The organism is Bradyrhizobium sp. 138 (assembly GCF_023074075.1).
Taxonomy (GTDB): domain Bacteria; phylum Pseudomonadota; class Alphaproteobacteria; order Rhizobiales; family Xanthobacteraceae; genus Bradyrhizobium.
On sequence record NZ_JADPKT010000002.1, the window covers coordinates 1 to 55565 of the forward strand.

57 protein-coding genes and 1 pseudogene are annotated in these 55565 nt (G+C 63.6%); 27 read left to right on the forward strand and 31 right to left on the reverse strand.

From position 1 onward, the window contains the following. Positions 1 to 483 precede the first annotated feature (483 nt). Both IVA79_RS00275 and IVA79_RS00280 read left to right on the forward strand, forming a co-directional pair. The gene (locus IVA79_RS00275; RefSeq protein ID WP_247549396.1) at positions 484 to 2649 is read left to right on the forward strand and encodes a malate synthase G; all 2166 of its coding nucleotides are present in this window, start codon (positions 484 to 486) and stop codon (positions 2647 to 2649) included. A 137-nt stretch (positions 2650 to 2786) separates the two neighbouring features. Next, entirely contained in the window at positions 2787 to 2987 is a 201-nt protein-coding gene (locus IVA79_RS00280; RefSeq protein ID WP_247549398.1) for a CsbD family protein, read from the forward strand. Positions 2988 to 3045: 58 nt separating this feature from the next. Here IVA79_RS00280 and IVA79_RS00285 read toward each other — a convergent pair whose 3' ends face one another. Further along, complete coding sequence (locus IVA79_RS00285) at positions 3046 to 3201, reverse strand: Thivi_2564 family membrane protein (protein WP_042335954.1); 156 nt, start codon at positions 3199 to 3201, stop codon at positions 3046 to 3048. Positions 3202 to 3312: 111 nt separating this feature from the next. On the opposite strand from IVA79_RS00285, the pseudogene IVA79_RS00290 reads away from it, so the two are divergent. Beyond that, a pseudogene (locus IVA79_RS00290) lies at positions 3313 to 3588 on the forward strand (methyl-accepting chemotaxis protein); the annotation flags it as partial. 56 nt (positions 3589 to 3644) lie between these two features. Here IVA79_RS00290 and IVA79_RS00295 read toward each other — a convergent pair. Both IVA79_RS00295 and IVA79_RS00300 read right to left on the reverse strand, forming a co-directional pair. Further along, positions 3645 to 4295 carry a DUF2865 domain-containing protein gene (locus tag IVA79_RS00295; RefSeq protein WP_247549399.1) on the reverse strand — a complete coding sequence of 217 codons (651 nt, stop codon included), beginning with the start codon at positions 4293 to 4295 and terminating at the stop codon, positions 3645 to 3647. Positions 4296 to 4312: 17 nt separating this feature from the next. Continuing rightward, entirely contained in the window at positions 4313 to 5086 is a 774-nt protein-coding gene (locus IVA79_RS00300; RefSeq protein ID WP_247549400.1) for a L,D-transpeptidase, read from the reverse strand. Positions 5087 to 5293: 207 nt separating this feature from the next. Between IVA79_RS00300 and IVA79_RS00305 the strand changes: the two genes are divergently transcribed. The 5 genes from IVA79_RS00305 to IVA79_RS00325 all read left to right on the forward strand — a co-directional run bounded on the left by IVA79_RS00305 (position 5294) and on the right by IVA79_RS00325 (position 9422). Continuing rightward, positions 5294 to 6406 (forward strand): AI-2E family transporter, encoded by a 1113-nt coding sequence (locus IVA79_RS00305; protein WP_247549402.1) that lies wholly within the window; start codon positions 5294 to 5296, stop codon positions 6404 to 6406. Between the two features lie 79 nt (positions 6407 to 6485). After that, positions 6486 to 6857 carry a DUF883 family protein gene (locus tag IVA79_RS00310; protein ID WP_247549404.1) on the forward strand — a complete coding sequence of 124 codons (372 nt, stop codon included), beginning with the start codon at positions 6486 to 6488 and terminating at the stop codon, positions 6855 to 6857. A 93-nt stretch (positions 6858 to 6950) separates the two neighbouring features. Next, a complete protein-coding gene (locus IVA79_RS00315) occupies positions 6951 to 7406 on the forward strand; it encodes a hypothetical protein (protein ID WP_247549406.1) in 456 nt (151 codons plus the stop codon). A 183-nt stretch (positions 7407 to 7589) separates the two neighbouring features. Further along, positions 7590 to 8732: an OpgC domain-containing protein gene (locus IVA79_RS00320; protein ID WP_247549408.1), complete on the forward strand. Its 1143-nt coding sequence runs from the start codon at positions 7590 to 7592 to the stop codon at positions 8730 to 8732. Positions 8733 to 8807: 75 nt separating this feature from the next. Next, positions 8808 to 9422 carry a TetR/AcrR family transcriptional regulator gene (locus tag IVA79_RS00325; RefSeq protein ID WP_247549411.1) on the forward strand — a complete coding sequence of 205 codons (615 nt, stop codon included), beginning with the start codon at positions 8808 to 8810 and terminating at the stop codon, positions 9420 to 9422. 11 nt (positions 9423 to 9433) lie between these two features. On the opposite strand, the gene IVA79_RS00330 is transcribed toward IVA79_RS00325, so the two are convergent. The 15 genes from IVA79_RS00330 to urtA form a co-directional block, all read right to left on the reverse strand. Next, positions 9434 to 11092, reverse strand: coding sequence for an HWE histidine kinase domain-containing protein (locus IVA79_RS00330; protein WP_247549412.1), 1659 nt, complete (start codon positions 11090 to 11092; stop codon positions 9434 to 9436). A gap of 294 nt (positions 11093 to 11386) precedes the next feature. Further along, on the reverse strand, positions 11387 to 12010 hold the full coding sequence (gene ureG, locus IVA79_RS00335) for an urease accessory protein UreG (RefSeq protein WP_247549414.1): 624 nt from the start codon (positions 12008 to 12010) through the stop codon (positions 11387 to 11389). Between the two features lie 41 nt (positions 12011 to 12051). After that, a complete protein-coding gene (locus IVA79_RS00340) occupies positions 12052 to 12780 on the reverse strand; it encodes an urease accessory protein UreF (protein ID WP_247549662.1) in 729 nt (242 codons plus the stop codon). Next, positions 12761 to 13369, reverse strand: coding sequence for an urease accessory protein UreE (locus IVA79_RS00345; protein ID WP_247549416.1), 609 nt, complete (start codon positions 13367 to 13369; stop codon positions 12761 to 12763). Before IVA79_RS00345 ends, IVA79_RS00340 begins: the two co-directional genes overlap by 20 nt. Before the next feature lie 14 nt (positions 13370 to 13383). Beyond that, positions 13384 to 13683, reverse strand: coding sequence for a putative quinol monooxygenase (locus IVA79_RS00350; protein WP_018318764.1), 300 nt, complete (start codon positions 13681 to 13683; stop codon positions 13384 to 13386). 138 nt (positions 13684 to 13821) lie between these two features. Next, positions 13822 to 15537 (reverse strand): urease subunit alpha, encoded by a 1716-nt coding sequence (ureC, locus tag IVA79_RS00355; protein WP_247549418.1) that lies wholly within the window; start codon positions 15535 to 15537, stop codon positions 13822 to 13824. A 34-nt stretch (positions 15538 to 15571) separates the two neighbouring features. Continuing rightward, positions 15572 to 16111 (reverse strand): HD domain-containing protein, encoded by a 540-nt coding sequence (locus IVA79_RS00360; protein ID WP_247549419.1) that lies wholly within the window; start codon positions 16109 to 16111, stop codon positions 15572 to 15574. 57 nt (positions 16112 to 16168) lie between these two features. After that, positions 16169 to 16474 (reverse strand): urease subunit beta, encoded by a 306-nt coding sequence (locus tag IVA79_RS00365; protein ID WP_247549422.1) that lies wholly within the window; start codon positions 16472 to 16474, stop codon positions 16169 to 16171. Positions 16475 to 16483: 9 nt separating this feature from the next. Beyond that, on the reverse strand, positions 16484 to 16786 hold the full coding sequence (locus IVA79_RS00370) for an urease subunit gamma (RefSeq protein WP_007605424.1): 303 nt from the start codon (positions 16784 to 16786) through the stop codon (positions 16484 to 16486). A 50-nt stretch (positions 16787 to 16836) separates the two neighbouring features. Beyond that, positions 16837 to 17667, reverse strand: coding sequence for an urease accessory protein UreD (locus tag IVA79_RS00375; RefSeq protein WP_247549424.1), 831 nt, complete (start codon positions 17665 to 17667; stop codon positions 16837 to 16839). Between the two features lie 32 nt (positions 17668 to 17699). Beyond that, a complete protein-coding gene (gene urtE, locus IVA79_RS00380; RefSeq protein ID WP_247549426.1) occupies positions 17700 to 18395 on the reverse strand; it encodes an urea ABC transporter ATP-binding subunit UrtE in 696 nt (231 codons plus the stop codon). 3 nt (positions 18396 to 18398) lie between these two features. Continuing rightward, a complete protein-coding gene (urtD, locus tag IVA79_RS00385) occupies positions 18399 to 19160 on the reverse strand; it encodes an urea ABC transporter ATP-binding protein UrtD (RefSeq protein ID WP_135166590.1) in 762 nt (253 codons plus the stop codon). 6 nt (positions 19161 to 19166) lie between these two features. Then, the gene (urtC, locus tag IVA79_RS00390; protein WP_247549428.1) at positions 19167 to 20336 is read right to left on the reverse strand and encodes an urea ABC transporter permease subunit UrtC; all 1170 of its coding nucleotides are present in this window, start codon (positions 20334 to 20336) and stop codon (positions 19167 to 19169) included. Beyond that, entirely contained in the window at positions 20333 to 21940 is a 1608-nt protein-coding gene (gene urtB, locus IVA79_RS00395) for an urea ABC transporter permease subunit UrtB (RefSeq protein ID WP_247549429.1), read from the reverse strand. Before urtB ends, urtC begins: the two co-directional genes overlap by 4 nt. An 84-nt stretch (positions 21941 to 22024) precedes the next feature. Continuing rightward, positions 22025 to 23344, reverse strand: coding sequence for an urea ABC transporter substrate-binding protein (gene urtA / locus IVA79_RS00400; protein WP_247549431.1), 1320 nt, complete (start codon positions 23342 to 23344; stop codon positions 22025 to 22027). Between the two features lie 480 nt (positions 23345 to 23824). Here urtA and IVA79_RS00405 point away from each other — a divergent pair, with 480 nt between their 5' ends. The 3 genes from IVA79_RS00405 (at position 23825) to IVA79_RS00415 (ending at position 26200) form a co-directional block, all read left to right on the forward strand. Then, complete coding sequence (locus IVA79_RS00405; protein WP_247549433.1) at positions 23825 to 25408, forward strand: DEAD/DEAH box helicase; 1584 nt, start codon at positions 23825 to 23827, stop codon at positions 25406 to 25408. A 24-nt stretch (positions 25409 to 25432) separates the two neighbouring features. Then, complete coding sequence (gene infA / locus IVA79_RS00410) at positions 25433 to 25720, forward strand: translation initiation factor IF-1 (protein WP_008131890.1); 288 nt, start codon at positions 25433 to 25435, stop codon at positions 25718 to 25720. A gap of 267 nt (positions 25721 to 25987) precedes the next feature. Further along, positions 25988 to 26200 (forward strand): cold-shock protein, encoded by a 213-nt coding sequence (locus tag IVA79_RS00415; protein ID WP_028138527.1) that lies wholly within the window; start codon positions 25988 to 25990, stop codon positions 26198 to 26200. 101 nt (positions 26201 to 26301) lie between these two features. On the opposite strand, the gene IVA79_RS00420 is transcribed toward IVA79_RS00415, so the two are convergent. The 4 genes from IVA79_RS00420 to IVA79_RS00435 all read right to left on the reverse strand — a co-directional run bounded on the left by IVA79_RS00420 (position 26302) and on the right by IVA79_RS00435 (position 29230). Continuing rightward, the gene (locus IVA79_RS00420; RefSeq protein WP_247549435.1) at positions 26302 to 26916 is read right to left on the reverse strand and encodes a TadE/TadG family type IV pilus assembly protein; all 615 of its coding nucleotides are present in this window, start codon (positions 26914 to 26916) and stop codon (positions 26302 to 26304) included. Between the two features lie 17 nt (positions 26917 to 26933). Beyond that, complete coding sequence (locus IVA79_RS00425; protein ID WP_247549437.1) at positions 26934 to 27515, reverse strand: TadE/TadG family type IV pilus assembly protein; 582 nt, start codon at positions 27513 to 27515, stop codon at positions 26934 to 26936. A gap of 235 nt (positions 27516 to 27750) precedes the next feature. Further along, complete coding sequence (locus tag IVA79_RS00430; RefSeq protein WP_247549438.1) at positions 27751 to 28248, reverse strand: pilus assembly protein N-terminal domain-containing protein; 498 nt, start codon at positions 28246 to 28248, stop codon at positions 27751 to 27753. A 154-nt stretch (positions 28249 to 28402) separates the two neighbouring features. Continuing rightward, positions 28403 to 29230 carry a sterol desaturase family protein gene (locus IVA79_RS00435; protein ID WP_247549448.1) on the reverse strand — a complete coding sequence of 276 codons (828 nt, stop codon included), beginning with the start codon at positions 29228 to 29230 and terminating at the stop codon, positions 28403 to 28405. Positions 29231 to 29499: 269 nt separating this feature from the next. Between IVA79_RS00435 and IVA79_RS00440 the strand changes: the two genes are divergently transcribed. The 10 genes from IVA79_RS00440 (at position 29500) to IVA79_RS00485 (ending at position 38421) form a co-directional block, all read left to right on the forward strand. Beyond that, the gene (locus IVA79_RS00440) at positions 29500 to 29664 is read left to right on the forward strand and encodes a Flp family type IVb pilin (protein WP_106941836.1); all 165 of its coding nucleotides are present in this window, start codon (positions 29500 to 29502) and stop codon (positions 29662 to 29664) included. A 74-nt stretch (positions 29665 to 29738) separates the two neighbouring features. Then, complete coding sequence (locus IVA79_RS00445) at positions 29739 to 29879, forward strand: hypothetical protein (RefSeq protein WP_247549674.1); 141 nt, start codon at positions 29739 to 29741, stop codon at positions 29877 to 29879. Between the two features lie 115 nt (positions 29880 to 29994). Next, on the forward strand, positions 29995 to 30519 hold the full coding sequence (locus IVA79_RS00450; RefSeq protein ID WP_246926132.1) for a prepilin peptidase: 525 nt from the start codon (positions 29995 to 29997) through the stop codon (positions 30517 to 30519). 128 nt (positions 30520 to 30647) lie between these two features. After that, positions 30648 to 31445: a Flp pilus assembly protein CpaB gene (cpaB, locus tag IVA79_RS00455; RefSeq protein ID WP_247549458.1), complete on the forward strand. Its 798-nt coding sequence runs from the start codon at positions 30648 to 30650 to the stop codon at positions 31443 to 31445. Between the two features lie 11 nt (positions 31446 to 31456). Next, complete coding sequence (locus tag IVA79_RS00460; RefSeq protein ID WP_247549664.1) at positions 31457 to 32932, forward strand: type II and III secretion system protein family protein; 1476 nt, start codon at positions 31457 to 31459, stop codon at positions 32930 to 32932. 20 nt (positions 32933 to 32952) lie between these two features. Further along, a complete protein-coding gene (locus tag IVA79_RS00465; RefSeq protein WP_247549460.1) occupies positions 32953 to 33687 on the forward strand; it encodes a CpaD family pilus assembly protein in 735 nt (244 codons plus the stop codon). After that, positions 33684 to 34952 (forward strand): AAA family ATPase, encoded by a 1269-nt coding sequence (locus tag IVA79_RS00470; protein WP_247549462.1) that lies wholly within the window; start codon positions 33684 to 33686, stop codon positions 34950 to 34952. Before IVA79_RS00465 ends, IVA79_RS00470 begins: the two co-directional genes overlap by 4 nt. A gap of 21 nt (positions 34953 to 34973) precedes the next feature. Beyond that, positions 34974 to 36443 (forward strand): CpaF family protein, encoded by a 1470-nt coding sequence (locus IVA79_RS00475; RefSeq protein WP_247549464.1) that lies wholly within the window; start codon positions 34974 to 34976, stop codon positions 36441 to 36443. Positions 36444 to 36459: 16 nt separating this feature from the next. Further along, positions 36460 to 37437, forward strand: coding sequence for a type II secretion system F family protein (locus IVA79_RS00480; protein ID WP_247549465.1), 978 nt, complete (start codon positions 36460 to 36462; stop codon positions 37435 to 37437). Between the two features lie 9 nt (positions 37438 to 37446). After that, positions 37447 to 38421 carry a type II secretion system F family protein gene (locus tag IVA79_RS00485; RefSeq protein ID WP_247549467.1) on the forward strand — a complete coding sequence of 325 codons (975 nt, stop codon included), beginning with the start codon at positions 37447 to 37449 and terminating at the stop codon, positions 38419 to 38421. Positions 38422 to 38482: 61 nt separating this feature from the next. On the opposite strand, the gene IVA79_RS00490 is transcribed toward IVA79_RS00485, so the two are convergent. Continuing rightward, on the reverse strand, positions 38483 to 39313 hold the full coding sequence (locus IVA79_RS00490) for a tetratricopeptide repeat protein (RefSeq protein WP_247549468.1): 831 nt from the start codon (positions 39311 to 39313) through the stop codon (positions 38483 to 38485). 188 nt (positions 39314 to 39501) lie between these two features. Continuing rightward, complete coding sequence (locus tag IVA79_RS00495; RefSeq protein ID WP_246923905.1) at positions 39502 to 39705, reverse strand: hypothetical protein; 204 nt, start codon at positions 39703 to 39705, stop codon at positions 39502 to 39504. Positions 39706 to 39906: 201 nt separating this feature from the next. On the opposite strand from IVA79_RS00495, the gene IVA79_RS00500 reads away from it, so the two are divergent. The 4 genes from IVA79_RS00500 to IVA79_RS00515 all read left to right on the forward strand — a co-directional run bounded on the left by IVA79_RS00500 (position 39907) and on the right by IVA79_RS00515 (position 43667). Then, the gene (locus tag IVA79_RS00500) at positions 39907 to 41280 is read left to right on the forward strand and encodes a leucyl aminopeptidase family protein (RefSeq protein WP_247549470.1); all 1374 of its coding nucleotides are present in this window, start codon (positions 39907 to 39909) and stop codon (positions 41278 to 41280) included. Then, positions 41273 to 42115 carry a C40 family peptidase gene (locus tag IVA79_RS00505; protein WP_247549471.1) on the forward strand — a complete coding sequence of 281 codons (843 nt, stop codon included), beginning with the start codon at positions 41273 to 41275 and terminating at the stop codon, positions 42113 to 42115. Before IVA79_RS00500 ends, IVA79_RS00505 begins: the two co-directional genes overlap by 8 nt. A 277-nt stretch (positions 42116 to 42392) precedes the next feature. Beyond that, a complete protein-coding gene (locus IVA79_RS00510; RefSeq protein ID WP_247549473.1) occupies positions 42393 to 42773 on the forward strand; it encodes a PRC-barrel domain-containing protein in 381 nt (126 codons plus the stop codon). A gap of 528 nt (positions 42774 to 43301) precedes the next feature. Continuing rightward, positions 43302 to 43667, forward strand: a complete 366-nt coding sequence (locus IVA79_RS00515; protein WP_247549475.1) for a VOC family protein — start codon at positions 43302 to 43304, stop codon at positions 43665 to 43667. A 175-nt stretch (positions 43668 to 43842) separates the two neighbouring features. Here IVA79_RS00515 and IVA79_RS00520 read toward each other — a convergent pair whose 3' ends face one another. The 6 genes from IVA79_RS00520 to IVA79_RS00545 form a co-directional block, all read right to left on the reverse strand. Beyond that, positions 43843 to 45480, reverse strand: a complete 1638-nt coding sequence (locus IVA79_RS00520) for an ABC transporter ATP-binding protein (protein WP_247549477.1) — start codon at positions 45478 to 45480, stop codon at positions 43843 to 43845. A gap of 4 nt (positions 45481 to 45484) precedes the next feature. Continuing rightward, positions 45485 to 46663: an ABC transporter permease gene (locus IVA79_RS00525; protein WP_247549479.1), complete on the reverse strand. Its 1179-nt coding sequence runs from the start codon at positions 46661 to 46663 to the stop codon at positions 45485 to 45487. Then, entirely contained in the window at positions 46663 to 47772 is a 1110-nt protein-coding gene (locus IVA79_RS00530; protein ID WP_247549481.1) for a microcin C ABC transporter permease YejB, read from the reverse strand. The genes IVA79_RS00525 and IVA79_RS00530 overlap by 1 nt, the downstream gene beginning before the upstream one ends. A 2-nt stretch (positions 47773 to 47774) precedes the next feature. Beyond that, positions 47775 to 49661 (reverse strand): extracellular solute-binding protein, encoded by a 1887-nt coding sequence (locus tag IVA79_RS00535; protein ID WP_247549483.1) that lies wholly within the window; start codon positions 49659 to 49661, stop codon positions 47775 to 47777. 14 nt (positions 49662 to 49675) lie between these two features. Next, a complete protein-coding gene (locus tag IVA79_RS00540) occupies positions 49676 to 51577 on the reverse strand; it encodes an extracellular solute-binding protein (RefSeq protein WP_247549485.1) in 1902 nt (633 codons plus the stop codon). A gap of 212 nt (positions 51578 to 51789) precedes the next feature. After that, positions 51790 to 52344, reverse strand: a complete 555-nt coding sequence (locus IVA79_RS00545) for a c-type cytochrome (RefSeq protein WP_247549487.1) — start codon at positions 52342 to 52344, stop codon at positions 51790 to 51792. A gap of 234 nt (positions 52345 to 52578) precedes the next feature. Here IVA79_RS00545 and IVA79_RS00550 point away from each other — a divergent pair, with 234 nt between their 5' ends. Both IVA79_RS00550 and IVA79_RS00555 read left to right on the forward strand, forming a co-directional pair. Continuing rightward, positions 52579 to 53319, forward strand: a complete 741-nt coding sequence (locus tag IVA79_RS00550) for a 3-deoxy-manno-octulosonate cytidylyltransferase (protein ID WP_247549488.1) — start codon at positions 52579 to 52581, stop codon at positions 53317 to 53319. A 38-nt stretch (positions 53320 to 53357) separates the two neighbouring features. Then, positions 53358 to 54215 (forward strand): prephenate dehydratase, encoded by an 858-nt coding sequence (locus IVA79_RS00555; RefSeq protein ID WP_247549490.1) that lies wholly within the window; start codon positions 53358 to 53360, stop codon positions 54213 to 54215. A gap of 26 nt (positions 54216 to 54241) precedes the next feature. On the opposite strand, the gene IVA79_RS00560 is transcribed toward IVA79_RS00555, so the two are convergent. After that, positions 54242 to 55255, reverse strand: a complete 1014-nt coding sequence (locus tag IVA79_RS00560; RefSeq protein ID WP_247549491.1) for an LLM class flavin-dependent oxidoreductase — start codon at positions 55253 to 55255, stop codon at positions 54242 to 54244. Positions 55256 to 55565: the final 310 nt, after the last annotated feature.

Consider the following 55565-nt stretch of genomic DNA (forward strand, 5'->3'; position numbering starts at 1 on the left):
AGCCAGATAGACTGTGGCATACTCTGCAGCGGCGGGTGCGTCAGTGCGATCGAGCTTGATCATCTTGGTCCTCCGAGGCTGGGTGGTTGGCAATCCAATTCTAACCTCTTGACCACCCGCCGCCCCATAGGATCTGAGGCGCGAGCCATGCGGCACGGAGCGGCGTATGGGGAGCCTCGAAGGATGCACGGCCCCACTGCTAGCCACCAGCCGGACCGTCGCCCTTCGAGGGCCGCTGAAGAAGCGGCCACCTCAGGGTGACGGTGATAGATTGGTGTTCGCAGCAGCATATGCTCCATTTTCGGGCGATAGACCTGCGCGCCTCCCCGACCTCTTCTTGACATTTTGACAAACCCTTCAGGGTCTTCTCACCGCCTCTTTTTTGGGGCTAATAGGCCCCCGAAGGTCGCCCCAAGGGGCGCATTTTGCTGCTGTCGGGTCAAAAGCAGCCAAAAACAGCCATTTCCAACGAGAAAGCCCATCATGAAACGCGTCGACGTCCACGGATTGAAGATCGCTCCCGTCCTGTTCGATTTCATCGCCAAGGAAGCGGCCCCGAAAACGGGGATCGCGCCGGATGCGTTCTGGGCCGGGCTTGCCGCCATCATCAAGGAGCTGGGCCCGAAGAACCGGTCGTTGCTCGCATTCCGCGACACGCTGCAGGCCAAGATCGACGACTGGCACCGCGCCAACAAGGGCAAGGCGTTCGACCTCAATGCCTATACCGCCTTCCTCAAGGAGATCGGCTATCTCGTCCCGGAGCCGGCGACGCAGAAGGTCGAGACCGCCAATGTCGACGACGAAATCGGTAAGATCTGCGGCCCGCAGCTCGTCGTGCCGCTCACCAATGCGCGCTATGCGCTGAACGCGGCGAATGCGCGCTGGGGCTCGCTCTATGACGCCTTCTACGGCACCGACGCGATTGCGCACGATCCGTCCGAGAGCGGCAAGGGCTACAACAAGGCGCGCGGCGACAAGGTGATCGCCAAGGCCAAGGCGTTCCTCGATACCGCCGTGCCGCTGGCAACCGGCAGCCACACCGACGTCACCGCCTACAGCGTCGTCGCGGGCCAGCTCGCGGTGAAGCTGAAGAGCGGCAACGCCACTGCACTGAAGAACGCCGCGCAGTTCGCGGGCTTCCAGGGCGATGCGGCCGCACCGAATGCGGTGCTGCTCGCCAATAACGGCCTGCATGTCGAGGTGAAGATCGACCGCAGCAGCGCGATCGGCAAGGACGATCCCGCCGGCGTCGCCGATATGATCATGGAGTCCGCGGTCTCCACCATTCTCGACATGGAGGACTCGGTCGCCGCGGTCGATGCCGAAGACAAGGTGCTGGTCTACCGCAACACGCTCGGCCTGATGAACGGCACGCTGTCGGCCGATTTCGAGAAGGGCGGCAAGACGCTGACGCGTGCGCTCAACGCCGACCGCAGCTACAAGACGCCAGACGGCAAAGGCGAGGTGACGCTGCACGGCCGCAGCCTGCTCCTGATGCGCAATTGCGGTCACCACATGTTCACCGACGCCGTGCTCGACGAGAAGGGCGAAGAGGTCCCCGAGGGCCTGCTCGACGCCGCCGTCTCCGGCCTGCTCGCCATTCACGACCTCAAGGGCAATTCCAAGGTCAAGAACAGCCGCACTGGATCGGCCTATATCGTCAAGCCGAAGATGCACGGCCCCGACGAGGTGTCGCTGACCTGCGAGATTTTTGATCGCGTCGAGAAGATGCTGGGCCTGCCCGAGAACACGCTCAAGGTCGGCATCATGGACGAGGAGCGACGCACCACCGTCAACCTCAAGGCCTGCATCCAGCGCGCTTCCAAGCGCATCATGTTCATCAACACCGGCTTCCTCGATCGCACCGGCGACGAGATCCACACCTCGATGGAAGCGGGCCCGATGATCCGCAAGAACGAGATGAAGGCGCAGGCCTGGATCAAGTCCTATGAGGACTGGAACGTCGACATGGGCCTGACCTGCGGCCTGCCCGGCCATGCCCAGGTCGGCAAGGGCATGTGGGCGGCGCCCGACAAGATGGCGGACATGCTTGCGCAGAAGCTCGGCCATCCGCAGGCCGGCGCCACCACCGCCTGGGTGCCCTCGCCGACCGCCGCAACGCTGCACGCGCTGCACTACCACCAGATCAACGTGATCGCGCGTCAAGAGGAGCTGACCAAGGGCGGCCCGCGCGCCAAGCTCTCGGACATCCTCACCATTCCGGTGTCGAAGTCGAACTGGGCGCCCGATGACGTCAAGCAGGAGATCGACAACAACTGCCAGGGCATTTTGGGCTATGTCGTGCGCTGGATCGACCAGGGCGTCGGCTGCTCCAAGGTGCCCGACATCCACGATGTCGGCCTGATGGAAGACCGCGCGACATTGCGCATCTCCAGCCAGCATCTCGCCAACTGGCTGCACCAGGGCGTGATCACCGAGGCGCAGGTGATGGAATCGCTGAAGCGCATGGCGATCGTGGTCGACAAGCAGAATGCCGGCGATGCGATCTACAAGCCGATGGCGCCCGCCTTCGACGGCGTCGCCTTCAAAGCCGCTTGCGATCTCATCTTTAGGGGGCGCGAGCAGCCGAACGGCTACACCGAATACATCCTCACCGCGCGCCGCCGCGAGGCGAAGGCGGCTGGCTGACAGGTGGCCAATTAGATGAACTTCAAAAGCCCCGGCTCACGCCCGGGGCTTTTTTGTTGGGCGAAACGTCGCGGCGTGCGGCGGAACAGGCTGCGCGGCGCTCGCGTTGTCCCGCCATCAACCAACGGGAGATGGTCATGGACTGGAATCGGATCGAAGGAAACTGGAAGCAGTTCAGGGGATCGGCCAAGGAGAAATGGGGCAAGCTCACTGACGACGACCTCAAGCTGATCGAGGGACGCCGCGAGCAGCTCGAGGGCCGGCTCCAGGAACGCTACGGCAAGGCCAAGGACCAGGTTCGCCAGGACGTCGACGACTGGCTCAAATCGCTGCACTAGCGCAGCACGAACGAAGCCCCGGCTCAGGCCGGGGCTTTTGTAGGTGGCTCGTAGCCCGCTAGAACACCGTCAGGTATTTCAGCAGCGACACCACGCCGATGATGATGACGATCACGCGCGCGATCTGCTTGGCGCGGCCATCCATCGGTAGCATGTTGATGAGATAAAGCACGAGAATGACGACGAGAAAGGTGACGAGTACGCCGACCAGCATTGCTGAGCCCCCTTCAGGCAAATTCCGATGAGATCCTAACGCCGGTCGCCCGCCCTGGTTCCATCACGGCAACCCATTGAAAAGACTTCGTTTTATGCGGAGACAGAGGCGATCGGCGGCATCATCGGCGAGGTCAACGAAGTTGCCACCGCGATTGCCGCCGCCGTGCAGGAACAGGGCGCTGCGACCCAGGAGATCACCCGCAGCACGCAATATGCAGCGCAAGGCACCAAGAACGTCTCGGACAACATCACCGGCGTGAAGGCCGACGCCGACACCGCCGCCGGTGCCGCGGAGAACGTCAAACAGGCCTCCGAGACGCTGGAGACCCAGAGCCGCCAGCTCGGCCATCAGGTCAGCGACTTCCTGGGCAAGATCCGCGCGGCGTGGGGCCGGCCAGGCGCTGCGCGCTCACTGTCGTCCCTACGTTCGCAGGGTTGCCCCTACTCCTTCGCCACCACCGGCACTTGGCGGAACTTGGCGCGCACCGAGTCCGGTAGCGGCGAAAAGTTCATCGCGACGCCGCGGCGATCGTTGGCATTGCGGCTGGCGACCACGAGGCCGTCGGCGCCGGCGACGATGTCACCCTTGCGCAAGGTGGGATCGTCCTCGACCTTGACCTGCGCGAGCCCGGCCGGATCCTTGCCGTTGCAGGTGCAGCCCGCGACGATCTCGTTGCGATAACGGAAGGCATTCGGCAGCTCGGAATAGGACTTTCCATTCTCTGTCGTGGCGTCGTCGATATTGCTGCCATAGACCAGCGACGTCTCGGAAGCCGGACAGAAGCTCTTGCAGGATTGCGCCTTGCTCTCGGCATCACTGCCTTGCGCCGGGAAGTAGCGGCCATCGCAGCCGCGCACGCAATAGGCCGTGCCCCCGCCATAGGCGGCCCGCTGGCGCGGCACGTCGTAACGCAACATGTCGTCATTGGGAAACGGCGCCCGGATTTGCGGAGGTCGCGCCCCAAACGCGCCGAACAGCGCCGAGAAGAAATCCTCCGCATGCGCCGACGTCGTCAGCGCAAGACCGAAGGAAGCAACAGCGAGCATTGCCGCCACGCCAACGGCCAGTTTGTGGATCGAGCGCTTATTCATGTGACCTCACTGAACGCCTAGTTCACCGACGACGCCGAAATGTTCAGCGCCTGCCGCCCCGAAGGCATTGCCGTCACGGCCGGGCGCTTGCGCACGGGGTCGCCGCCCCTAGCCATCAGCGGCGCGTTCTTTGGCAGCACCACGACCTTGGCACCGACATTGACGCGGCCAAACAGGTCAATGACGTCCTCATTGGTCATGCGGATGCAGCCGGAGGAGACGAACTTGCCGATCGTGGAGGGATCGTTGGTGCCGTGGATGCGGTATGCGCTTGAGCCGAGATACATCGCACGCGCGCCGAGCGGGTTGCCGGGGCCGCCGGCGACGAAGCGCGGCAGATAGGGCTGACGGGCGATCATCTCGGCCGGCGGATGCCAGTCCGGCCACTCCGCCTTGCGGCTGACGCTCTGCATGCCGGACCAGGTGAAGCCTTCGCGGCCGACGCCGACGCCATAGCGGATCGCACGGCCGTTGCCGAGCACGTAGTAGAGATAGGTGTTGTTGGTATCGATCACGATGGTGCCGGCCGGCTCGCCGCGGTCGAAGCCGACGATCTGCTTGCGCAGGCGATCGGGCAACTGGGCATCTTCATCATCCGCCTGCGGCGCCTCGTTCATGGTGCCCCGCGGGTCATCCTGATACTGCGGGTACGCCTGTGGCTGCATCGGCGCATAACCCAGGGTTTGCCCGCTCGCGCTGCCGAAGGGCACCGTGGCCATAGCGGTTGCGAAGGCAAATGCGATGACGGCGCGCGGCGAAAAGCTGCGACGGACTGCAGAGTACTTTGTCATGTGCTGCCCCGTTGGATGCGTGCATCAGGGTGATGCGCTTGCCAATGAACGCCGCAGGCACGATTCAAGTTCCGGTGCGGTGCGCAGCAGCCTTGTCACAGTCAAGCGAGCACGCGTTCACGAAGCCGCGATGGAACCGCAGCCAGGCTCGCGCATTATCAGTCGTCAATGGCGCGCGGATCGAGGATTCCGTGCGGGAGAGAGATTGTGCGCGTCCTTCCCGGCGAACGTCTGATCCCCGACAACAGCGAAGGTGAGCCGCTTCCCGACAGCCATAGTGAGTTACCGCCGGTCATCCGCCGTACCGAGTTTGTCGCCTTCGCGCTCGCAGGCTTGCTCCTGATTGCAGTTGTCGCCGTGCTCTATGTCGGGAGAGCGTTCTTCCTGCCCGTGGTGATGGCCTTCGTCATCGGCACGATGCTGTCGCCGGCGGCGGGCTTCCTCGAACGATGCAAGGTCCCGCGTGCGCTCGCCGCCGTCCTGATCGTCGTCGTGGGGACAGCCGTGGTCGCCTTCGTCGTGGCGCTCATCGCCTCGCCCGCCATAGAATGGAGCACGCGCCTGCCGGAGCTCGGCGCGCAGCTGAAAGTCAAGCTGCACGTGTTCGATCGGCCGCTGGCGCTGTGGCGTGAGCTGCAAGGCATGGTCGGCGGCTCGGAGGAATTCCCGAGCTTCCAGCTCCCCAAGATCGAATGGGTGCAGCCGACGCTGGAGTTCCTGTCGCCGACCTTTACTGAATTCGTGCTGTTCTTCGTCACCCTCATTCTGTTCATCGCAAGCTGGCGCGACCTGCGGCGGGCGGTGATCATGACTTTCAGCGATCATGACGCGCGGCTGCGTACGCTCCGGATCCTCAACGAGATCGAGGTCCATCTCGGCAGCTATCTCCTGACCGTTACCCTCATCAATGTCGGCGTCGGCGTCGCTACCGGCTTCATCTGCGCCCTCACCGGCATGCCCAATCCGGCCGGGCTCGGCGCGCTGGCGGCAACGCTCAATTATATCCCGATCATTGGGCCGGTCGCGATGTTCGTGGTGCTGGTCGTGGTGGGGCTGGTCGCCTTCCCGACCATCAGCGGCGGCCTCATGGCCGCGCTCGCCTTCGGCGGCCTGACCTTCCTGGAAGGACATTTCATCACCCCGACCATCATCGGCCGGCGGCTGGCGCTGAACGCACTTGCGGTGCTGCTTGCGCTGGCATTCTGGACCTGGATGTGGGGCCCGATGGGCGCCTTCTTGTCGTCGCCACTGCTGATCGTGGCCCTGATCCTCAAGGAGCATCTGTTGCCGGCGGATTCGCCGCAACTGCCGCAGGCGTGACGCGGTTTCCGCGATCGGAACTTCCCCGATGACGAAACGTTCTCCGGCTATCTCAGCCGTCAACAGTTCGGAGCTCCTGATGTCCACGACCAATGCCGAAGCCGGGATGAGAGACTGGACCGACAAAGCCACCAGAGAACGCCTCGAGAAGGATGTAGCAGCCGTGAAAAGCGATATCGCCGCCCTCACCGACCAGATCACCGACGCGCTCAACACCTTTGCCAATTCCACCAGCAAGCAGGCCCGCCGCGGCTATCGCCAGGCGCGCGAGAACATGGATACCGCGATCGACGACATGTCGGAGCGCAGCAGCGCAATGATGGGCGCGGCCCAGGAGGCCTATGGATCGATCGAGGAGACGCTCGAAGACGCGATCACACAGCGGCCGCTCGCGACCGTCGGGCTCGCGCTCGGCATCGGCTTCCTGATCGGTGTCGCCTGGCGCCGGTAGGCAGCGCGAACGGATATTGAGACGGCGGCGTCGCCGCGCCGCCGATGCCGGCTTGTGGGCCACTCGGCTTGTGGGGATTTGAGGAGCAAGGCCATGTTTCAGCGCATCATCGACAGGATCAGTGCATCCACCGGCACGACTGTGCGGCTGACCTCCCTGGCGGCAGGCGCGGCGTTCGCGCTGTTCATCACCACCTGCTTCCTCTGCGCGGCGGCGTTCATCTCGGTGCTGAATGCGTATGGTCCAGTGCAGGCCTGCCTCGCGGGTGCCGGCGTCTTCTTTCTGCTGACCCTGGCCGCAGCAGTGAGCTATTGGGCCTACAAGCGGGAGTTGCGCAAGCAAGCCCAGATCGCGGCCGAGCGGGCCGCGAAGTCGGCAGCGCAAAGCATGCTCGCGGACCCCGTGCTGCTCGCCACCGGACTGCAGATCGTTCGTGCCATCGGCGTCAAGCGGCTGCTGCCGATCCTGGCGATCGGCGGCGTCGCCCTCGGCATCATGGCGAGCCGCGCCGGCGTGTCTGACGAGGTATCGGCCGAGCCGGCCGAATAACCGTCCGATCGGGTTAGATAATTCGTCATAAGTTCTGCGACCATCTCCCGCAGTCCTGACACAGGCGACGCCGCGCATTTTTCGCCAGGCGGCACGAATGCCCTCACTCACGCAAACGCTACTCGGATGGGCAGGCGGTTGCCGGTAAAAGCATCACCCTGATTCCCAAAGCTATTTTACTCAATGAAACCTTCCGTCAAGGCGAACCTCTCCGCATTCCAGCCCGACGCCAGGCTGTATTTGACGCTTGGCATCGCCAATTGGTCGATTTTCGTCGACCACATCCCGAACAACGTCGTCAACCTGCTGACGCTGCGCAACTTCGGCTTCAGCGGCGCCGCCGACCTGTTCGTGTTCGTTGTGGGTTATGGCGTCGCGATCATCCACGGCCGGATCGCGCTGGAGCGCGACTACGTGGTCGCGGCGACGCGAATCTTTCGCCGCGTCTGGCGGCTCTATGCCGCCTATGTCGTGCTGTTCGTGATCTATATCGCCACCATCACCTACGTCGCCTCGCAGTCGATGGCGCCGGAAATCATCCACCAATACAACATCTCGGGGATTCTCGATCATCCGCTGCGCATCCTGGTCCGCGGCCTCGTGCTGCAGGAGGAGCCGCTGAACCTCGATCTCCTGCAGTTGATGATTCCGCTGATGGCCTTTTTTCCATTCGCATTGTGGGGGCTGTTGCGGTGGCCGAACCTGATGTTGGCGGCATCGATCGCGCTGTATCTTGCCGCCCGCTGGTTCGACTGGAATTTTCGGGTCTATCCGGACCAGGAGTGGACCTTCAATCCACTGTGCTGGCAGATGCTGATGGTGCTCGGAGGCTGGTTCGCCGTGACAGGCGCGCCCGGGCGCGCGCTACGCGACATGCCCTGGCTGCGGATACTCGCCGGGACCTATCTCGTATTCGCGATGGCCGTCACCTTGCTGCGCCATTCGCCGGCATTGTCCAGCTATTTGCCGGACCTTCTGCTCGACAGCATCGCGCCGACGGAGAAGGAAAATCTTGCGCCCTATCGCGTGCTCCACTTCCTCGCGCTCGCCTTCCTCGCGACCCATCTCATTCCGGCCGATCACCCCGGACTGCGGCTGAAGCCGCTCCAGGCGGTCATCAGATGCGGTGAGGAATGGCTCGCCGTGTTCTGCGTCGGGGTGTTCCTGTCCTTCGCCGGCCATCTCATCCTGATCACCAGCGCCAATCTGGTGGTGATGCAGGTCGTGGTGAGCCTCGCCGGATTCGCCGCGATGACCGCGGTGGCCTCCTACGTCGCCTGGTCGAAATGGCAGGATCTGCCCGCCGCCTTGCGGCAGCAGGCCTAACGCGCGATTCCGCTAGGTTGACCGCCGCGGCTGCGCTATCCCGGAGCGGGAGCGGGTTGCGCGAGGAGACCGGGCGTGGTGACGGCGAATGGCGGGAGTGACGGGGCCGGCAGCGCTCCTCGGCGCGGCCGGCCGCGATCGATCGAGACCAGCAACGCCATTCTCGAAAGCGCCTACGCGCTGATGGCATCCACCGGACTTGCCGCCACCACCATCGACGCGGTCGCCCGCCACTCCAGCGTCTCCAAGATGACGATCTACAAATGGTGGCCGTCGCGCGAGGCGCTCTTGATCGACGCCTTCCTTCAACATGCCGCGCAGATGCTGCCGCTACCCCCGGCGAGTTCCGGCAGCCCCGCGGCGCGCGCCCGCCGCCATGCCGCGGCCTATGCCGAGGCGCTCCAGGGCGAGTTCGGCAAGGTTCAACTCGCCGTCATCTCCGAATGCATTTCCAAGACCGGCTCCGCCGAGCTGTTCTACGCCCGCTATCTGCAATTCCGTCGCGATGCGCTGGTGGAGATGATTGCGGCAGGCCAGAACGACGGCAGCATCCTGGCCGAAGGGCCGGCCGAGGATCTCTACGACGCGATCTACGGCGGCCTGTTCTACCGCTACGTCTTCGGCATCGCGCCGATCACGCCTGGCTACGCCCGCCATCTGGTCGACCTGGTGTTGCGGCCCAAAGTTTAGCCGCACGACATTTATCGCACAGGCCTCACCGGGGCCGAGAGCTTGTCCGTGCGATCGCGTTCGGTCATGTCGACCACCGTCTCCATCGGCGCGGTCAGCTCATAGACGTAGGAGACGTCGGTGAAATAGCGTTTGGCGGTGCCACCGAGCGCCTCGGGGGCGACACGATCGAGCAGGATCAGGCCGAAATCGGAATCGGGGCGGCGCGTCGCCTCGCTGGTGTTGAGCTCCTCCCAGCGAAAATGGAAGACCTCGCTGGGCTCATCGCCCGTCACCGTCCAGCTGGCGGTGATGTGCGGATGCTTTCCGACCAGCGACAGGCCCTCGTCGGAATGCGAGGCCAGTTCGAAGAACAGCAGCGAGAGGCTCTGCGCCGCGCGCGCGCTGACGGCGATGTCGGGACCGGTCACGGCGATGCGATCGGCATGCGGAATGGCGCGTGCCTCGAACAAGCCCTTCAGCTTGACCCCCTGCCATTGGCTCTCGCTGAGCAGGGAGACCACGTTCGACATGGCGTGGATGCGGCCGATCAGAAGCTCGCGGGCGACGTCGATGTCCGAGCCGTGACGCAAGGTGCGCGTCACGATCGACTGGATGACCGCAAGGATGTTCTTGACCCGGTGGTTGAGCTCGTCGATCACCGCGGTCAGCCGGCGCTCGAAGCCGATTCTGACCTGGATTTCCCTGCTGAGCCGCAGATTGTTGTAGGCGACATAGCCGAACAGACCGCACACCATCGCAGTGATCGCAAAGCCGATCGCCGCCACGATGATCGCGGTCTGCTCGGCACGACGCACCGAGTTGGTTTTCGCGTAGTAGCCGAGCTGCCAATCACGGCCACCGAAGCTCACCGTGCGGGTTGCCGACGGCGCCGGTCCGTCCACCAACGCCCTGCGCGTCGAAACCACGCCCTGGTCGTTGGCGATCAGCTCACCGCCTTCCTTGCGTGGATCCCTGAGCGCGACCGAGAACAACGACATGTCGTCATTGGTCAACATCAGCGAGGCGAGCTCGTAGGAGAACGTGACGAACCCGGCCGGCTCGGTTGCCCCTTCGGGAATGACGGGTGCGGCCACGATGACGCCGATCGGCCCGTTTGCATGCAGCAGCGGAAGCGGGTCCGAAGCTATCGACCTCTTCTCGATCCGGGCGCGCGTCAGCATGGCGCTGCTAATCTGGTCCTGATCGTAACTGCGGCCCGGCAGAGCCTTGGTCTCGTCGCTGCGCGGTTCGAGATCCAACAGCACGTCGATCGGCTGGGTGATCTCGGCCGGATTGATCGGCTTGTCGTCATAGGTGCGGATCTTCGGATTCGGGAAGCCGGCGCCGCCAATGGCAGCCTGCGCCGCCGTAAGCTCGTTTGGCTTCAGCCGGGCGATCCAGCCCGCCACCACGAAATCCGTCTTGAAGGCGTAGATGGCCGAGCGCAGCGGCTCCAGCATGTTTGGCTTGATCACGGATGGCGTGCGGAACAGGCCTGAAGCGACGCGTGCGAGCAGTTCGCGCTCGGTGAGCCGATCCTGGACCAGGCTGGCATGAACGTCGATCGCACGCGCGAGCGCGATCCGGTCCAGCGCGAGCTCCTGGTCGTGGACGCGATAGGCCGCAAGCCCGGAGAGCAAGGCTCCGAGCAGAGCGATGAAACCGATGATGAAACCCAGCCGGACCACGCGACTACTCAGGCGAACGCAGGAGGTCGGCAATAAACAAGGAGCATATGAGCGCCGTTCGAACGGCCACGTGCCGAAACAGGGTGAACCCCAGTGGCGGAGATAATGGAGGAGGAGACATCGGTACGCAACGTAGGTCGCCTGAAAAGCTTAATCCGTCCGGCCGATGGTCTGGCCGGGATGGATTGCCCGGGCGCCGGAGGTAACCAATCGCCGTGTCCGAAATTTGTTCCGTAGTTGCGGCTCGACCCCAAGGTTAACGGCGAAAAACGCGTGCGCCAAGTCGTCGCGCCGTCAGCCTGCCCGTTTCAAGCCGCCTTTGGCCTCGATGAAGCCGACGATGCGGTCAAGCCCCTCGCTCTTCTTCAGGTTGGTCATGACGAAAGGCCGCTCGCCGCGCATGCGCCTGGCATCCGTGTCCATCTTCTCCAGGGAGGCGCCGACATGGGGGGCGAGGTCGATCTTGTTGATGACCAGAAGGTCGGACCGGGTGATGCCGGGGCCGCCCTTGGACGGGATCTTGTCGCCGGCGGCGACGTCGATCACGTAGATGGTCAGGTCGGCCAGCTCCGGGGAAAAAGTGGCAGCGAGATTGTCGCCGCCGGACTCGATCAGCACGAGATCGAGCCCGGGAAACTTGGCGCGCATGTCCGCGACCGCAGCGAGATTCATCGAAGCATCCTCGCGGATCGCGGTGTGCGGGCAGCCGCCGGTCTCGACGCCGGCAATGCGGTCCGCCGAAAGCGAGCCCGAACGCACCAGGAACTCCGCATCCCATTTGGTGTAGATGTCGTTGGTGATCGCGGCGATGTCATAGCGTTCGCGCATGGTCTTGCAGAGCAGGTCCATCAGCGCGGTCTTGCCCGATCCGACCGGGCCGCCGACGCCGACACGCAGGGGGCCGTGAGATTTCGACATGGTATTCGCTCGCTCTCGAGAGGTTGAAGGCCGCTTCGCTGTCACGACCGGAACAGCCGCGTGTATTGTGTCTCGTGCCGCAGGCTGGCGAGATCGGCGCGGAAGGTCGCGCTGCCGAGATCGTCCAATGTCGCATTCAGCGCACGATCGGCGGTCGCGGCCACAGCGGCTTCCAGCCTCACCAGCACGCGCTGGCTGTCGGTCTGGCCGAGCGGAATGAGACGGCTGGCCGCCGAAATCCAGTTCGAGACCAGCGCATGCAGGAAGGCATGCAGCGTCGGCGCCAGCGGCACACCGTGCATAGCGGCAACCACTCCGACCGCGACCGGATAGACCAGGGATGTGCGGCATGCCGCAACCATGGCATCCAGCCCGTCGGTATCCCATGCGGCGCGGGCGATGTCGATGAAGGCGCGGCCCTGCGAGCTCGTCTCCAGCTGCCGCTCGCGCGACGGCACGAAGGCGGCAGCGAGCTCGGCGATATCGTTCAAAGTGGTCTCCTCGCCCGCCTCCGTAGCGCGATAGGCGTGGACCAGGAACGTCGCATCGCAAAAGCCCGAGCCGTCACCGAGCATCGCATCGAGCCAGTCGGCCAGCGTCGCGGTGTCGGTGATGTCGCCGGCCTCGACCGCCCATTCGATGCCGCTGGAGTAGGAGAATCCGCCGACCGGGAATGCCGGCGACAACCAGGTCATCAACCGGTACAGCGCCGCCGCCTCGCGCTCGGCGAGGCCACCGGCACGGACCGGCTCATTTGTGGTCATGAGCATGCGTGTGGCCGTGGTGATGGTCGGGGTGGTCGCAATGCTCGTCGTGGTGATGGTCGTGACCATGGTCATGCGCGGCATGACCATGGTGGTGGTGATCATGGTGATCGTGATGGCCGTGATCGTGATGCGCATGGTCGTCGTGGCCATGCGCGTGGCCGGCATCGGCATAGGCGCCGCCTTCGGGATCGAACGGCGCCTCGATCTCGATCACGCGCGCGCCAAGCCCCTTCACCATCGCTTCGATGACGTGGTCGCGGCGGATGCGCAAGGCCTTGGCCATGATCTGGGTCGGCAGATGGCGGTTGCCGAGATGCCAGCCGACGCGGATGAGATGGTGCGGATCGCGGCCGCGGATCTCCAGCAGCGACTCGGGCGCCGCGACCACCTCCACCAGCCTTCCGTCCTCCAGCACCAGCGCGTCGCCGCCGCGTAGCGCGACGGCATGCTCCAGGTCGAGCAGGAATTCGAGCCCCCGCGTCCCCGTCATCGCCATGCGGCGGCGGTGCCGATCGTCGAAATCGAGCACGACCGTGTCCGCTGGCGCTTCCGTGAAGCGGTGCTGTCCCCTAACCTGCGTCGCCCGGATCATTCGCATTTACCCTGTTACCGTGTCTCGACCTTCTCGGGCGTGATCACTTCGATCTTCGGCGGCGCCGTGAAGCACTTCACCGCGACGCGGCCGAACGTCTTCATATGTTCCATGCCACGGTGCGGCACCAGCGCCTCGGCATTCTCCCACTGCTCGACGAACACCATCTTGGCAGGATCGGTGACGCTCTCATGCAGATCATAGGCGATATTGCCGGGCTCCTTCCGGGTCTCCTTGATGCAGGCGGTGGCCGCAGCAATGAATTCGGCGCGCGTTTCGGGCTTGATGGTCAGGGTGGCAACGACATAGATCACGAGAAATCCTCCCGGCTTTTCTTCTGGCTTCAGATACCGGGCGCGACATTAGACCAGCCGGGATCGAACTCAAAACCGGAAAAGCCTCCCTGGACATGCGCCCAGGATATATTCCTGGGCATGCGTTGAGGCGCTATTTCAGTACATGAAATATCGCTGCGCCATCGGCAGCACCTCGGCAGGCGCACAGGTGAGCAGCTCGCCGTCGGCGCGCACCTCATAGGTCTCCGGATCGACCTCGATGTTGGGCGTGGCGTCGTTGTGGATCATGCTCTTCTTGGAGATCTTGCCGCGGGTGTTCTGGACCGCATAGAGCTTCTTGTCGATGCCGAGCTTTCGCGCCAGGCCGCCAGTGATCGCGGCCTTCGAGGTGAACACCACGGAGGATGCCGTGCGCGCCTTGCCGAAGGCACCGAACATCGGCTGATAGTGCACCGGCTGCGGCGTCGGGATCGAGGCATTCGGATCGCCCATCGGCGCGGCGACGATGCTGCCGCCCTTGACGATGCAGTCCGGCTTGACGCCGAAGAAAGCGGGCGACCACAGCACGAGATCGGCGAGCTTGCCCTTCTCGACCGAGCCGATCAGCTTCGACACGCCGTGCGCAATGGCGGGGTTGATCGTGTACTTGGCGATGTAGCGCTTGACGCGGAAATTGTCGTTGTCCTTGCCCTTGTCCTGCGGCAGCGAGCCACGCTGCTTCTTCATCTTGTCGGCGGTCTGCCAGGTCCGGATGATGACCTCGCCGAGACGGCCCATCGCCTGGGAGTCCGAGGACATCATCGAGAGCGCACCGAGGTCGTGCAGGATGTCTTCGGCCGCGATGGTTTCCTTCCGGATACGGCTCTCGGCGAAGGCCAGATCTTCCGCGATCGAGGGATCGAGGTGGTGACACACCATCAGCATGTCCAGATGCTCGTCGATGGTGTTGCGGGTGAAGGGCCGCGTCGGGTTGGTCGAGGACGGCAGCACGTTCTTCAGGCCGGCGACCTTGATGATGTCAGGGGCGTGACCGCCGCCCGCGCCTTCAGTATGGAAGGCGTGGATGGTGCGGCCCTTGAACGCCTTGATCGTGTCCTCGACGAAGCCGGACTCGTTCAGCGTATCGGTGTGGATCATCACCTGGATGTCGTGAGCGTCGGCCACCGACAGGCAGTTGTCGATCGCCGCCGGCGTCGTGCCCCAATCCTCATGCAGCTTCAGCGCGCAGGCGCCGGCCTTGATCATCTCGACCAGCGCGGCCGGGCGCGATGCGTTGCCCTTGCCGGAAATGCCGAGATTGACCGGGAAGGCGTCGAACGACTGGATCATCCGTCCCATGTGCCACGGCCCCGGCGTGCAGGTGGTGGCGAAGGTGCCGTGGGAGGGGCCGGTGCCGCCGCCCAGCATCGAGGTGACGCCGCTCATGAGCGCGTGCTCGATCTGCTGCGGGCAGATGAAATGGATGTGGCTGTCGAAGCCGCCGGCGGTGAGGATCTTGCCCTCGCCCGCGATCACGTCAGTGCCGGGACCGATGATGATGGTCACGCCGGGCTGGATGTCGGGATTGCCGGCCTTGCCGATGCCGGCGATCATGCCGTCCTTGATGGCGACGTCGGCCTTCACGATGCCCCAGTGATCGACGATCAGCGCATTGGTGATGACAGTGTCGGCCGCGCCCTGCTTGTTGGTGACCTGCGACTGCCCCATGCCGTCGCGGATCACCTTGCCGCCACCGAACTTCACCTCCTCGCCATAGGTGGTGAAGTCCTTCTCGACCTCGATGATGAGGTCGGTGTCGGCCAGCCGCACCTTGTCGCCGGTGGTCGGGCCGAACATGTCGGCATAGACGGAACGCTTCATCTTGACGGACATCACAAGCCCCGTTTGCGTTTGAATGTTTGGTGGCTCACAGCAAGGCCTTCGCTGCTTTCACGGCATCATCGAATCTCTCGTCGAGCCAGGCATTGCCGCCGCGGCACCCCGCAACGACCTGCGCAGCCCAGCCGACGTAATCGGCGAGATCCTCGCGCTCCTCGACACTCGGGTCGGTTTGAATGCGCGCCCCTGTGTTGCTGATCTTGTCGGCGATCTTGATCAGCTTTGCGCCCGGCGATTTGTGCGGAGCGTCCTTGATCTGCTTCTGCCGCCGCTCGGCCTTCGGCAGGCTCATGTCGTCGGTGCATTCCGCGACGAGGGAAGCAACCCGCTCGGAAAACAGCTGCGCCAGCTCCTGGCGGGTCGTGTCGGTATCCTCGACGCAATCGTGCAGCCAGCCGGCGGCGACCAGTTCGGCGTCGACACCATCGGTCGCGGTTGCCAGCAGGTTCGCGACCTCGGCGAGATGATTGATGTAGGGCTCCTTGCCGCGCCCCTTGCGTGCCATTCCGTTGTGGCGATGCGCGGCGAGCTCGGCAGCTTCGGAGACGAGGCGAATGGGTGACAGCATGGCAAAGACCTCCGTTTCCGCCTCAACGGTGCCGCGCCATGCTCGTTCCTGCCCAGCTCACAGCTTCCCCATGACGTCGCCGCGAAAGCCGTAGATCGTCTTCTTCCCCGCCATGGCGACGAGGTGGACGTCGCGGGTCTGGCCGGGTTCAAAGCGGACGGCGGTGCCGGCGGCGATGTCGAGACGCATGCCGCGAGCTTTCTTGCGATCGAATTTCAGGGCCGGGTTGGTCTCGAAGAAATGATAGTGCGAGCCGACCTGGATCGGGCGGTCTCCGGTGTTGGCCACCGTCAGCGTCACGGTCTTGCGGCCGGCATTGAGCTCGATCTCGCCGTCCTGGATGAAGAGTTCGCCGGGGATCATGCTTTTCTCCTACCTGATCGGCTCGTGCACGGTGACGAGCTTGGTGCCATCCGGAAACGTCGCCTCGACCTGGATGTCGTGGATCATCTCGGGGATTCCCGGCATCACCTGATCGCGGGTCAGGACCTGCGCGCCGGACTGCATCAGTTCGGCGACGGTGCGGCCGTCACGGGCGCCTTCGAGGATGAAGTCGGAGATGATCGCGATCGCCTCGGGATGGTTGAGCTTGACGCCGCGGTCCAGCCTGCGGCGGGCCACGATCGCCGCCATCGAGATCAGAAGCTTGTCCTTTTCGCGGGGAGACAGGTTCATGCAGAATCTCTTCCGTTCAACTCGTCAATTCAGCCAGTCAATTCAGCCAATCAGTTCAGCCAGAGCCGCGGCAGCGCCGCACCGGTGCGCGCCAGCACAGCCATCATGTCGGCGCGCAAGCGCGCCGCATCTTGGGCACAGAACCGCGCCATTGCAAAGCCATTCCACGCCGAGATTCCGACCTCGCCGGAGAATGAGTCCATGGCCTCGCGGATACGCTCGACCAGGGCCTCGTCGCCGGGGACGATCAGGGCTGTGCCGATCGCGGCGCCGCCTTTGGCAACGGCGGATCGCCCAAGTTTTGCACCGATATCGCCGTCGAGCCTGACCGTCTCGGCGAACACGAGCTTGCCCCCACGATGCATCCGCCAGCAATCGACGAACTCACCCTGCTCCATCCGCTCGCCCATGGCGGTGCGGCCGAACACGACGATGTCGCAGAGCAGGAACGAAGCGTTCTCGTCGAGCGCGATGTCGAAGCGGCGGTGAACCTTGGCGCGGTCGAACAGGATGGTCTCCTGAGGCAGCCAGGCGAGATGCGCGCCCTCATCGACCTTCAATCCAACACCGAGCTGCGCCGCGGCCCCGGGCGCACGATAGACTTTTTCTGCCGCCGCCGTCGTCAATGTCAGCCGCGAACCTTGGCCCGCTGTGATGTCGATATCGAAACTGTCCCCACCGGCGACCCCGCCGGCCGTGTTGACGAACACACCAGACAGCCCCTCGCCTTCCGGCGAAGGAAAACGCACGCGCAGCGAGCCGGATTCATGCAAGATCCCGCGACGCGTCACGCCATCGCGCGCATGCACGTCGAAGCGCACCGCGCCGCGGGCCCGGTTGGCCTCGAACACCCCTGACGTAACTGAAAACTCGCTGCGCATCCGCCTCCCCAGCCGGTCGCGGCAGAATGGCCTTACAGCGCCATCTGGCGGCTGATCTCGCCCGGATCGAGATTGGAGCGGTCGCAGGTGAACTTCACCGCGCCGCGATCCATCACGGCGAAACTGTCGCCGAGTTCACAGGCAAAGTCGAGATATTGTTCGACCAGCACGATGGCGATGTTGCCAAGGTTGCGCAAATAAGAGATGGCGCGGCCGATGTCCTTGATGATCGAGGGCTGGATGCCCTCGGTCGGCTCGTCGAGCAGCAGCAGTTTTGGCCGCATCACCAGTGCGCGGCCGATCGCGAGCTGTTGTTGCTGGCCACCGGAGAGATCGCCACCGCGCCGGCCGAGCATGGATTGCAGCACCGGAAACAACGAGAACACGTCGTCCGGAATGTGCTTGTCCTCGCGCTTGAGCGGACCGAAGCCGGTCTTGAGATTCTCTTCGACCGTCAGCAGCGGAAAGATCTCGCGGCCCTGCGGCACGAATCCGATGCCCTTGCGCGCTCGCTCATAGGGCTTCAGGCCGGTGATGTCGTTGCCGTCGAGCACGATCGCACCCGAGGAAATCGGATACTGCCCGACCATGGCGCGCAGCAGCGACGTCTTGCCGACGCCGTTACGTCCGAGCACGCAAGTGACTTTGCCCGGCTCGGCCGCGATCGAGACGCCGCGCAGTGCCTGGGCAGCGCCGTAGAACAGGTTGATGTCCTTGACCTCAAGCATCGTTCAGCGTCCCAGATAAACTTCGATGACCCGCTCGTTGGACGAGACCTGGTCGATGGTTCCTTCCGCGAGCACCGTGCCCTCGTGCAGGCAGGTGACCTTGACGCCGAGCTCGCGCACGAATGTCATGTCGTGCTCGACGACCATCACGGTATGGGTCTTGTTGATCTCTTTCAGCAGCTCGGCGGTAAGGTGCGTCTCGACGTCGGTCATCCCCGCGACCGGCTCGTCGACGAGCAGCAATTTCGGGTCCTGCGCCAGCAGCATGCCGATCTCAAGCCACTGCTTCTGGCCGTGGCTGAGGCTGCCGGCAAGGCGGTTACGGGCGTCGGTGAGGCGGATCGTCTCCAGCACCTTGTCGATGCGCTCGGACTCGGCCTTGCTGCCGCGCCAGAACAGCGTGCCCTTGACGCTGTGATCGACATTGAGTGCGAGCAGGAGGTTGTCCTGCACGGTCTGGCTCTCGAACACCGTCGGCTTCTGGAATTTGCGGCCGATGCCGAGCTCGGCAATGCGGGTCTCGTCGAGCCGCGTCAGATCAGTGACGCCGTCGAACAGCACGGTGCCCTCGTCGGGCTTGGTCTTGCCGGTGATAATGTCCATCATCGTGGTCTTGCCGGCGCCGTTCGGGCCGATGATGGCGCGCATTTCGCCGGGCTCGAGCGTCAGCGACAGATTGTTGATGGCATGGAAGCCGTCGAACGAGACGTGCACGCCGTCGAGATAGAGCATTGCGGACGTTGCGCGGTTGTCCATGACGTTCATGTGCGCCTACTCCGCCATCTTGGGTTCGGTGACGCCGTCCTCGGCCGCGGCGCTCGCCAGCGCCGCGGCGTTGCGCTTTTCCTTCGACTGATCCCACCAGGCGTTGAACGTGCCGACGATGCCCTTCGGCAGCAGCAGCGTCACCAGGATGAACAGTGCGCCGAGCATGAACAGCCAATACGGCGCGAGCACGCCGGAGGTGAAGAATGTCTTGGCGTAGTTGACGACGACGGCGCCGAGTGCTGCGCCGACCAGCGTGCCGCGGCCGCCGACCGCGACCCAGATCACCGCCTCGATCGAATTGCCCGGCGCGAATTCGGATGGATTGATGATGCCGACCTGCGGCACGTAGAGCGCGCCGGCGACGCCGGCCATGCAGGCCGACACCGTGAACACGAACAGCTTGTAGGATTCGACACGGTAGCCGAGGAAGCGCGTGCGCGATTCCGCGTCACGCACCGCGATCAAGACCTTACCGAGCTTGGACGAGACGATGGCGCGGCAGATCAGGAAACCAATGATCAGCGCCAGGCAGCTCAGCGCGAACAGCGCCGCCCGGGTCCCTTCAGCCTGGACGTTGAAGCCGAGGATGTCCTTGAAGTCGGTCAGGCCGTTGTTGCCGCCGAAGCCGAAATCGTTGCGGAAGAAGGCGAGCAGCAGCGCATAGGTCATCGCCTGCGTGATGATCGAGAGATAGACGCCGGTGACACGGGAGCGGAAGGCGAGCCAGCCAAAGCAGAAGGCGAGCAGGCCGGGCACCACCAGCACCATCAGCGCCGCGAACCAGAACATGTCGAAGCCGTACCAGTACCAGGGCAGCTTCGAATAGTTCAGGAACACCATGAAGTCGGGCAGGACCGGGTTGCCATAGACGCCGCGCGTGCCGATCTGCCGCATCAGGTACATGCCCATGGCGTAGCCGCCGAGCGCGAAGAAGGCGCCGTGACCGAGCGAGAGGATGCCGCAATAACCCCAGATCAGATCGATCGCGAGGGCGAGGATGGCGTAGCAGACATATTTGCCCCAGAGCGCGACGAGATAGGTCGGCACCTGCAGGAATGACCCTGCAGGCAGCAGCAGGTTGGAGAGCGGGATGAGAATGCCGAGGGCCGCGACGACGGCAAGGAAGATCGTCGCGCTGCGGTCCAGCGATCGCGTCAGCATGTGAGGGGTCATGCTTCCACCGCACGGCCCTTGAGCGCGAACAGGCCGCGCGGCCGCTTTTGAATGAACAGGATGATCAGAACCAGGATGGCGATCTTGCCGAGCACCGCGCCGGCGACCGGCTCCAGGAACTTATTGGCGATGCCGAGCGTGAAGGCGCCGACCAGCGTGCCCCAGAGATTACCCACCCCGCCGAACACCACGACCATGAAACTGTCGATGATGTAGCTCTGGCCGAGATTGGGGCTGACATTGTCGATCTGCGACAGCGCCACCCCGGCGATGCCGGCAATACCCGAACCGAGTCCAAATGTGAGCGCATCGACGCGCGAGGTGGCGATGCCCATCGAGGCCGCCATGCGGCGGTTCTGCGTCACGGCGCGCATCTCGAGGCCGAGCGCGGTGTAGCGCAGCATCGCGAGCAGGATCGCGAACACGGCCAGCGTGAACACGAGGATCCAGAGCCGGTTATAGGTGATGGTAATCTGGCCGAGCTCGAACGCGCCGCTCATCCAGGAGGGATTGCCGACCTCGCGGTTGGTCGGGCCGAACATGGTGCGCACCGCCTGCTGCAGCACCAGCGACAGGCCCCAGGTCGCAAGCAGCGTCTCCAGCGGACGGCCGTAGAGGAAGCGGATGATGCTGCGCTCGATCAGTACGCCGATCGCGCCTGCGACGACAAAGGCGAGCGGCACGGCGATCAGCAGCGAATAGTCGAACAGGGCGGGATAGCGGGTGCGGATCACCTCCTGCACCACGAAGGTGGTGTAGGCCCCGATCATCACCATCTCGCCATGCGCCATGTTGATCACGCCCATCACGCCGAAGGTAATGGCGAGCCCGATCGCGGCGAGCAGCAACACCGAGCCGAGCGAGAGGCCGTACCAGGCATTCTGAACCGAGGACCAGATGGCGAGCGAAGACTGGATCGAGCCGATCGCGCTCGCCGCGGCCTTGGTCACCGAAGCCGGCTGGTCGCCCATGCCGGTGAGCAGCGCCATCGCCTCCTGGTCGCCGCGGGCCTTGAGCGTGGCGACCGCCTCGAGCTTCTCGAGCTCGGAGGCATCCGCCTTGAACAGCAGGATGGCCGCGCGGGCCTCGCCGAGCGCGGCCTTGACGGACCTGTTGGTTTCCTTGGCAATCGCAGCGTCGACGGCCTCGAGCGCGGTCTCCTCATGCGATTTGAAGACGGACTGCGCGGCCTGCAGGCGCGTTCCGACATCCGGCGACTGCAGCGTCAGGCTGCCGAGCGCGGCGTCGACACTGCGGCGCAGGCGGTTGTTGAGGCGGACCGCGCTCGCGCTGTCGGGAACGCTGGCGACGGCCTCACCGGTCGCGGCATCGATCGACTTGCCGTCGGCGCCGGTGACGTAAACCTTCTTGCTGTCGGGATCAGCCATGAGGCGGCCGTCCTGGAGCGCGCTGATGATGGGGAAAGCCAGCTTATTGCCACTGCCCGCGACCACACTGATCGCTTCTTCCGTGTCGGAGAAATCGTCATTGGCGAATTTGGCGACTCCGTCCTCGAACGGACCGGCAAACGCCGGCAGCGCGAACGCGATCAGCAACAACGAGAGCGCAAGCGAGCAGAGGCGCGCGGACAAAGAGGCTGGCACTGTGAAAGACCCCGGCGGAAATGGGTGGAGAAGGCGGCGGGATCGCCGCCTTCTCCGATCGTGCAATGGAGTCTCAGATCCGGCTCAGGAGCCCGAACCGAGGCACTTGTTGGTCTTGGTGTTGAAGTTGCCGCACTTCTTGCCGACCCAGTCGCCGATCAGGTCCTTGGAACCGTCGAGCTCCTTCGACCAGGCATCGCCCGCGACGAGACCGGGGGTCTTCCAGACCACGTCGAACTGGCCGTTGCCCTTGATCTCGCCGATGAACACCGGCTTGGTGATGTGGTGGTTCGGCAGCATCTTCGACACGCCGCCGGTCAGGTTCTTGGCTTCGATGCCCGGGAGAGCGTCGATCACCTTGTCGGGATCGGTCGACTTCACCTTCTCGACCGCCTTGACCCACATGTCGAAGCCGATCACGTGCGCTTCCATCGGATCGTTGGTCACGCGCTTCGGATTCTTGGTGTAGGCCTGCCACGCCTTGATGAACTTCTCGTTCTCCGGCGACTTGATGGACTGGAAGTAGTTCCAGGCAGCGAGATGGCCGACCAGCGGCTTGGTGTCGATGCCGGCGAGCTCTTCCTCACCCACCGAGAACGCGACGACCGGGATGTCCTTGGCCTTGATGCCCTGGTTGCCGAGCTCCTTGTAGAAGGGAACGTTGGCGTCGCCGTTGATGGTCGAGACCACCGCGGTCTTCTTGCCGGCCGAGCCGAACTTCTTGATGTCGGCCACGATCGTCTGCCAGTCGGAGTGACCGAACGGCGTGTAGTTGATCATGATGTCTTCCTGGGCGACACCCTTGGACTTCAGATAGGCTTCCAGGATCTTGTTGGTGGTGCGCGGATAGACGTAGTCGGTGCCCGCGAGCACCCAGCGCTTCACCTTCTCTTCCTTCATCAAATAGTCGACGGCGGGGATCGCCTGCTGGTTCGGCGCCGCACCGGTGTAGAACACGTTGCGCTCGCTCTCCTCACCCTCGTACTGCACGGGGTAGAACAGGATGCTGTTCAGCTCCTTGAACACCGGGAGCACCGACTTGCGCGACACCGAGGTCCAGCAGCCGAACACGACCGAGACCTTTTCCTTGGTGATCAGCTCGCGCGCCTTCTCGGCGAACAGCGGCCAGTTGGAGGCGGGGTCGACGACGACGGCCTCGAGCTTCTTGCCGTTCACGCCGCCCTTCTTGTTCTGCTCGTCGATCAGGAAGAGGATGGTATCCTTCAGCGTGGTTTCGCTGATGGCCATGGTGCCGGAAAGAGAGTGCAGCACACCGACCTTGATGGTGTCGGCGGCTGTCGCGCCGGTCAATGGAGCCAGACCGAGCATCAGGCCGGCGGTCGCAGCGAGAACGCCACGGCGGCTAAATGACGCCGCTATATCGTGAATGGATTTGCTAAGCATGAGTGTCTCATCTCCCTGACGCAGACGTGAAAAACGCTGCGAAACGGCCCCACGGCCGCCTGCGATTAACGGATTCGCAAGAACCGTGCCATGGACTGAACACCCACCAACCAATTGGTTTTGCTCGTATAATTGCCAGAAATCAAAGTTTCGCCACCAAGAAATAGCCCAAAATTTGAGCATTTCAAATGTATGCCAAAGCGGCAGACGGGCTAATTGTTGTGCAACTTGCCAGCTCTGGCTAAATTTCCGGCATAATTATTTCTGCACTGCAATCACCATTTCGAGCGCGCCTGCCTTGAAAGCGCCCCCTCAATGTTCCATATGAACAGCCGAGACCTGTTGCGAATCAAGAGGTCGTTGCGAGCCGCGTGTTCTTAAGCCCCTACGGGCCTCTGGCTTGCCCCATATCTCCCAAGCCATCCGACACCCTAAACACGCAGGTGTCTTCTCGACACCCTTTTGCGCGCGCCGCGCTGAATGCGCCGGGCGCCCGCTTTTGACATGGAAAGAACCCATCTTTTGACTTCGTTTCAGGATTTCGGCCTCGCCGAACCGATCGCGCGTGCTCTCGCCGAAGAGAACTACGTCACTCCCACCCCCATCCAGGCCCAGACCGTTCCGATCGCGCTGACCGGCCGCGACGTCGTCGGCATCGCCCAGACCGGCACCGGCAAGACGGCGTCCTTCGCGCTGCCGATCTTGCACCGCCTGCTCGAGCATCGCATCAAGCCGCAGCCCAAGACCTGCCGGGTGCTCGTGCTGTCGCCCACCCGCGAGCTGTCCGGCCAGATCCTCGACAGCTTCAACGCCTATGGCCGTCACGTCCGCCTGTCCTCGACACTCGCCATCGGCGGCGTGCCGATGGGGCGCCAGGTCCGCGCGCTGATGCAGGGCGTCGACGTGCTGGTCGCCACCCCCGGCCGCCTGCTCGATCTCGTGCAGAGCAACGGATTGAAGCTCTCGAGCGTCGAGTTCCTCGTGCTCGACGAGGCCGACCGCATGCTCGACATGGGCTTCATCAACGACATCCGCAAAATCGTCGCCAAGCTGCCGATCAAGCGGCAGACGCTGTTCTTCTCGGCCACCATGCCGAAGGACATCGCCGAGCTCGCCGATGCCATGTTGCGTGACCCCGCCCGCGTCGCGGTGACGCCGGTCTCCTCGACCGCCGAGCGGATCAACCAGCGCATCGTCCAGGTCGACTTCTCCGCCAAGCCCGCCTTCCTGACCAAGCTTCTGAAAGACGAGCCGGTCAACCGCGCGCTGGTCTTCACCCGCACCAAGCACGGCGCCGACAAGGTGGTGAAGTCGCTCGAGAAGGCCGGCATCCCTGCCAGCGCCATCCACGGCAACAAGTCGCAGAACCATCGCGAGCGCACGCTCGCCCAGTTCCGCTCGGGCGAGATCCGCACCCTGGTCGCCACCGACATTGCCGCCCGCGGCATCGACGTCGACGGCATCAGCCACGTCATCAATTTCGACCTGCCCAACGTGCCGGAAACCTACGTCCATCGCATCGGCCGCACCGCGCGCGCCGGCGCCGATGGCACCGCGATCTCGCTGGTCGCTGGCGGCGAGGAACTCAGCTATCTCCGCGACATCGAACGGCTGATCCGCGTGGCGCTGCCGCGCGAAGACCATCGCACCGACGCCGGCCGCCGCGACGCCGGCCCGCCCCCGCCGCAGCAGCGACAGGGCCGGTCGGGCCGCCCGGGCCAGCGCCCGCAGGGCGCCCGGCACGGCGACGGACGGCGTGGCGACGACAGGCATGCCGACGGACGTCACCATAGCGCCGGCAGGCAAGGCGACGGACGGCCCGGCGAAGGACGCCATGGCGAGGGCAGACCTGTTGATGGCAGGCCCGGTGAGGGCCACAAGGCCTCCAAGGGGTCTCGCCGCCGCCGCGGTTCCGGTGGTAAGATGAACTCCTCACCCGCCGATCGGTCGGAACAGCGTCCCGCGCATAGCGCCGGCAAGCCTGATGGAATACAAGGCGTTGCCTTTTTGCGTCGCGAGAGTCGCCCCAACGGCCGACCGAACCGCAATCCTCATTCGAACTAACAGTCTACGACTGGAGACACCCACATGGCCAAGGAAGAGCTGATCCAGTTCGAAGGACTGGTCACCGAAATCCTCCCCGACGCCCGCTACCGCGTGCAGCTCGACGCCGGACACGAGATCGTTGCCTATACCGCCGGCAAGATGAAGAAGAACCGCATCAAGACGCTGGCGGGCGACCGCGTGACGGTGGAGATGTCGCCCTATGACCTCGAGAAGGGCCGGCTGATTTTCCGCCACAAGGACGAACGTCCCAGCGGGGTGGGTGGACCGCCTCGTCCCGGACAGCGCGGCGGCCAGTTCCGCCGCCGCTAGTCGATGGCTGGCGCGCGAGCGCGGAAGTCGAATGCCGATCTGCATGTTGATCCGCCGTGGACATCCGGCGGATCAAAAAATCGTGCGCATCCGGATTGTTTTGAGGCTCTAATTCCGATAAAATGAATTATCGATTTTCGGCCGGACGACATTAGCATCCACCGGTACAGCCGGTTCAGACACGCTGACGACCCTTCCAAAAATTCGATCTAACCGGCCTGCGCGAGCAGGCTCCAACATTGTGTTATCTGAGAAGGGACTACCCCCGTGAGCATGGGAACCGTGAAGTGGTTTAACGCGACCAAAGGCTTCGGCTTCATTCAGCCCGACGATGGCGGCCAGGACGTGTTCGTTCACATCAGCGCTGTGGAACGTGCGGGCCTCGGCACGCTGCGTGAAGGTCAGAAGATCTCCTACGAGATCGTGGCCGACCGCCGTTCCGGCAAGTCGGCAGCAGACAACCTGCGCGCCGCGGGCTGAACCGCCGGGCGCTTGGCCCGATCGGCCGGCGCCAGCCAAAGAAGCAAGAAGGCCGTGCGCGACGCACGGCCTTTTTCATTTCGGAAGCCTGCACGTGCATGTCAGCACGAGGACGGCACGCCGTTGTAGGGAACGCAGGTGACCTGGCGCGGCCGCGTGTAGGAGAGATCGCTCAGCGGGATGCTCGACTTCAGCACGTAGCCAACTGATGGTTGGTAAATGTAGCTCGCCTCGCTGAGGATGAGGTAGGTCGACGGAATCAGCAGCGTCGAGGGAAGCTCGCCGGTGACCTTGTCGCCGGCCTTGCGGGCCGAGGTCGCCAACGTCGCCTGGGTCGCGCCGCTCGCAATGGTGCCGGCCTTGCTCCACTGGACCGTGGCAATGCTGTTGGCATCGATATAGATCTGGGAGATCGAGCCTTTCACGAGCGTGGCATCGTACGGCATGATGATCGAGATGCTGGCCGTGAACGCGTTCTGCATGTCGGAATCGGTCAGCGTCGTCGACTGCGACGTCAGATCGGACAGCGTCCGTGCAATCAACGTGACCTTGCGATCGATCGCCACGGCCGACGAGAATTCGACGGTGCCGAAGAACATCACCAGCATCAGCGGCACGATGACCGCGAATTCGGTCGCCGCGAGCGCACGGCTGTCGGCGATGAAGCCGCGCACCGAGCAGCGTGCATTCCCCAAGAAATTCGCAATCACCTGCATTGGTCCGCTCATTTGCCTCAGAAGGGTTCGTTCTTGAAGGCTGCGGTCGCCACCAGCAGTCGCTTGCTGCTGCAACCGATGTTGTAGCCGAGGCCGGTGACGAAGAGCGGCCACTGATAGAACATCCGCACCACGACGACCTGGCTGGAGCTGCCGGGATTGTATTGCACGCCGGTCGGATTGAAGTTGCAGGAATCGCCGTAACTGGTGAGGCTCAGCGTGGTGAAGGAGCTGGTGCTCACCACGTCGACATAAAGCTTGCTGCAATCGAACAGCGCCGGGATCTGGCTGCAGACATAGGCCTTGAACGTGGTCTGATCGCACGCCGAGACCACGTTGGGCGTGGTCTGACAGGCCGTCACCGAGCCGCCCTGCGCTTGCGCCTGGCCGGTCAGAATCGCACGCGCCGAATTCTGGGTGATGGTCTCGAGCACCTGGCCCGCGAAGAACACCAGCGCCGTCTCGATGATGGCGAACAGCAGCGCGAAGAAGATCGGAGCGACCAGCGCGAACTCGACCGCCGCGGAGCCGCCACGGCTGCCACGGAATCGGCATAGCGCCTTGCGGAGCGTGAACCTCGTAGGTGGAAGCGATGGCATCGCGTCAAAATCCCCAGCAGCGGCGATCCTCTGCTTCATTCAATAGCTAAAACTGATTGTTTAAGTGTTGCAGGCGATTCAGACCCGGCGAACCGCACCGTTAAGGATGCGTTAACCAGGCACGCCCCGACGCACCGGAAAGGCGGCGCGCGCAGAAAGGCCTCGCCCCGACATCCGAAAAATGCCCAGGCGGGATCATGCGATCCTGCCCGGGTGAACCCGCCGGTCGGCCCGGCTAGTTGGACTTGGTGCCCGCACCGGCGTTGCCGCTGGCACTGCTGCTCAGCGAACCGGCCTGGCTCATCGTGTTGTTGAAATAGGTGTCGCTGTCGCCGAGCGTCACGCGACGCTGGCAAAGCGGCGCGCAGCTGTAGGACTCGCGCTCGATCCCGCGATAGATGGTGACGACCCGGTCGCTCGGACCTTCGACCTGGATCTGGCGGTCGACCAAAATCTCGCCGCTCCGGTCGAGCGCGATGAAGTTGGTGGCACCATAACCCTTGCCGGTCACGACGATCATGCCGCCGGGCTGGAGGGTGACGTCCGCGATCAGGGGATTGCCGACCACGATGGTCGCTACCTTGCCGGGCAGCCGCACCAGCTTGGCCTGATCGACATTGACGGCGATGGTGTCGGCGGTGGGCTCGGCGAGGCCGGCAGCCGGTGATGCCAGCACTGCGGCAGCCACCAGAAGACAAACGCGCGCATGACGACGCAGCAATTCTTTACGCATACTCTTACCCCCGGGACGTCACAAACCGGCAGAAGCGACCCGATAACAACGGAGCCAGTGCCCGACCCCGGTAACCTGCCTTTAATTCGTGAACGTTCCGCAAACTCGCCGACTATTGTTTGAACGGACCGGCGTTTACGGCCGAATAATCCGACTAGCGGCGGAACGGATAGGCCAGTTGGCCCCCGAACTCCTTCGGCATGGTCGCTTCGTCCTTGCCATAGTCCTGCGGCAGCCGTCCCTCCGGCATGCGGAAGGTGCCGAACAGCACGTCCCAGATCGGGAAGGTCCCGGCGAAATTGGTGTTGCCACCCTCTTCGAGCGAGGTGTGGTGCCAACGGTGGAAGACCGGCGTTGCCAGCAAATATCTGAACGGTCCGAAGGTCCAGTTCAGGTTGGCGTGCACGAAGGCCGAATGGAAGGTGGTGAATGGGCCGACCCAGATCATGACGTTCGGAGAGATGCCGGCCATCAGCAGCACGACGTCGACGCTGATCGTCCCGAGCACGAGATTGACGGGATGGAAGCGGGCCGCGGAAATCCACCCGATTTCCTCCGACGAATGATGGACGGCGTGGTACTTCCAGAAGCCGCCGTCATGGAACAACCGGTGCAGCCAATACAGCATGAAATCAGACAGCACCAGGAATAGCAGGGCCTGCACCCACAGGGGCAGCTCCGACAGCGGGCCGTGGCCATTGTCGTAGAAGGCGATCAGCCCGTCGGCATCGTGGATGTTGAAGATGGCGCCGGCGCCGACCACCAGAAGTCCGATCCGCATGGTGCGGGCGAACACCGGAACGAAGAACCAGTAACAGATGTCGGTGACGATCTCCCGCTTGCGCCACCATGGCGCGCCGGGATTGCAGGCCCAGAAATGCTCGAGCACGGTGAACACGGCCGCTAGCACGAAGGTGACGGGGATCACCTTCACGATGGTCTCGCCGAGCATCATGGCGACTTGCATGGGCAGGCTCGACATCGTCGCCTCTCTCGCGGATTCCGGTTGTCCTACGCCTACTCCGCTAAATTTAAGGGAGGGTGAAGCCGCCGCTGCGCTGACGATGCATCTGGAACTGGAGCGAATAACAGCCGCCGCCTTAAGGTGAAATTCACTTTGGGCGAAAGCATCGCGCCAGAATCGGATTTGCTCGTTCGGATTAACTCTACCGAAAGAGCTCGGCTCTCATGGTCGTCAGGTCAATGACGGCGCCGAACGAGGCGATCCCCACCCCAGATGGAGTTTTGTTCATGAAGAACTTGATTGCACGTTTCGCGAAGGATGAATCCGGCGCCACCGCCATCGAATACGGTCTGATCGCCGCCGGCATCGCGCTGGCGATTATCACCGTCGTCAACAATCTCGGCACCACGCTGAACGCCAAGTTCACCTCGATCAGCACGTCGCTGAAGTAAGCGACCGACGAACGACGGCAAACGCCCCGGATCTCCGGGGCCTTTGTTTTTGAAGACGGCGAGTTCCAGTGGCGTTGCGCGAGTACAGAACCGATGCCGCGGTTGCGGCAAGCGAGGCGGAGGCGGCACAGGCCGGCTCGCCGGTCTATTGGGTCTGCCTTGCGCTGCTGCTCGCAACAGTCGCCCTCGCCGCGCGCATTGCCAGCCTCTGGTGAGCGCGCGTTCGGCACCCGCGCGTCCCTCGCTGCCGTTGTCGGTTTGTTTAGCACTGCCGGCTAGCATCGCCCGACGCCAGTTCCCGCGGCAAACTCAGGCCTCAAGACGCAGCTCATGATCCTCGACCTTGCGCGCCTTCTGCTCTTCCCGGCCCTGATGGCGTTCGCCGCCGCGAGCGATCTCTTCACGATGACGATCTCGAACCGGGTGTCGCTGGCGCTGGTCGCCGGCTTCTTCGCGCTTGCCCTCGCCGGTGGCATGGCACCTTACGAGATGCTGAGCCATGTCGGCGCCGGCGCGCTTCTCCTGGTCGTGGCCTTCACCTGCTTTGCGATGGGCTGGGTCGGCGGCGGCGATGCCAAGGTCGCGGCCTCGGTCGCGCTCTGGTTCGGGTTCGCGCAGTTGATGAACTTCCTGCTCTACGCCTCGCTGTTCGGCGGCGCGCTGACGCTGCTCCTGCTCCAGTTCCGGCAATGGCCGCTGCCCTATGGGCTGGCGGGTCAGGCCTGGCTTGCACGGCTGCACGCCAAGGAGAGCGGCATCCCCTATGGCATCGCGCTCGCCCTGAGCGCGCTGATGGTCTACCCGGAGACCGAATGGGTGAAGGCGATCGACCTCGCTCACCTCGCACTGCGCTGAACGCACCGGGTAAACCCGGCGTTAAGACGATTTAGATACGCCTCATTAACCATGCTTTGACGAATAGCTGGTCAACTGCCGATTACGGCGGCGGCAGCGTCGCGGCGTTTTGTTGGAAAGTGAAGCGTATGAATAGGGCACGCATTGTCGTCCTGACGGTCGCCATCTGCGCCGGCGGCGTCGCCGCGTACCTGGCCAGCGGCTCGGACAATTCTGCGCCGCCTCCGGCTCCGGTCGCGCAGCTTCCGACCGTCGACGTTCTCGTGGCCAAGACCGACATCGGCCTCGGCCAAACCGTGAAGCTGGAAGACGTGCAGTGGCAGACCTGGCCGGCCGCGACCGCCAGCGCCACCTTCATCCGCCGCAACGAGCGTCCCGAGGGCGCGACCCAGGTGACCGGCTCGATTGCGCGCGCCCCCTTCATTCAGGGTGAGCCGATTCGCGACCAGAAGTTGGTCAAGGCCGAAGGCTCCGGTTTCATGGCGGCAATCCTGCCCACCGGCATGCGGGCGATCTCGACCGAAATCTCGCCGGAGACCGGCGCAGGCGGCTTCATCCTGCCCAACGATCGCGTCGACGTCCTTCTCACGCGCCGGCTGAAGAACCCGGACCAGAGCGGCGGCGCCCCCGAGGTCGTCTCCTCCGAGATCATCCTGGCCAATATCCGCGTCCTCGCCATCGATCAGGCACCGAAGGAGAAGGACGGCCAGAACACGGTGGTCGGCAAGACCGTCACCCTCGAGCTCAATCCCGCGCAGACCGCAACGTTGTCGGCGGCCCGCCAGAGCGGCACGCTGTCGCTGGCGCTGCGCAGCATCGTCGACGTCAAGATGAGCGAAATCACGCTCGATGACTCCGCGCAGAAGCGCGACGGTGTTTCGATCATTCGCTACGGCATTCCAAGTCAGACGGCGAAGGCACGATGAAGACAGTCGATATGAAATGCAGGGTGGATTTGGCGACGATGCGAACCTCCATGGTCCGCGCCCTGTCGTTTTCGGCCGCTATCGCGCTGGCGCTCAACCCGGTCCTGCCCCCCGTGGTCGCTGCCGATTACCGCCCCGCGGCGTCGGCCGCGGCCGACGGCCAGATGAACGCGCGCTTCCTCTCGCTCGGCGTCGGCAAGTCCATCGTGATCGACCTGCCGCGCGACATCAAGGACGTGCTGGTCGCCGATCCCAAGATCGCCAATGCGGTGGTCCGCTCGGCGCAGCGCGCCTATATCATCGGCGCCGCGGTCGGCCAGACCAATATCGTGTTCTTCGATTCCGCCGGTCAGCAGATTGCGGCCTACGACATCGCGGTCAAGCGTGACCTCAACGGCGTGCGGGCCGCGCTGAAGCAGATCCTGCCCAATTCGGACATCCAGATCGACGGACTCGGCGACGGCATCGTCCTGACCGGCACGGCGGCGAATCCGATGGAAGCGCAGCAGGCCAACGATCTCGCCGCGCGCCTGGCCGGCGGCGCCGACAAGGTGGTGAACTCGATCGTGATCCGCGGCCGCGACCAGGTCATGCTCAAGGTGACGGTGGCCGAGGTCCAGCGCAACATCGTCAAGCAGCTCGGCATCGACCTGACCGCCAACCTCAACTACGGCACCTCCGTGGTGACCTTCTCCAACTCGAATCCGTTCACGGCACTCGGCAAGAACCTCGTGGACGGCAACAATCTGACCACGAAGTTCGGCGCCGCGCCGTCGGTGCAGGCCACCCTGCGCGCGATGGAAACCGCGGGTGTGATCCGCACGCTGGCCGAACCGAACCTGACCGCGATCTCCGGCGAATCCGCAACGTTCATTGCCGGCGGCGAATTTCCGGTCCCGGCAGGCTATGCGTGCGATCCCACCACGCATGTCTGTACCACCCAGATCAGCTTCAAGAAGTTCGGCATCTCGCTCAACTTTACCCCCGTGGTGCTGAGCGAAGGCAAGATCAGCCTGCGGGTGATGACCGAGGTCTCCGAGCTTTCGAACGAAAATGCGATCACACTGTCGCAGGCCGTGACCTCGACGTCGGTGAACTCGCTGACGGTGCCCTCGATCAGGACCCGCCGCGCGGAGACCTCGCTGGAAATTCCCTCCGGCGGCGCAATGGCGATGGCCGGCCTGATCCATCAGCAGACCAAGCAGGCCGTCAGCGGACTGCCGGGACTGATGCAGCTCCCGATCCTCGGCACGCTGTTCCGCAGCCGCGACTTCGTCAACAACGCGACCGAGCTGGTCGTGATCGTGACGCCTTACGTCGTTCGCGCGGTGGCGCCGAAGGATCTGTCGCGACCGGATGACGGCTTTGCCCCGCCAGCGGACCCGCAGGCCCAGCTGATCGGCAACATCAACCGAATCTACGGTGTGCCTGGACGGACCGAGCCGGCCAAGAACTACCGCGGCACTTACGGCTTCATCACCGACTGATGCGGAACGGGGACCTCACGATGATCACAAGACCACCCCAGCTTCGCAAACGCGCCATCCGCCTCGGTGGCGCGCTGGTCGGCATGGCGCTCGCGCTCGGCGGCTGCCAGCACGACGAAGTCGTCACCGCCTCCATTCCCGACGACTACAAGCAGCGCCATCCGATCGCGATCGAGGAGCAGAACCGCTCGATCGTCGTCTTCGTCGGCCATGCCCGCGGCGGATTGACCGCCGCCCAGCGCGCGGACGTGATGGGTGTCGCATCGGCATGGTTGCACGAAGGCACGGGCGCCATCCGTATCGACGTGCCGTCCGGCACGCCCAACGCGCGTCCGGTCGCGGACACGATGCGTGAAATCCAGGCGATGCTGGCGGGCGCAGGCGTTCCGCCGCGCGGCGTGAACATTCGTCCCTATCAGCCGGAAGACAAACGTTTCCTGCCGCCGATCCGGCTCACCTATTCCAAGATCGCCGCGGTCGCGGGTCCCTGTGGCCTGTGGCCGGAGGACATCGGCCCTTCGATGAAGAACAAGAGCTGGTTCGAGAACAAGGACTACTACAATCACGGCTGCGCCTATCAGCGCAACCTCGCGGCGATGGTCGACAATCCGTCGGACCTCGAGCAGCCGCGACCTGAAACGCCGTCCTACACGGCCCGCCGTATCACCGGCCTCGAGAAGTATCGCAAGGGTGTGACGACCGCGACCACCTATTCCGACTCCGACAAGGCCAAACTCAGCGACACCGGCAAATGATCAGCTACGCTCGCCAGACACACGAAGAGCAGCCGGAAACAGTTCCTCCGCCGGTCGAGGAGCACATTGCGCCCGCGCCGCGCGTCTCCGTCCAGGCCTTTTGCGAGACCGTGGAGACTGCTGCCGCGGTCCAGTCGGCCGGCGAGGATCGCCGCCTCGGCAAGGCTCATCTGAAGATCCAGATGGGCGGTATGGCGGCCGCGGTCGAAGCTTACCGCTCGGCTCCCACGCCGAACGTGATCGTGCTCGAGAGCGACGGCCGCAACGACCTCTTGGGCGGGCTCGACCAGCTCGCCACCGTCTGCGACGCCGGCACCCGCGTGGTCGTGATCGGCCGCATCAACGACGTCACGCTCTACCGCGAGCTGGTGCGTCGCGGCGTCAGCGACTATGTGCTCGCGCCGGTCGGCGCGATCGACGTCGTGCGCTCGATCTGCAACCTGTTCTCGGCGCCGGAAGCCAAGGCGGTCGGCCGCATCATCGCCGTGGTCGGCGCCAAGGGCGGCGTCGGGGCTTCCACCATCTCCCACAATGTCGCCTGGGCGATCGCGCGCGACCTCGCAATGGACGCGGTCGTTGCCGATCTCGACCTCGCCTTCGGCACCGCCGGGCTCGACTACAACCAGGATCCGCCCCAGGGCATTGCCGACGCCGTGTTCTCGCCCGATCGCGTCGACACCGCCTTCATCGACCGCCTGCTGTCGAAATGCACCGACCATCTCAGCCTGCTGGCGGCGCCGGCGACGCTCGACCGGGTCTATGATTTCGGCACCGACGCGTTCGACTCCGTGTTCGACACGCTGCGCTCCACCATGCCCTGCATCGTGCTCGACATACCGCATCAATGGTCGGGCTGGACCAAGCGCGCTTTGATCGGGGCGGATGACATCCTGATCGTGGCCGCGCCTGACCTCGCCAATCTGCGCAATACCAAGAACCTGTTCGATCTGTTGAAGGCCGCGCGTCCCAATGACCGACCGCCGCTCTACTGCCTGAACCAGGTCGGCGTGCCCAAGCGACCCGAAATCGCCGCCGCGGAGTTCGCCAAGGCGATCGAGAGCCAGCCGATCGTCTCGATCCCGTTCGAGCCGCAGATTTTCGGCTCGGCGGCCAACAACGGCCAGATGATCGCGGAGATTTCCGCCAACCACAAGTCGATCGAGATGTTCCTTCAGATCGCCCAGCGCCTGACCGGCCGCAGCGAGACCAAGAAACAAAAGTCGTCCCTGTTTTCACCCCTGATTGACAAGTTGCGGGGAAAATAAGCCGCCGCATGGAGTTGTTAAGTGTTCGGTAAGCGTAGCGGAACAGACACCGACCTTCGGGCGCCCAAGCCCGGCGCCGTGTCGCCCGAGCCTGCCCAGGCTCCGGCGCCGACGGTGTCGCGCGCCCCGCCTCCGCCGGCCGTCGCCTCCCCGCCGCTTGCGCCTGCCAAGGCGCCGCCGCCTCCGGCCATGGAGAGCCGGCGTTCGGACAATTATTACGAGGTCAAGGCGACCATCTTCGGCGCGCTGATCGAGGCGATCGACCTCGCCCAGCTCGCCAAGCTCGATTCGGAGTCCGCGCGCGAGGAAATCCGCGACATCGTCAACGAGATCATCGCGATCAAGAACATCGTGATGTCGATCGCCGAGCAGGAGGAACTGCTCGACGACATCTGCAACGACGTTCTCGGCTACGGCCCGCTCGAGCCGCTACTGTCGCGCGACGACATCGCCGACATCATGGTCAACGGCGCAAACACCGTCTACATCGAAGTCGCCGGCAAGATCCAGCGCACGGGAATTCGCTTCCGCGACAACCAGCAGCTCCTCAACATCTGCCAGCGCATCGTCAGCCAGGTCGGCCGGCGCGTCGACGAATCCTCGCCGATCTGCGACGCGCGCCTCGCCGACGGCTCCCGCGTCAACGCCATCGTGCCACCGCTGTCGATCGATGGGCCGACGCTCACCATCCGCAAGTTCAAGAAGGACAAGCTGACGCTGGATCAGCTCGTCAAGTTCGGCGCGATCTCGCCGGAAGGCGCCGAGATTCTCCAGATCATCGGCCGCGTCCGCTGCAACGTGTTGATTTCCGGCGGTACCGGCTCGGGCAAGACCACGCTGCTCAACTGTCTGACCAATTACATCGAGCACGACGAGCGCGTCATCACCTGCGAAGACGCTGCCGAGCTCCAGCTCCAGCAGCCCCATGTGGTGCGGCTGGAGACCCGTCCGCCCAACATCGAGGGTGAGGGCCAGGTCACCATGCGCGAGCTGGTGCGCAACTGTCTGCGTATGCGTCCTGAACGCATCATCGTCGGCGAAGTCCGCGGCCCGGAGGCGTTCGACCTGCTCCAGGCCATGAACACCGGCCACGACGGCTCGATGGGGACGCTGCACGCCAACAACCCCCGCGAGGCGCTGTCGCGCTGCGAATCCATGATCACGATGGGCGGCTTTTCGCTGCCGTCACGCACCATCCGCGAGATGATCTGCGCCTCGATCGATGTCATCGTCCAGGCCGCGCGCCTGCGCGACGGCTCGCGCCGCATCACCCACATTACCGAGGTGATGGGCATGGAAGGCGACACCATCATCACCCAGGACATCTTCCTCTACGACATGGTCGGCGAGGACGCCAACGGCAAGATCATCGGCCGGCACCGCTCGACCGGCATCGGCCGCCCGAAGTTCTGGGAACGCGCCCGCTATTACGGCGACGAGAAGCGCCTTGCCGCCGCGCTCGACGCCGCGGAAGTGGCGCCCAAGACGTGAGCAGGTCAGCGACGCCATGAACATACAGGTCCTCGCCCTCGCATTTCTCGCCACCGCAGCGGTCGGCGGCATCGCCTGGGTCTTCCTCTATCCGCTGCTCTCCGGGGAACGGAAGGCGGAAAGCCGACGCGCCTCGATCTCGCGTGCCGACGCGCCCGCGGCCAAGCAGAGCGAAAAGAGCCAGCGCTCGCGCCGCGAGCAGGTCGAGACGTCGCTGAAGGATCTCGAGGCACGGCGTCAGCAGGAGAAGAGCGTTCCGCTCAATATCCGCCTGTCCCAGGCGGGTCTCGACTGGACGCCGCAGAAATTCTGGATCGTGTCCGCCGTCGTGGCGGGCGTGCTGTTCGCGGCGGCCCTGTTCGTCGGGGGCGGCCTGCTCGGCGCTGCCGGTCTCGCCTTTGCCGGAGGTTTCGGTCTGCCACGCTGGGCCTTGAGCTTCCTGAAGAAGCGCCGGGAAGACAAATTCCTGAAGGCACTCCCCGACGCGGTCGACGTCATCGTCCGCGGCATCAAGGCGGGCCTGCCGCTGTTCGAATCGATCAAGGTCGTCGCTGCGGACGCGCCCGAGCCGCTGCGCAGCGAGTTCCTGGCGATCATCGAGACGCAGGCGATCGGTATGCCGCTGGGCGAGGCTTGCTCCCGGCTCTACGATCGCATGCCGCTGCCCGAAGCCAACTTCTTCGGCATCGTCATCTCGATCCAGCAGAAATCGGGCGGCAACCTCTCCGAGGCGCTGGGCAACCTCTCCAAGGTGCTGCGCGACCGCAAGAAGATGAAAGAGAAGATCCAGGCGATGTCGATGGAAGCCAAGGCCTCGGCCGGCATCATCGGTTCGTTGCCGCCGATCGTGATGTTCCTCGTCTATCTCACGACGCCGCACTACATCTCGCTGCTTTGGACTCATCCCACCGGCCAGCTGATGCTGGTCGGCTCCGTCGTCTGGATGTCGATCGGCATCATGGTGATGAAGAAGATGATCAATTTCGATTTTTGACGGTGCCGCATGGTCGAGTTCCTCGTTTCGAAACTGCATGACGTCCGCTTCATGACCATGTTGCTGGCGGCCATCGCCGCCAGCGCCACTGTCTATACGCTGGTGATGCCGCTGTTCGCCGGCGAGGGCCTCTCCAAGCGCATGAAGGCGGTCGCGAGCGAGCGTGAGCGCATCCGGCAGCGCGAGCGCGAGCGCCTTCACAAGAACGAGAAGGTCTCGCTGCGCCAGACACCGAAGCAGCTCGTCTCCAAGGTGGTGGAGGACTTCAACCTCACCAAATGGCTCGCGCAAGAGGCGGCGCGGGACAAGCTCATCATGGCCGGCTACCGCGGCCAGGCGCCCTACATCACCTTCCTGTTTGCCCGCTTGGTCGCTCCGCTCGTGCTGTTCGTCGGCTCGGTCATCTACGTTTTCGTGATCGCGCACATGGACAAGCCGATGCCGATCAAGATCGGCATCTGCATCGGCGCGGCCTATCTCGGCCTGCAGGCGCCGATGCTGTTCCTCAAGAACGCGATCTCCAAGCGCCAGCTCTCGATCAAGCGCGCCTTTCCCGATGCACTCGACCTGCTCCTGATCTGTATCGAATCCGGCATGTCGGTCGAAATGGCGTTCCGTAAGGTCGCCACCGAAATCGTGGGACAGTCGATTGCGCTGTCGGAGGAGTTCACGCTGACCACAGCCGAATTGTCCTATCTGCAGGATCGCAAAGTCGCCTATGAGAATTTGGCGCGTCGCACCGGGCTCGAGGGCGTCAAGTCGGTGTGTCTCGCACTCATGCAGGCGGAACGCTACGGCACCCCGCTGGGTCAATCCCTGCGCGTCATGGCACAGGAAAACCGCGACATGCGCATGAACGAGGCCGAGAAGAAGGCCGCCGCGCTGCCCCCGAAGCTGACGGTGCCGATGATCCTGTTCTTCCTGCCGGTGCTGTTCATCGTCATTCTCGGGCCGACCGGCATCAAGGTCACCGAGATGCAGTGACACGAGCCACCGACCGCAGGCGGTCCGTGAGGCGATGTCGATAGTTGAAGATCGGAACCGATCAGTCGGGCTGGTTGAGCGAGGCGACCGGGGTACGCTTCGGCGCGCCGCGATGACCGTCGCTGCGGCTCAGCATCTCTTTGAGATAAGTGACATTGGCCGCGGCCTGATCCGGCGGCAGGTCCGCCTTCACGATGGTCTCGGCCTCAGCGAAGCGGCCCTGGAGACCGACGACGAGGCCGAGATTCTGCCGCACCCGGCTGCCGGCGCGCGGCGAGGCGTAGGCCTGCCGCAGCGCCTCTTCGGCCTTCGGCAGGTCTCTCGACAACATGTAGGACAGGCCGAGATTGGAGAGCACGCCGGGATCACCCGGTGCGATCTTGAGCGCGCTCGCATAATAGGAACGCGCCTCCTCGTGACGGCCCATCTGGTCCAGCGCAGTGCCCTGCACCGAGAGCAGGCGCCAGTCAGGATTATCAGGCGAATGCGCTTTCGACAGGACGTCGTAGGCCTGCTGGAAATTGCCGTTGTCGGCGAGCGCGCGGCCGTACAAAGCGAGCAGCGTCTTGTTGCCGGGATTGGCGATGGTCGCCTGCTCAAGCACGGCGGCGGCCTGGGCGCGCTGACCGTTGGCGCGCAGGGCCTGACCATAGGCAAACGCGGCCTCGGCGTCCTTGGGATTGGCGCGGTAGCGCTCGCCATAGACCTCGACGGCACGGACCGGATCTGTCGGTGTGCGATCGGTGGGACTAGCCTCCGCCCGCGGCCCGCCGACCGAGCCCGTCACATCTGAGAGTTTCGACATGGCCGTGCAGCCGCCGAGGCCCATGGCCAACGCCGCGACGACCGACGTGGACGCAAGAAGCCGGGCAAGACTGAACTGTTGACGCATGACGCCTTGACTCTCGAGCCGATTGATCGAGCCGAACGCGCCAGCAATAGACTGTTAACCCTAACGGCCGGTTAACGCCGCGTTCGCGCCCCTCACGGCGAAGTTTGCGGCGGCGCCTCACCCGCCGAGGTCCGGATCGAGGCCGAGCGCCTTCACCTGCGCGCTCAGCTCCCGCAGCAATCGCCGCCTCAATATTCGATGGCAAGCCGCTTGCGGATTTCATCGACGCGCTTGTCGAGTGCATCGAACCGCGCGTGGACGGATCGGTCATGGAGATAGAAGACGTAACCGCCGGCAAGGAGCGCGAAGATCCAGTGGTGGTGCTCGACGTAACCGAAAATCGCTTCGACGGCCTGGCCGATGAAGGTGACCACGCTCCACACAAATTCCATCGCAATTCCTCCCGGCGCGCTTTGTCGTCGGCCGCCCGAATTTCGATCCCCGGCGACCGTTGCCGGAACCTAGCATGGCCCCCTTGCCGCGAGTAGCGGCTCGCTGAACGGTGACAGCAAAGCCGATTGCAGCAGCGGCCAAACTCTGCGAAGTCTCGTCCGTTCGCATGACCCGTTTGATCTGACGATCCGGACCCGCCAATGCCATCTGTCTTCGAGACGTCGCCCACCGCCATCCCGATCAATTTCGTCACCAAATCGAGCTGGGATCGGGTCGCCGAGACGCTGCCGCCGCCACAACGGCTGTTCGCCACGGCATGCGCCTTTACCGCCAAGCCGGGCAGCTATCTCGCCCTGCCTGCGCCCGACGGCGCCGTCGCGCAGGTGCTATTCGGCCTCGAGGACGAGGGTGCAAGATCGCGCGACCTGTTCCGGCCTGGCGCCCTGCCCGGGCTGCTGCCGCCGGGCACTTATCGCTTTGCCAATACACCACACGATGCACGGCTGGCGGCACTCGCTTTCGCACTGGGGTGCTACCACTTTGCGCGCTACCGCAAGGCTGATAGCCGCAACGTCCGCCTGGTGCCGCCCGATGGCGTCGATGCGACCGAGATCGAGCGGATCGCTGATGCCGCGATGCTCGCGCGCGACCTCATCAACACGCCATCCAACGACATGGGGCCGGAACAGCTGGCCGCTGCCGCGCAAGCGCTCGCCGCCGAGTTCGGGGCAAGCTATGCCTGCACCATCGGCGAGGAGCTGGAGAAGCACTTCCCGCTGATCCACGCCGTCGGCATGGCATCCAACCGCGCGCCGCGGCTGATCGACATCGACTGGGGCGATCCAGACCATCCCAAGGTGACGCTGGTCGGCAAGGGCGTCTGCTTCGACACCGGCGGGCTCGATCTGAAGCCGTCGAGCGGCATGCTGATCATGAAAAAGGACATGGGCGGCGCCGCCAACGTGCTGGCGCTGGCGCGCATGGTGATGGACGCGAAGCTGAAGGTGCGGCTGCGCGTGCTGATCCCGGCCGTCGAGAACGCGGTCGCGGGCAACGCTTTCCGACCGCTCGACATCTTCACCTCGCGCAAGGGCATCACGGTCGAGATCGGCAATACCGACGCCGAAGGGAGGCTGGTGCTCGCCGACGCGCTGGCGCTGGCCGACGAGGAGAAGCCCGATCTGTTGATTGATCTCGGCACGCTGACCGGCGCGGCGCGCGTCGCGCTGGGGCCGGATCTGCCGCCCTTCTACACCAATGACGAGACCCTTGCCGGCGACCTTTCGCGCTGCGCGGTGCAGGAGAACGATCCGTTGTGGCGCATGCCGCTGTGGCCGCCTTACGATGCGTGGCTGGACTCCAAGACGGCCACCATCACCAACGCGCCATCAGGCGGCTTTGCGGGCTCGATCACCTGCGCGCTGTTCCTGCAACGCTTCGTCGAGCAGGCCAGGAGCTGGCTGCATGTCGACATCTATGGCTGGACGCCGTCGGCAAAACCGGCACGCCCCGAAGGCGGCGAGTGCCAGGCCGCGCGCGCCATCTACACCTTGCTGAGCGAGCGCTATGCATGATCCACGAATAACACCGGCGCGGGGCGACCTCGCCGCGAAATATCTCGAGGGCAAGGTTGAGGCGGATCGCTTCGTCGCGGGCGAAGAATTCGAGGTGGTCGAACCGGTCGTGCCGGTGCGCGAGCAGCCGTCGTCGAACGCGATGCTGATGACGGAGGCCTTGCGCGGCGAACGCGTCACCATTTACGATCGCAACGGCGAGGGGTGGGCGTGGGGCCAACTTAATGGCGATGGCTATGTCGGCTGGCTGCCGGATGCAGGGCTCATAAAGCCGTCGGTCGCCCCAACTCACCTCGTCAGCGCGCTACGGACGTTTGCGTTTCCCGGCCCTTCGATCAAGCTGCCGCCGGTCGAGACGCTCGTGATGGGATCCAGGCTCGCGGTGGCGCGCGAAGACGGCAGCTTCGCCGTGACGCACGACGGCAGATATCTGCCGAAGTCCCATCTCGCCCTGCTCGATCATCGCGAGCCGGATTTCGTCGCGGTCGCCGAGCGCTTCGTCGGCACGCCCTATCTCTGGGGCGGCAAGAGCAGTCTTGGCATCGACTGTTCCGGTCTCGTCCAGGTCTCGCTGACATCGGCGGGCATCGGCTGCCCGCGCGACAGCGACATGCAGCAGGCCGGTCTCGGCCGCGTACTGGCTCCGAACGAGATAAGCAGGCTGCAGCGCGGCGACCTGATCTTCTGGAAAGGCCATGTCGCCATCGTGCGCAACGCCAGCACCATGGTTCACGCCAACGCGCATCACATGGCGACGGTGATTGAGCCGATCGAACCAGCGATCGCGCGCATCAAGCAGGCCGGCAGCGAGGCCGTTGCGATCAAGCGGCTCTAGGGCGCGTCCCCATGAATTCGTTGCGTCCGCTTTATTCTTGGAAGGCGATGTTGAAGCCGACATGGCCGCATGTCGGCTTTGGTCAGGACTGCATCCACGGCCCCGAGAGGAGGGAGCTCAGGTTTTTGCAATAGGTTTTCGGGCACCGGAGGTTGTTGGAGCCGATGTCGGCGACGATAGATCGCTGGTAGCGCTGTGAAATGTTCTCCGCTGACAGGAACACCGCCCGTAACGGCCGAGTTAAATGGGGAAATTCACCTCTAAGGGAGTCGAAACCATGGCCCGCGCAACAGCCCATCCGGATCATCAATGCATCTCAAGCGAAGACATTCAGGGAACCCAGGTCTATGGAGTAGATCGAAAGAATATTGGTGAGATTGATCATCTGATCATCGACAAGATGTCAGGTCGTGTGGCTTACGCCGTCATGAGCTTTGGCGGCTTTGTTGGATTGGGCCACAGCCATTATCCCATTCCATGGGGCGCACTGACATTTGATCGGTCGCTTGGTGGTTTTCGAACCAATATCACCGAGCAACAGCTAAGGGACGCGCCCGAGTTCAGTGATGATTCCTGGCAGGATCGAGACTGGGAAACACGCACTCACCAGTACTACGGGACGCCTACATACTGGGAGGCGCGTCCAGGTGGCTTATAACGCGAGTCAGCGCATCTGGAGACTCTCGATTGTCGAGTCATCGAAGAGCTGATCGACCAAGCCACTCAGCTGAGGCGGTCAATGCTGTGGCGCGGCTCATATCGCGCCTACGAGTGCCAGCGAAGACGCTTGAAAGACATCGCCAAACGGCCTTGAGCTAAGTGTCTAAGTGTCCGAGTTCGTCGGATTCGAGTCAATTGCGGACATTCCGAAGTTGTCGCAGTGTCTTCGTGCGACGCCACCTGTTCCCTGGACGCGTCAGGTGACGTAGAATGTCACTGCCTTCGAAGCGGGACGCTGTTCGGCTTTGGCCCAGGCTGTGTCCAATAGCTGCCATTCACCCACCCACACTCGGGGATCATCCTCGGCATCCGTCGGATTGCCACGGCTGTCCGGTTCACGAGTCGCAAAATGCGGCGTCGGATCGAATTGTGCGCAACGCTCGCCCGCCCGAAAACGCCGCGCTCGTTGAAACGCGACGCAAATCTGTGCGTTGACCCACCTGTCGGTGAGGACGGAGCGCGAACAATGGCATCCATCCGATACGTTGTGACGGACATCGATAAATCGGTCGAATTCTATCGCGATAAACTCGAGTTCTCGGTGGACATGCACAATCCCAGCAAGTTCGCAGCGCTTATTCGTGATGATCTGACGCTCTACTTGAGCGCCCCAGGGGCGGGTAGTGGAGGAACTGCTGGCGGCAATCCGGAGCCTGGTGGATGGAACCGATTCATGATTGTTACGAAAGACATAGATGATCTCATCGGTCGATTGAACGCTGGTGGGGCCAAATTTAGAGGAGAAATCAGCGAGGCCGGAGCGGGTCGCGCCAGGCTTCTTGAAGATCCGTCGGGCAATCTGATTGAACTATTTGAGTTCAAGAAGAAATAAGTGATGTCCACTGCCGTCGACTTCGAGAGGTCTCATTTTGTCATTCCGGGATACGCACGCCAACGCGCACTCCATGATGTGCCCCGCGGCCGTCCTTCGAGGCGCCCGCTTGTCGCGGGCTGCTCAGGATGCCGCAGCGATCGCGCCGCCGCCGTGACAACAATATCACGTTCCCTCAAGTCGCGACCGCGCCTCCGCCCTCGCTCTCGAGCCGGAATGCCGCTGCGAACAGCGCCCGCGTGTAATCCGTCTTCGGGGTCTTGAACAGCTCGGCGGCCTGTCCCTCTTCGACGACCTTGCCGCCGCGCATCACGATCAGGTGGCTCGCGAGCGAGGCGACAACACGCAGATCGTGCGAGATGAACACGTAGGTGAGCTCGCGCTTGCGCTGCAGCTCGCGCAGCAGGTCGACCATCTGCGCTTGGAACAGCATGTCGAGCGCGCTGGTCGGCTCGTCCAGCACGACGAAATCCGGCTCAAGCACCACCGCCCGCGCGATACTGATGCGCTGGCGCTGGCCGCCGGAGAATTCATGCGGATAGCGGAAGCGCGTCTCAGGATTGAGCCCGACATCCTCGAGCGCCTTGACGACGCGCGCTTCGCGTTCCTCGCGCGAGAGTCCTGGCTGATGCACGAAGAGGCCTTCGGCAATGATGTCGGCGATCGACATGCGCGGTGAGAGCGAGCCGAATGGGTCCTGGAACACGATCTGCATGTCGCGCCGGAAGGGCCGCATCTCCTTGAAGCGCAGGCCCTGGATGTCTTTACCCAAGAACACGATGCGCCCGTTCGAGGAGATCAGCCGCAGCAGCGCCAGCCCCAGCGTAGTCTTGCCCGAGCCTGATTCTCCGACGACGCCGAGCGTCTCGCCCTTGCGCACCGCGATGCTAACGCCGTCAACCGCCTTGATGTGGCCGACCGTCTTGCGCAGCAAACCGCGCTTGATCGGAAACCAGACCTTCAGGTCATTGGCCGACATCACCACCGGCGCATCCGGCTGCGGAGGGGCCGGATCCGGCTTCGGCTCGGCCGCGAGCAGATCGCGCGTATAGGGATGTTTCGGCGACTTGAAGACCTGCTCGACCGGTCCCTGCTCGACGATCTCGCCGCTCTTCATGACACAGATATGGTCGGCGATGCGGCGCACGATGCCGAGATCGTGGGTGATGAAGAGCAGGCTCATGCCGAGCCGCGCGCGGATCTCGGCGAGCAACGCCAGAATCTGTGCCTGCACGGTGACGTCGAGCGCCGTCGTCGGCTCGTCCGCGATCAACAGATCCGGCTCGTTGGCGAGTGCCATTGCGATCATCACGCGCTGGCGCTGACCGCCGGAGAGCTGATGCGGATAGCTCTTCAGCCGCGTCTCGGGCTCGGGGATACCGACCTGCGTCAGCAGCTCCAGCGTCCGTCTGCGCGCCTGCGCATTACTGGTCGGATTGTGCAACTGGATGATCTCGCCGATCTGCGCTTCGATCGTGTGCAACGGATTGAGCGAGGTCATCGGCTCCTGGAAGATGATGGAGATGTCGCTACCGCGAATCTGCCGCATCTGCTGCTCGGATTGGTCGATCAGCTCCTGCCCCTTGAAGCGGATACTTCCCGAGGGATGCGAGGCGTTCGGATATGGCAGCAGCTTCAGGATCGAGAGCGCGCTGACCGACTTGCCGGAGCCGGATTCGCCGACCAGCGCGACGCATTCGCCGCGCTTGATCTGGAACGAGACCTTGTCGACCGCGAGCGTCGTAGCGCCGCCCTGGTGGAAGGCCACCGAAAGCTCGCGAACGCTGAGCAGGGGCTGGTTGATCGCGTCCATTGGACTACCTGAACGTCTTGCGCGGATCGAAGGCGTCGCGCACCGCTTCGCCGATGAAGATCAAGAGCGACAGCATGATCGCGACCGAGAAGAAGCCGGAGAATCCGAGCCAGGGTGCCTGCACATTGGACTTGGCCTGCGACAGCAATTCGCCGAGCGAAGGCGATCCCGGCGGCAGGCCGAAGCCCAGGAAATCAAGCGCCGTCAGCGTCATCACCGAGCTCGACACGATGAAGGGCAGGAACGTCATGGTCGCGACCATGGCGTTCGGCAGCAGGTGCCGGAACATGATGATCGGGTTGGAAACGCCGAGCGCCCGCGCCGCCTGAATGTATTCGAAGTTGCGCCCACGCAGGAACTCGGCCCGCACGAGACCGACCAGCGAGACCCAGGAGAACAGCAGCAAGATGCCGAGCAGCACGAAGAAGCCGGGCACCAGGACCGAGGACAGGATCAGGAGAAGGTAGAGCGAGGGGATCGCTGTCCAGATCTCGATGAAGCGCTGGAAGATCAGATCGACCCGACCGCCAAAATAGCCTTGCACCGCCCCCGCTGCGATACCGATGACGGACGAGATGATGGTGAGGCAAAGGCCGAACAGCACCGAGATGCGGAAGCCATAGATCAGCCGCGCGACCACGTCGCGCCCCTGATCGTCGGTCCCGAGCCAGTTATATTCGAGATCGCGGCAACTCTTCAGCCCCTTCTTCTCCACCACCGGCTTGCACTGCTTCTCGGTCAACATCCAGGTCGGCGGCGATGGCGCCGGCGTCGGCAGATCGAGATTGTGGGTGTCGTATGAATAGCGGATCAGCGGCCAGACGATGGTGCCGTTCTTGTCCTTGATGAGCTTCTGCAAATAGGGATCGCGGTAGTCGGCCGCGGTTTCGAAGTCGCCACCGAAGGTGGTTTCCGAATAGGTGACGAAGGCCGGCCAATAGAGACGGCCGTCGAACTTGATCAGGAAGGGTCGGTCATTGGCGATCAGCTCGGCGAACAGCGAGACCACGAACAGGGCGATGAATATCCAGAACGACCAGTAGCCGCGACGGTTCGCCTTGAAGTTCTGCCAGCGCCGCCTGTTGAGCGGCGAAGGGGCGAACGACTTGCTCGTGATCGGCACGGCATCGCCGAGCGGCGACTTCGCAGTGGTCTCGATCGGCGTTGGCGCGGTAATCGTCATCAGACCTCCCGCGCCTCGAAATCGATCCGGGGGTCGATCCACATATAGGTCAGATCGGAGATCAGATTGATCACGAGACCGACCAGGGAAAAGATGTAGAGCGTACCGAACACCACGGGATAGTCGCGGTTGAGCACGCTCTCGAAGCTGAGCAGTCCCAGCCCGTCCAGCGAGAAGATGGTCTCGATCAGCAGCGAACCTGAGAAGAAGGCATGAATGAAGGTCCCGGGAAAGCCGGCGATCACGATCAGCATCGCATTGCGGAAGACATGGCCGTAAAGCACCCGGCCTTCGCCGCACCCCTTGGCGCGCGCTGTCATGACGTATTGCTTGCGGATCTCGTCCAGGAATGAGTTCTTGGTCAGGAACGTCATGGTGGTGAACGCACCGAGCCCCATGGCGATCAACGGCAGCGTCAGATGCCAGAAATAATCGGCGATCTTCCAGTACCAGGGAAACTGCGACCAGCCGTCCGATGTCAGGCCGCGCAACGGGAACCAGTTGAAGAAGGAGCCGCCGGCAAACAGGATGATGAGGAGGATTGCGAAAAGAAACCCGGGAATGGCATAGCCAAGCACGAGAACGGTCGACGTCCAGGTGTCGAAGCGCGTGCCGTCCTTCACCGCCTTGCGGATGCCGAGCGGGATCGAGATCAGATAGGTGATCAGCGTCAGCCAGATCCCGAGCGAGATCGAGACCGGCAGCTTCTCCTTGATGAGCTGGATTACGCTGACGTCGCGGAAATAGCTCTTGCCGAAATCGAAGCGGGCGAAGTTCCACACCATCAGGGCGAAGCGTTCCGGCGCCGGCTTGTCGAAGCCGAACTGCACCTCCAGCTTCTTGATGAAATCAGGGTCGAGGCCCTGCGCGCCGCGATATTTCGAGTTGATGGCATCGCCACCGGCGCCGGCCTGCCCGGGCGCGCGCTGCGCAAAGTCGCTACCGCCCGAAATCCGCGAGGTGCCGCCGGTGTCAGCCCCGGACAGCTGCGCGATCACGCGCTCGACCGGGCCGCCCGGCGCGAACTGCACGACGACGAAGGAGACGAACAGGATCCCCAGCAGCGTCGGGATCATCAGGAGGATGCGGCGGGCGATATAGGCGCTCATGATTATTTCGCCTGCTCGAGCTTGGCGGCCTTGGCGGGTTCATGCCACCAGATGTCGGGCGCCCCGACGCCATTGGCATAACGCGGCAGCTTTTGCGGGTGGCCGAACTGATCCCAATAAGCCAGCCGGTGCGTCTTGTTGTACCATTGCGGCACCCAGTAGCGGCCGGCGCGGAACAGGCGATCGAAGGCGCGGCAAGCGACGGTCAATTCCTCGCGGCTGTCAGCCGCCATGATTTTTTCGATCATGGCGTCGATGGCCGGGTTGGCGATGCCTGCGAGATTGTACGAGCCCTTGGTGTTCGCGACCTGCGAGGAGAAGAACGAGCGCATGGCATCGCCCGGCGTCGCCGACATGCTGAAGCGCTGGATCGTCATGTCGAAGTCGAAATCGTCCTGGCGCGCCCTGTGTTGCACGGCATCGACGAGGCGCACGTTGGCCTCGATGCCGAGCGTCGCGAGATTCTTGATGTAGGGCGCATGATGCGGCTGGAAGGACGGCTCGTCCAACAGGAACTCGATCCTGAACACCTCGCCGTTCGGCAGCATCCGCTTGCCATCCTTGATCGGCAAGCCGGCCTCGTTCAGCAATTGCTGCGCCTTGCGCAGAAGGCTGCGGTCCTGTCCGGAACCGTCCGTGACCGGCGGCGTGAATGGAGCCGCGAACACGTCGTCCGGAACCTGACCGCGAAACGGCTCCAACAGCTTCAGCTCTTCCGGCGAAGGCGGCGCATCACCCGCCATGAGGTCCGAGTTCTGGAATGGCGACACCGTACGGGCATAGGCACCGTACATGATGGTCTTGTTGGTCCATTCGAAGTCGAACGCGTTGGTCAGAGCCTCGCGCACGCGCGGGTCTTTGAACTTGTCGCGCCTTGTATTGATGAACCAGCCTTGCGCGCCGGACGGCGTGTCGTCGGGCACGACCTCCATCTTGACGCGGCCATCCTTGACGGCCGGGAAATCATAGCGCGTCGCCCAGATGCGCGAGGTGAACTCCTCGCGATAGAGATAGCTCTTGCCGGTGAAACCCTCGAAGGCGACATCGCGGTCGCGATAGAACTCATAGCGCACGACGTCGAAATTGTAGCTGCCGCGGCAGACTGGGAGATCGGCAGCCCACCAGTCCTTGACCCGCTCGAACTCGATGTAGCGATTGACCTCGAACTTTCCGACCCTGTACGGACCGGAGCCGAGCGGAGTATCCAGCGTCGATTCATCGAACGGGCGAGACGCGTAGTACGCTTTCGAAAAGATCGGCAGTCCGGCGACATAGAGCGGCACGTCGCGGGCGCGTCCCTTGGCAAAGATGACAACGAGCGTTGCGTCATCGAGCGCCTCCGCGCTCACAAAGTCGCGCATCTGCACGATGATCAGGGGGTGGCCCTTGGCCTTCAGCGTCATCAGCGAGAACGCCGCATCATGCGCAGTGAGCCTGGAGCCGTCGTGGAATTTGGCCTCCGGCCGCATCGTGAAGCGATAGACCAGCCTGTCCGGCGATATCTGCACGGATTTGGCGGCAAGCCCGTACATCGCGTCCGGCTCGTCGCTTGCCCGCACCATCAGCGGCGAAAACGTCATGTCCATGCCTTGCGCGCCGTCGCCCTTCAGAATGAAGGCGTTGAGCGAGTTGAAGGTCTGGTAGGACTGATTGTGCGATTTCGTCGACGGAATCAGCGAGAACGTGCCGCCCTTCGGCGCAGCCGGATTGACATAATCGAAATGGTGGAAGTCGGCGGGATATTTGAGATCGCCGAACGCCGAAATGCCGTGAGCCTCAACCCCGGCCTCCGATGCATGCGCGCCACGCATCGGCCGCGCGCCTAGCGACGCACCGAGGGCGCTGCCGACACCCAAAGCCAGCACATGGCGGCGTGACATCTGCGTCATGCGGGCAATGTCCTTCACGACTTCTTTGCGATCCGCGCCGCCTTGTCTGCGTCGTACCACCAGATGAACGGAAAGCTGGATTGACCGTATTTGGGCATTTCCGCCGGCCGGCCAAAGCGATCCCAGCGCGCGGTGCGGACCTTGTTATACGTCCATTGTGGAACGACGTAGTGATTCCACAGCAGCACGCGGTCGAGCGCCTTTGTCGCCGCGACAAGCTCGTCCCTATCCTTCGCGAAGATCACACGATCGATCAACTTATCTACCGCCGGATTCTTGATCCCCGTTATATTGTCGGACCCGGCCATGTCAGCGGCTTTAGAGCCCCAACGTTCCCGTTGCTCATTGCCGGGAGACTGCGACTCCCCCCAGGACTTTGTGACGATGTCGAAATCCCACTCGCGTGTCCTGTTCTCGTACTGGGTCGGATCGACCGTCCGCACGCTGACGGCAATGCCGAGCCGCTCCAGCGAGGGCTTGTAGAACAGTGTGATCCGCTCGAAGTTCGGATCCGAGTTCAGCAATTCCAGCGAGAACTGGGCGCCGGTCTTGACGTCGATCAGCTTGCGGTCGCGAACCTCAAAGCCGGCCTCCTTGAACAGGCGCAGCGCCTCCCGGAGGTTGTCGCGCACGGCTTCCGGATTGCCGCCGACCGGATTGGTGTAGGTCGTCGTGAAGACTTCGGGCGGGACTTCGGCGCGGACGGTCTCGAGGATCTCGAGCTCCTGGCCCTGCGGCAAGCCGGTTGCCATCAGCTCTTCGATGCCGTCGAAATAGCTGCTGACGCGCTTGTATTGACCGAAGAAGATCTGCTTGTTCATCTCCTCGAAGTCGAAGGCGTAGTTGAGCGCACGGCGCACGCGAGGATCGCTGAACTTGGCGCGGCGTAGGTTCGGCACGAAGGCCTGCATCACGCCCGAGCTGCGATTGGCGAATTCTTCGAGGATCACGCGCTTTTCGCTCACGGCCGGGAAGTCGTAGGCGGTCGCCCAGTTCTTCGCGCTGTTCTCGGTGCGCCAGTCCACCTGGTCGGCCTTGAAAGCCTCGATCGCCACGGTGGCGTCGCGGAAATATTCGTAGCGTAGCTCGTCGAAATTGTTGCGGCCCACATTGGCCGGCAGGTCGCGGCCCCAATAGTCCTTGACGCGCTCCAGTGCGATCGACCGTCCTGCAACGAAGTCTTTGATCTTGTAGGGACCGGAGCCGAGCGGCAATTCGAGCGTGGTGGCGGAGACGTCACGCTTGCGGCCCTGCGCGTCGGTCCCCTCCCACCAATGCTTCGGCAAGACGATGAGCTGCCCGACGATCTGCGGCAGCTCGCGATTGCCCGGCGCGTCGAACACGAACTTCACCTCGCGCTCGCCGACCTTCTCGGCCTTCACCACATGGCTGTAATAGGCCGAGTACATCGGGTGGTGCTTCTTGAACGAATCGAGCGAGAAGATCACGTCATCCGCGGTAACAGGCTTGCCGTCGTGCCATTTGGCTTGCGGCCGCAAGCGGTAAGTGACGAAGGAGAAATCGTCCGGATGGCTGACGGCTTCCGCCAGCGCGCCGTATTCGGTCGAGACTTCGTCGAGGGAGGCCGTCGTGAGGGATTCATAGATGAAGGCAACGGCACCAGCGACCTGCCCCTTCACGCCGGACACGACGATGTTGAAATTGTCGAAGGTGCCGACGGCGATCTGGCGGGCGACGCCGCCTTTGGGCGCTTCCGGATTGACGTAGTCGAAGCGCTTGAAATCGGCGGGGTACTTGACCTTCCCGAACAGTGACAGCGCGTGGCGCCAGGGAAGCTCACTGGCAGATTGCGCGCGCGCCGTGCCGATGGCGGGAACGCTGCCCAGGGAACCAAGGGCGGGAAGCGCTGCGACAGCAGTGCCGGTGAGCAGGAGATCGCGTCGGGTAATGGCCAAATCAACATCCCTGTCTTGAAGGAGGCTACTCCTTTAAGTTCCCAATATAGGCGAGGTTTCGACCGAATATGTTGCTTTTTCCTCATCTTGAAAGGCCCCATGGCCTGTCAGATGCGGCCAAACGCCCCGATAAATTCGCCGCAAGGCTCGAATAAGGAAACGGCCAGGCTTTTCAGCCTGGCCGGATCTTCCAAGACAGGTTTCTCGAGGCCTTACTTCGAGGCGGTCGGCAGCGGCTGAGGATGCTCCGACAGCGAATTCAGATAGGCGATGACGTCGGCGCGCTCGGAATCCTTGGGAATGCCGGCGAAGCCCATCGCCGTGCCGGGGATGAAACCCTTCGGGTTGGCAATGAACTTGTTGAGATCATCGAATGTCCAGGTGCCGCCCTTGGCCTTCATGGCAGCGGAGAAGTTGAAGCCGCCGCGGCCCTCGCCCCGCTTCTCGCCGACGACGCCATAGAGGTTCGGACCAACGCGATTCGGGCCGCCCTTCTCAAAAGTGTGGCAGGCGCCGCACTTCTTGGCGGCGGCAGCGCCCTTCTCGACGGACGCGGTCTGGAGCAACTTTTCGATCGGCTCGGAAGCTGCAGCTGCGGCGCCGCCCTCCTTGCCGTGGCCGGCATCTTCCTTCACGGCGATCTCGAAGCCCGGCTTTTCCGGCATCTTGGGCGAGAACAGCGCATTCGCGGTGAAGCTCGTCACCAGCAGAAGGAGGCAGGTGCCGAGCACGGCACCGAGAATCTTGTTGAGTTCGAAAGAGTCCATTTCCGGCCAGGCCCCACACCGCAAGAAGGATCGAGCGGCCGGGCGGCCGCCAGGACGAGCCTCGGGAGAATCAAACGTTCCTTATTGTTTCCCCGAGTTTTGCCATTGAGATATCGGTTTGCCCAGGGTCTGGCAACCCGTATAAGCGACCCGGCTTTCAACCCGTTCCCACGCCATTTCTCGGCGCGGAAAACGCCTTGTTTCCAGGCTCTTGACCCCAGACCTTCGAACCCAATGATCGATCCTCGCATCCTGGTGCTGATCCCGGCCCGCATGGCCGCCACCCGCCTGCCCGGCAAGCCGCTCGCCGATATCGCGGGCCAGCCGATGATCGTGCATGTGCTGCGCCGCGCCGAGGCCGCCGGTATCGGCCGGGTCGCGGTCGCAACCGATACGCCGGAGATCGCCGCGGTCGTGGCGGCCCATGGCGGCGAAGCCGTGATGACGCGCGCCGACCACCCCTCTGGTTCGGACCGCATCCACGAGGCCATGCAGAAGCTCGATCCTGAAGGGAAGGCGGAGATCGTGATCAACCTCCAGGGCGATTTCCCGACGATCACGCCGGCAACCATCCGGGAGGTGCTGCCGCCCTTTGCCGATCCGGCGGTCGACATCGTGACACTGGCCTCGCAGATCCACAGCGAGGAGGAGGACCTCGCGCCGAGCGTGGTGAAGGCCATCGGCTCGCCGATCGGGCCGCGGCGGCTGCGGGCGTTATATTTCACCCGCGCTACCGCCCCTTACGGCAATGGACCGCGTTACCACCACATCGGCCTCTATGCTTACCGCCGCGCGGCGCTGGAGCGGTTCGTATCGCTGCCGCCTTCGCCGCTGGAGCGTCAGGAAAGCCTGGAGCAGCTTCGAGCCGTGGAAGCCGGTATGCGCATCGACATCATGATCGTCGACAGCGTGCCCCGCGGCGTCGACACGCCGCCTGATCTGGAAACCGCGCGCAGCATCCTTTCCAAATCCTGAGCGGCTGCTACAAGGCGCCGCAGGAGCACTTTTAAGACATGAGCAAGCTGAAAATCGCATTCCAGGGCGAGCCCGGGGCCAATTCCCATATCGCCATCGTCGAGGCCTATCCCGACGCCGAGCCGATGCCCTGCGCCACCTTCGAGGATGCGCTGTCGGCGATCTCGTCGGGCGAGGCCGATCTCGGCATGATCCCGATCGAGAACTCGGTCGCCGGCCGTGTCGCCGACATCCATCATCTCCTGCCGGCCTCCGGCCTCTTCATCATCGGCGAGTGGTTCTTGCCGGTTCGGCATCAACTGATGGCGGTGAAGGGAACGAAGATCGACGACATCAAAAGCGTCGAGAGCCATGTCCATGCGCTCGGCCAGTGCCGGCGCATCATCCGCAAGCTCGGCATCAAGCCGATCGTGCACGCCGATACCGCCGGCAGCGCGCGCAACATCTCGGAACGCAACGACAAGAGCGTCGCCGCGATCGCCTCGCGCCTCGCCGCCAAGATCTACGGCCTCGACATCCTCGCCGATGACATCGAGGACGAGGCGCACAACACCACCCGCTTCGTGGTGCTGGCGCGCGAGCCGAAATGGGCCGCGCAGGGCTCAGGCCCGCTGGTCACCACTTTTGTATTCCGGGTGCGCAATTTGCCCGCCGCGCTCTACAAGGCGCTCGGCGGCTTTGCCACCAACGGCGTCAACATGACCAAGCTCGAGAGCTACATGGTCGACGGCAATTTCTTCGCCACGCAGTTCTATGCCGACGTCGACGGCCACCCCGAGGACAAGGGTCTTGCGTTCGCGATCGAGGAGCTGAAGTTCTTCTCGCGCGAATTCCGCATCGTCGGCGTCTATCCGGGCCATCCGTTCCGCGCGACCTTCAGCGAAACGCAGGATTGACGCTTCACCCTCCCCTGGAGGGTGAATTACGCAGCTGCTCTAAGCCCGAACGCCTCCGCCAGCAGCGAATACGACGTCTTCCGCGCCGCGTGATCGTACACGGCGGTGATCACCATCAATTCGTCCGGCTTGCTCGCATCGATCAGCTGCTGCAGCTTCTTCCGCACCGTCGCGGGACTGCCGACGAACAGGCGCGAGCGGTTGCGCAGGATCGAGGTGCGCTCGGCGTCGGAGTAAGGATAGGCCATCGCCTCCTCGACGCTTGGCAGCGGCAGATATTGACCGCGGTCACGGCGAAGGCGGTTGAGGTCGAACGAAGAGGCGAGACGTTCGGCCTCCTCATCGGTATCGGCCGCGATGGCCGCGACCGCGAGGATCGCATGCGGACTCGCACGCCAGGACGACGGCTGGAAGCGGTTGCGGTAATGCACCATCGCATCGATCGCGTCGTGGGAGGCGAAGTGATGGGCGAAGGCGAAGCCCATGCCGACCTGCGCAGCCAGCTCCGAAGAATAATCGCTGGAGCCGAGCAGCCAGATCGGCGGCAGCGCGGTATCGTCGGGCATGGCGACGACGTTGTTGTAGGGATGCCCTGCGGGGAATTCGCGCGTCTGCCACAGAATCAGTTCGTGCAGCCGCTCCAGAAAATCGTCGCCCTCGCGGCGGTCGAGCCGGCTGCGCAGCGCGTAAGCCGTCGCACCGTCGGTGCCGGGCGCGCGGCCGAGGCCGAGGTCGATGCGGCCGGGAAACAGCGCCTCGAGCATCTTGAAGCGCTCGGCCACCACCAGCGGCGCGTGATTGGGCAGCATCACCCCGCCGGAGCCGACGCGGATATGCTTCGTCACCGCCGCGATCTGCCCGATCATCACGTCGGGCGCGGGGCTCGCGACCGAAGCGAGGTTGTGGTGCTCGGCGAGCCAGTAGCGGACATAGCCGAGCCCGTCGACGTGCCGCGCCAGGTCGATGCTGTTACGCAGCGCCGCGGCGGGCTTGGTGCCTGATGTGACGACGGAGAGGTCGAGGACGGAAAGCGGGATCATGGCGCCTTAACCTAATGGAGGACCGCGCAGCGGCAATGGGCGGCTGCGCAGGCCTGACGTGTGCGGCGGCCGATGAGCTGAGGCGAGTGACGGTGGGCAGATTAACGTCTCTATAACGAGTTCATTAGCTTGCCCACCGGACAGAATTCCTCGATCCGGCCTCGGAAATTCTATAATTTATTGATATTTCTTGACTATCTCGATAATACCGATCTCCCACAGAAATGGATACATGACCAACAATTCTACAGTTTTTGCCATAAGTGGGCCACATCCCATTCATGATGGGCTGTCGATCACCCCGCCTTTG

What these genes read in the sequence shown, in the direction of transcription:
- IVA79_RS00440 (WP_106941836.1), top strand. Translation starts at nt 29,500, where the DNA reads ATGAAGAACTTGATTGCACGTTTCGCGAAGGATGAATCCGGCGCCACC.
- IVA79_RS00295 (WP_247549399.1), bottom strand. Translation starts at nt 4,295, where the DNA reads ATGAATAAGCGCTCGATCCACAAACTGGCCGTTGGCGTGGCGGCAATG.
- IVA79_RS00470 (WP_247549462.1), top strand. Translation starts at nt 33,684, where the DNA reads ATGATCAGCTACGCTCGCCAGACACACGAAGAGCAGCCGGAAACAGTT.
- IVA79_RS00430 (WP_247549438.1), bottom strand. Translation starts at nt 28,248, where the DNA reads ATGCGTAAAGAATTGCTGCGTCGTCATGCGCGCGTTTGTCTTCTGGTG.
- IVA79_RS00515 (WP_247549475.1), top strand. Translation starts at nt 43,302, where the DNA reads ATGGCATCCATCCGATACGTTGTGACGGACATCGATAAATCGGTCGAA.
- IVA79_RS00275 (WP_247549396.1), top strand. Translation starts at nt 484, where the DNA reads ATGAAACGCGTCGACGTCCACGGATTGAAGATCGCTCCCGTCCTGTTC.
- IVA79_RS00300 (WP_247549400.1), bottom strand. Translation starts at nt 5,086, where the DNA reads ATGACAAAGTACTCTGCAGTCCGTCGCAGCTTTTCGCCGCGCGCCGTC.
- IVA79_RS00360 (WP_247549419.1), bottom strand. Translation starts at nt 16,111, where the DNA reads ATGCTGTCACCCATTCGCCTCGTCTCCGAAGCTGCCGAGCTCGCCGCG.
- IVA79_RS00520 (WP_247549477.1), bottom strand. Translation starts at nt 45,480, where the DNA reads ATGGACGCGATCAACCAGCCCCTGCTCAGCGTTCGCGAGCTTTCGGTG.
- ureC (WP_247549418.1), bottom strand. Translation starts at nt 15,537, where the DNA reads ATGTCCGTCAAGATGAAGCGTTCCGTCTATGCCGACATGTTCGGCCCG.
- cpaB (WP_247549458.1), top strand. Translation starts at nt 30,648, where the DNA reads ATGAATAGGGCACGCATTGTCGTCCTGACGGTCGCCATCTGCGCCGGC.
- IVA79_RS00560 (WP_247549491.1), bottom strand. Translation starts at nt 55,255, where the DNA reads ATGATCCCGCTTTCCGTCCTCGACCTCTCCGTCGTCACATCAGGCACC.
- IVA79_RS00545 (WP_247549487.1), bottom strand. Translation starts at nt 52,344, where the DNA reads ATGGACTCTTTCGAACTCAACAAGATTCTCGGTGCCGTGCTCGGCACC.
- IVA79_RS00480 (WP_247549465.1), top strand. Translation starts at nt 36,460, where the DNA reads ATGAACATACAGGTCCTCGCCCTCGCATTTCTCGCCACCGCAGCGGTC.
- IVA79_RS00530 (WP_247549481.1), bottom strand. Translation starts at nt 47,772, where the DNA reads ATGAGCGCCTATATCGCCCGCCGCATCCTCCTGATGATCCCGACGCTG.
- IVA79_RS00365 (WP_247549422.1), bottom strand. Translation starts at nt 16,474, where the DNA reads ATGATCCCCGGCGAACTCTTCATCCAGGACGGCGAGATCGAGCTCAAT.
- IVA79_RS00490 (WP_247549468.1), bottom strand. Translation starts at nt 39,313, where the DNA reads ATGCGTCAACAGTTCAGTCTTGCCCGGCTTCTTGCGTCCACGTCGGTC.
- IVA79_RS00495 (WP_246923905.1), bottom strand. Translation starts at nt 39,705, where the DNA reads ATGGAATTTGTGTGGAGCGTGGTCACCTTCATCGGCCAGGCCGTCGAA.
- urtA (WP_247549431.1), bottom strand. Translation starts at nt 23,344, where the DNA reads ATGCTTAGCAAATCCATTCACGATATAGCGGCGTCATTTAGCCGCCGT.
- IVA79_RS00500 (WP_247549470.1), top strand. Translation starts at nt 39,907, where the DNA reads ATGCCATCTGTCTTCGAGACGTCGCCCACCGCCATCCCGATCAATTTC.
- IVA79_RS00510 (WP_247549473.1), top strand. Translation starts at nt 42,393, where the DNA reads ATGGCCCGCGCAACAGCCCATCCGGATCATCAATGCATCTCAAGCGAA.
- IVA79_RS00320 (WP_247549408.1), top strand. Translation starts at nt 7,590, where the DNA reads ATGAAACCTTCCGTCAAGGCGAACCTCTCCGCATTCCAGCCCGACGCC.
- urtC (WP_247549428.1), bottom strand. Translation starts at nt 20,336, where the DNA reads ATGACCCCTCACATGCTGACGCGATCGCTGGACCGCAGCGCGACGATC.
- IVA79_RS00310 (WP_247549404.1), top strand. Translation starts at nt 6,486, where the DNA reads ATGTCCACGACCAATGCCGAAGCCGGGATGAGAGACTGGACCGACAAA.
- IVA79_RS00345 (WP_247549416.1), bottom strand. Translation starts at nt 13,369, where the DNA reads ATGATCCGGGCGACGCAGGTTAGGGGACAGCACCGCTTCACGGAAGCG.
- IVA79_RS00375 (WP_247549424.1), bottom strand. Translation starts at nt 17,667, where the DNA reads ATGCGCAGCGAGTTTTCAGTTACGTCAGGGGTGTTCGAGGCCAACCGG.
- IVA79_RS00425 (WP_247549437.1), bottom strand. Translation starts at nt 27,515, where the DNA reads ATGCCATCGCTTCCACCTACGAGGTTCACGCTCCGCAAGGCGCTATGC.
- IVA79_RS00405 (WP_247549433.1), top strand. Translation starts at nt 23,825, where the DNA reads ATGCGCCGGGCGCCCGCTTTTGACATGGAAAGAACCCATCTTTTGACT.
- IVA79_RS00550 (WP_247549488.1), top strand. Translation starts at nt 52,579, where the DNA reads ATGATCGATCCTCGCATCCTGGTGCTGATCCCGGCCCGCATGGCCGCC.
- urtE (WP_247549426.1), bottom strand. Translation starts at nt 18,395, where the DNA reads ATGCTTGAGGTCAAGGACATCAACCTGTTCTACGGCGCTGCCCAGGCA.
- IVA79_RS00450 (WP_246926132.1), top strand. Translation starts at nt 29,995, where the DNA reads ATGATCCTCGACCTTGCGCGCCTTCTGCTCTTCCCGGCCCTGATGGCG.
- infA (WP_008131890.1), top strand. Translation starts at nt 25,433, where the DNA reads ATGGCCAAGGAAGAGCTGATCCAGTTCGAAGGACTGGTCACCGAAATC.
- IVA79_RS00555 (WP_247549490.1), top strand. Translation starts at nt 53,358, where the DNA reads ATGAGCAAGCTGAAAATCGCATTCCAGGGCGAGCCCGGGGCCAATTCC.
- ureG (WP_247549414.1), bottom strand. Translation starts at nt 12,010, where the DNA reads ATGTCGAAATCTCACGGCCCCCTGCGTGTCGGCGTCGGCGGCCCGGTC.
- IVA79_RS00485 (WP_247549467.1), top strand. Translation starts at nt 37,447, where the DNA reads ATGGTCGAGTTCCTCGTTTCGAAACTGCATGACGTCCGCTTCATGACC.
- IVA79_RS00420 (WP_247549435.1), bottom strand. Translation starts at nt 26,916, where the DNA reads ATGCAGGTGATTGCGAATTTCTTGGGGAATGCACGCTGCTCGGTGCGC.
- IVA79_RS00315 (WP_247549406.1), top strand. Translation starts at nt 6,951, where the DNA reads ATGTTTCAGCGCATCATCGACAGGATCAGTGCATCCACCGGCACGACT.
- IVA79_RS00525 (WP_247549479.1), bottom strand. Translation starts at nt 46,663, where the DNA reads ATGACGATTACCGCGCCAACGCCGATCGAGACCACTGCGAAGTCGCCG.
- IVA79_RS00340 (WP_247549662.1), bottom strand. Translation starts at nt 12,780, where the DNA reads ATGCTCATGACCACAAATGAGCCGGTCCGTGCCGGTGGCCTCGCCGAG.
- IVA79_RS00435 (WP_247549448.1), bottom strand. Translation starts at nt 29,230, where the DNA reads ATGTCGAGCCTGCCCATGCAAGTCGCCATGATGCTCGGCGAGACCATC.
- IVA79_RS00505 (WP_247549471.1), top strand. Translation starts at nt 41,273, where the DNA reads ATGCATGATCCACGAATAACACCGGCGCGGGGCGACCTCGCCGCGAAA.
- IVA79_RS00280 (WP_247549398.1), top strand. Translation starts at nt 2,787, where the DNA reads ATGGACTGGAATCGGATCGAAGGAAACTGGAAGCAGTTCAGGGGATCG.
- urtD (WP_135166590.1), bottom strand. Translation starts at nt 19,160, where the DNA reads ATGAACGTCATGGACAACCGCGCAACGTCCGCAATGCTCTATCTCGAC.
- IVA79_RS00535 (WP_247549483.1), bottom strand. Translation starts at nt 49,661, where the DNA reads ATGACGCAGATGTCACGCCGCCATGTGCTGGCTTTGGGTGTCGGCAGC.
- IVA79_RS00370 (WP_007605424.1), bottom strand. Translation starts at nt 16,786, where the DNA reads ATGAACCTGTCTCCCCGCGAAAAGGACAAGCTTCTGATCTCGATGGCG.
- IVA79_RS00460 (WP_247549664.1), top strand. Translation starts at nt 31,457, where the DNA reads ATGAAATGCAGGGTGGATTTGGCGACGATGCGAACCTCCATGGTCCGC.
- IVA79_RS00465 (WP_247549460.1), top strand. Translation starts at nt 32,953, where the DNA reads ATGATCACAAGACCACCCCAGCTTCGCAAACGCGCCATCCGCCTCGGT.
- IVA79_RS00285 (WP_042335954.1), bottom strand. Translation starts at nt 3,201, where the DNA reads ATGCTGGTCGGCGTACTCGTCACCTTTCTCGTCGTCATTCTCGTGCTT.